We start from the raw sequence: 57,671 nt of genomic DNA, 5'->3' as shown, positions 1-57,671 counted from the left end.
GGCTCCTCCACCGAGTCCAGCGCCTACGGCCCCACCCGCAATCCCTGGGACCGCGACCGCATCCCCGGCGGCTCCGGCGGCGGCAGCGCCGCAGCAGTCGGCTCCTACGAGGCACCGCTGGCGATCGGCACCGACACCGGGGGCTCCATCCGTCAGCCCGGCGCCGTCACCGGCACGGTCGGCGTGAAGCCCACCTATGGCTCCGTCTCCCGCTACGGGCTGATCGCGATGGCGAGCTCGCTGGACCAGGCCGGGCCCGTCACCCGCACCGTCGAGGACTCCGCTCTGCTGCACGAGCTGATCGCCGGGCACGATCCCCACGACTCCACCTCGCTGCCCGATCCGGTCGCCGACCTCACCGCGGCCGCTCGCAGCCAGGACGTCAAGGGTCTGCGCATCGGCGTCATCGAGGAGCTCGAAGGCGAGGGCTTCGCCCCCGAGGTCCGGGCCCGCTTCACCGAGTCCCTCGACCAGCTCGAACGAGCCGGTGCGGAGATCGTCCGCGTGACCTGCCCGAACTTCACCTACGCGCTGGGCGCCTACTACCTGATCATGCCCTCGGAGGCCTCCTCCAACCTCGCGAAGTTCGACGGCATGCGCTTCGGCCTGCGCGTGATCCCGGAGGACCACCCCACCGCCGAGAACGTCATGAAGGCCACCCGCGGCGCCGGGTTCGGCGACGAGGTCAAGCGCCGCATCCTGCTGGGCACCTACGCTCTGTCGGCCGGCTACTACGACGCCTACTACGGCAGTGCCCAGAAGGTCCGCACCCTCGTCCAGCGAGACTTCGCCGCCGCCTTCGAGCAGGTCGACGTGCTCGCCTCGCCGACCTCCCCGACCGTCGCCTTCCGGCTCGGCGAGAAGATCGACGATCCCACGGCCATGTACATGAACGACATCGCCACCATCCCGGCCAACCTCGCCGGCACCCCGGGCATCTCGGTGCCCTCGGGCCTCGCCGAGGACGGCCTGCCCGCCGGCATCCAGTTCCTCGCCCCGGCCCGGGCCGACGCGCGGCTGTACCGGGTCGGCGGCGCCCTCGAGGCGCTGCTCGAGGACTCCTGGGGCGGTCCGCTGCTGGCCAAGGCCCCCGAGCTCACGAACGGAGCACAGCGATGAACACCGTCCAGCCCACGTCGCCCATCGAGCTCGTCGACTACGACGAGGCGATCTCGCGCTTCGACCCGGTCCTCGGCATCGAGGTCCACGTCGAGCTCGGCACGGCCACCAAGATGTTCGACGGAGCCCCCAACATCTTCGCCGCCGAGCCGAACACGGCGATCACCCCGACCTCGCTGGGCCTGCCCGGTTCGCTTCCGGTCGTGAACGCGAAGGCGGTCGAGTACGCGATCCGCATCGGCCTGGCGCTGAACTGCTCGATCGCCGAGAACTGCCGCTTCGCGCGCAAGCAGTACTTCTACCCGGACCTGACCAAGAACTTCCAGACCTCCCAGTACGACGAGCCCATCGCCCACGACGGCTGGGTCGACGTGGAGCTGGAGGACGGCGAGATCGTCCGCGTCGAGATCGAGCGCGCCCACATGGAGGAGGACGCCGGCAAGAACACCCACGTCGGCGGCGCCACCGGGCGGATCCACGGAGCGACGCACTCCCAGGTCGACTACAACCGCGCCGGCGTGCCGCTGGTCGAGATCGTCACCAAGCCGATCCCGGACACGGAGGGTCGCGCCCCCGAGGTCGCCGCCGCCTACGTACGCACCCTGCGCGACATCTTCCGGGCCCTGGACGTCTCCGAGGCGAGGATGGAGCGCGGCAACGTCCGGGCCGACATCAACGTCTCCCTGCGGGAGAACGCCGACGCGCCGCTGGGCACCCGCTCGGAGACCAAGAACGTCAATTCCTTCCGGTCCATCGATCGCACCGTGCGCTACGAGATCTCCCGCCACGCGGGGGTCCTCGACGCGGGGGGCTCCGTGGTCCAGGAGACCCGTCACTTCCACGAGGACACCGGCGGCACCTCGTCCGGACGCCCGAAGTCCGACGCGGAGGACTACCGCTACTTCCCGGAACCGGATCTGGTTCCTCTCGCCCCGAGCCGCGAATGGGTCGAGCAGATCCGCGCCGCGCTGCCGGAGCTGCCCGCCGCCCGGCGCCGCCGCTTGAAAGGGGAGTGGGGCCTCACTGACCTCGAGATGCGCGACGTCGTCAACGCAGACGCCCTCGACCTCATCGAATCCACGGTCGACGCCGGGACGAGCGCCCAGAGCGCCCGCAAGTGGTGGATGGGGGAGCTGGCCCGCGTGGCCAAGGATCGCGAGGTCGAGCTGGAGGAGCTGGAGATCACGCCGGCGCAGGTCGCCGAGCTGCAGGGCCTGGTCGACGCGAAGAAGATCAACGACAAGATCGCCAAGCAGGTGCTCACCAAGGTCCTCGAGGGCCAGGGGAACCCCACCGCGATCGTCGAGTCGGAGGGCCTCGCGGTCGTCTCGGACGACTCGGTGCTCACCGGCGCCGTGGATCAGGCCATCGCCGACAACCCCGACGTGGTCGCCAAGATCCAGGGCGGGAAGGTCCAGGCCGTCGGCGCGCTGATCGGCCCGATCATGAAGGCCACCCGCGGTCAGGCCGACGCCGGCCGCGTGCGCGAGATCATCATGGACAAGCTCGGCGTCAACTGACCCGGGCCGGCGCCCGTCGGCGGGGCGATCACCACGGTGATCGCCCCGCCGACGGGCTTTCCGAGGTCCGCCCGAGGGGCCGCAGGCACCTCCACGTCTCTCTGTCCAGACCTGTTGCTCGCTTCGGCGCGATCGTGGCGCATCTCCCCGGGACGCCGCGACGTGCGCACCATCTGAGGTGCGTCACGAGGGTGCCAAGCCTCACCATAAGAGCCGGTCGCGATGCTCCCGACTCGGAGGTTCGGCCCTGAGGCTTTCTGCTCACCCGCGTCGCACCGTCGCCGTCGTCGCCCGTCCCGGCGACCACCGCGCTTCTCACCGGCTGGACGCCAGCTCCCTCCTCGGGGCGGGGCGGCGGGCGATCGCACGGCGCCGACGCACCTGCGGGACGACATCGGCGGGACAGCGCAGCGCGATCTGCTCGCCAAGGCGCCCTCCGAGCTCTCCCACGAGCCGGTGCTGGCTCGCGAGCCTCTTGACGGCGGGCGCTTCCGCCTCGCGGTGCCCGGCATCCGGACCCGCCACGAGTTCTCGGCCGCCGGGAGGTTCCGGGCGTTGGTGACAGAGGCCCTGGACGAGTACGAGTCCGACCATCCCGACCTCGCCCGATGTCTGGCCGGTGGCGTCGACCTGCGCGCCGGCTCCTTCCGGCACCTGTGCCTGAAGCGGCTCCAGCTGCGCAACGCGCTGCAGCTGGTGGGCCTCGGCGACCAGACCTCCTCGCCGCTGTACGCCGGACGGATGGACAATCCCGTGGCCCGCGCCGAGGAGGCGCGGCCCGCGACCGTGGGTGAGCGGGGCAGTGGTCTCCCGGTCCGCGGGGGAGTAGCGTCGTGATGTGGACTACACCGACATCCCGATGCAGGAGTGCCTGCGGGGCGGCGAGGCGGACATGCTCCTGTTCGCCCTGGACCGCGTGCATCACCAATTCGCCTGGAAGTCCGGCGGGCTCGACCGGGAACAGCTCGGACGGCGCCACCCGCCGTCCGAGGTGACCGTCGCCGGCACGATCGTCCACCTCGCGAAGGTCGAGGAGTCGTGGACGGCCTCGGCGGCCGGGCGTCCGCCGGGCCCGCCCACGACGGGGCCCGAGCCGTGGACGGCGTACGGGGCGGAGTGGTCCGCGGCGAACTCCGTCCCGCCTGAGCGCATCTACGACCTCTGGTACGGGACGATCCTGAGGTGTCGCGAGGAGTGGTCCCGGCTCGCGGCCGGTGACGGACTCGACGTGCTCGACGACAGCGACGCGGGCTACGTGGTCAGCCGCCGGCGGCGCCTGGTCGACATCCTCGAAGAGAACCTCCTGCACACCGGTCAGCTCTCGATCATCCGCGAGGCGATCGACGGACTGGTCGGCAACGACCCTCCGTGAGGGCCGACCGTCCGCCGTCCGGATGGTGACATTCGCATCTCGCATGTCGGCGTAGCATGCCGACATGGTTCAGCTCCGTTCCCGCACCTCGACCCACGGCCGCAACATGGCCGGCGCCCGCGCCCTGTGGCGCGCCACCGGTATGAAGGGCTCCGACTTCGGCAAACCGATCGTCGCGATCGCGAACTCGTACACCCAGTTCGTGCCCGGTCACGTCCACCTCAAGAACATGGGTGATCTGGTCGCCGGCGCCATCACGGAGGCCGGCGGGGTCTCCAAGGAGTTCAACACCATCGCCGTCGACGACGGCATCGCGATGGGCCACGGCGGCATGCTCTACTCGCTGCCCAGCCGCGACCTCATCGCCGACTCGATCGAGTACATGGTCAACGCCCACACCGCCGACGCCCTGGTGTGCATCTCCAACTGCGACAAGATCACCCCGGGTCACCTCCTCGCCGCGATGCGACTGAACATCCCGGTCGTGTTCGTCTCCGGCGGCCCCTCGGAATCGGGCAAGCCGGTCGAGGGCGTCACCGAGAACCGGATCGACCTGGTCGACGCCATGGCGCTGAGCGCGAACGACTCGATCACCGATGCCCAGCTGGCGGAGGTCGAGGAGAACGCCTGCCCCACCTGCGGGTCCTGCTCCGGCATGTTCACCGCGAACTCGATGAACTGCCTCACCGAGGTGCTCGGGCTCTCCCTGCCCGGCAACGGCACCACGTTGGCCACCCACGCCTTCCGCAAGGAGCTGTTCCTCGAGGCCGGCCGCACGATCGTGGGTCTCGCGAAGCGCTACTACGAGGACGGGGACGAGTCGGTGCTGCCGCGTTCGATCGCCTCCAAGGCGGCGTTCTCCAATGCCATGGCGATGGATGTGGCCATGGGCGGGTCGACGAACACGATCCTGCACATCCTCGCCGTCGCGATCGAGGCCGGGGTCGACTTCGGCCTCGACGACATCGACCGGATCTCGCGCCTGGTGCCCACACTGTCCAAGGTCGCGCCCAACGGCACCGCGCACGTCGAGGACGTCCATCGCGCCGGCGGCATCCCCGCCATCCTCGGCGAGCTCGACCGCGCGGGCCTGCTGGACCACACCGTCCACACCGTGCACTCGCCGGACCTCTCCAGCTGGCTCGCCGAATGGGACATCCGTGGCGGCGACGCCTCCCCGAAGGCCGAGGCGCTGTTCCATGCCGCCCCCGGCGGGGTGCGCACCACGCAGGCCTTCTCCACCACGAACACCTGGGACGAGCTGGACACCGACGGTGAGAACGGCGTGGTCCGTGCCGTCCCGCACGCGTACACCAAGGACGGCGGCCTCGCCGTGCTGAAGGGCAATCTGGCCCGCGACGGCGCCGTGTTCAAGACCGCAGGTGTCACCGAGGACCTCTTCCACTTCGAGGGCACCGCAGTGGTCTGCGACTCCCAGGAGGAGGCGGTCCAGAAGATCCTGGACAAGACGGTGCAGGCCGGCGACGTCGTGGTGATCCGCTACGAGGGTCCCCAGGGCGGCCCCGGCATGCAGGAGATGCTCTACCCGACCTCCTTCCTCAAAGGACGGGGACTGGGCAAGACGTGTGCGCTGATCACCGATGGCCGCTTCTCCGGCGGCACCAGCGGGGTCTCCATCGGCCACATCTCCCCGGAGGCGGCCGAGGGCGGGCTGATCGGGCTCGTCGAGGACGGCGACCGGATCGTCATGGACGTCGACAAGCGCCTGCTGGAGCTCGACGTCGACGAGGAGGAGCTGGCACGTCGTCGCGCGGCGAAGGGCCCGCTGCCCTGGCGGCCCGCGTACCGTGAGCGCCAGGTCTCCCAGGCGCTGAAGGTCTACGCGCACCTGGTGCGCTCGGCGACCTACGGCGCCACCCGTCGGCCGCTGGACTGATCTCCCCGGGCGATGCGCGGCCAGCCGGGCCGGGCATCGCCCGCGGCCGCTCACCCCTTGGCGTGTCATCTCGCGATCCGGACGGGTGGTCCAGGTCGCACCGAAGGCTCTATGCTCGGGATCATGCAGACGATCCTTCTCGTAGTTACCGAGCGCGGCTGACGCCCGTTCGTCTCTACGAGACGTCATCCGCGCCCCTCCCCGAGCCCCAGGTGGAGGGGCTTTTTCGTGCCCCGCTCGAGGGGCGACGGAACCCGGGGAGAGGTCGCGGGATGCACCGCAGTCCACCGCTACGCCCACCGTCCGAGACGACGAAGGAGTTCCGATGACCGGACAGCAGATGACCGGCGCGCAAGCGCTGATCGAGTCCCTCAAGCATGCCGGGGCAGAGGTCGTCTTCGGCCTCCCCGGCGGTGCCATCCTGCCCACCTACGACCCGCTGATGGATGCCGAGGGCCTGCGCCACGTGCTGGTCCGCCACGAGCAGGGTGCCGGCCACGCCGCGAGCGGCTATGCGCACGCCACCGGCAAGGTCGGCGTCTGCCTGGCCACCTCGGGGCCGGGGGCCACCAACCTCATCACCGCGCTCGCCGATGCGCAGATGGACTCCATCCCGATGGTCGCGATCACCGGCCAGGTCGGTTCCCAGTTCATCGGCACCGACGCCTTCCAGGAGGCCGACATCGTCGGCATGACGATGCCGGTCACCAAGCACAACTTCCTGGTCAGGGACCCCGACGAGGTGCCCAAGGTGATCAAGCAGGCCTTCCACATCGCCTCGACCGGTCGGCCCGGCGCGGTGCTCGTGGACGTCACCAAGGACGCCCAGCAGGGCATGACGGAGTTCGCCTGGCCCGAGAACCTGGACCTGCCCGGCTACCGTCCGGACCCCCGCCCCCATACGAAGCAGATCCGCGAGGCCGCTCGGCTGCTGCTGGAGGCCCGGCGCCCGGTGTTCCTGCTCGGCGGCGGGGTGATGCGCGGCCGGGCCAGCCGCGAGGTCGGCGAGCTGATCGACGTCTCCGGCGCTCCCTTCGTGACCACGCTGATGGCACGCGGTGCCCTGCCCGACTCCCACCCCAACCACCTGGGCATGCCCGGCATGCACGGCACCGTCGCCGCGGTCTCCGCGCTGCAGCGGGCGGATGTCATCGTCAACATCGGCGCTCGCTTCGATGATCGCGTCACCGGGGTCCTCGAGTCCTTCGCCCCGGGAGCGACGATCGTCCACGCGGACATCGATCCGGCCGAGATCTCGAAGAACCTCGAGGCCGCGGTGCCGATCGTGGGGCAGGCGGCCGACGTCGCACGGGCCCTGACCGCCGAGCTCCGGGAGCGGCTCGCGGTGGCCGACGAACGCCATTACGAGGCCTGGTGGAACACCCTGTCGATGCTCCGCGACACCTACCCCCTGGGGTGGACCGAGACCGCGGACGGCTTCACCGCCCCGCAGAAGGTCATCTCCCGCATCGGCGCGATCTCGGGTCCGGACTCGATCTACGTCGCCGGCGTGGGACAGCATCAGATGTGGTCCAGCCAGTTCATCCACTACGAGCACCCGTGCACCTGGATCAACTCCGGGGGTCTGGGCACCATGGGCTACTCGGTGCCGGCAGCGATGGGGGCGAAGGTCGGCAGGCCTGACCGGGTCGTGTGGTCCATCGACGGCGACGGCTGCTTCCAGATGACCAATCAGGAGCTCGCGACCTGCGTCATCAACGACATCCCGATCAAGGTCGCGATCATCAACAACTCCAGCCTCGGCATGGTGCGCCAGTGGCAGAACCTGTTCTACGACCAGCGCTATTCCCACTCCGAGCTGGACACCGGGCACGGCACCCGCCGGGTGCCCGACTTCGTCAAGCTCGCCGACGCCTACGGGGCGGTCGGCCTGCGCTGCGAGCGCGACGAGGACATCGACGAGACGATCCGCCAGGCGATGGAGATCAACGACCGACCCGTGGTCGTGGACTTCACGGTCAGCGCCGACGCGATGGTGTGGCCGATGGTGCCGGCGGGGGTCTCCAACGACGAGATCCAGATCGCCCAGGGCATGAGCCCCGAGTGGGAGAGGGACATCTGAGCATGAGCATGAACCAGTCCACCCAGAAGACACCCGCCTCGGAGTACGTGATGACCCCTGACAGCCAGACCCTCTCGGTGCTGGTGGAGAACAAGCCCGGCGTGCTCACCCGCGTCACCGCGCTGTTCTCGCGCCGCGGGTACAACATCTCCTCGCTCGCGGTCGGACCGACCGAGCATTCGGAGATCTCCCGCATCACCGTGGTCGTCGACGTGGACCAGCGTCGGCTCGAGCAGATCACCAAGCAGCTCAACAAGCTCGTGAACGTGCTCAAGATCGTGCAGCTCGACGCGCGGGCGACCGTCCAGCGCGAGCTGATCCTGATCAAGGTCACCGCGGACAACACCACGCGGACCTCGGTGCTGGAGATCGTCCAGATGTTCCGGGCCAAGGTGGTCGACGCGGCCGCCGACTCGGTGACCGTCGAGGCGACCGGAACGCAGGACAAGCTCGCCGCGCTGCTGGAGATGCTGGAGTCCTTCGGCGTCCGCGAGATCGTCAAGTCCGGCGAGGTCGCCATCGGCCGCGGCGGCCGGGCGATCACCGACCGCAGTCTTCTGAGCTGAACCGTGGTCTCTGGGGCTGATCGACGTCCTGCGAGCTCGCGAGCGGCAGGAGATCAGCAGTTATCAATGGCTGAGACGCCCTCTCACCACGTAAGACACCCGGCGATAGGATCGACCTGTCGCCCGGGGCGCAGCCAGTCCGGCACCGCCCCGCACCCCAACACGAAGGAGAACATCGTGGCCGAGATCTACTACGACGACAACGCCGACCTGTCCCTCATCCAGGGAAAGAAGGTCGCCATCATCGGCTTCGGCTCCCAGGGCCACGCCCACGCGCTGAACCTGCGCGACAGCGGCGTCGAGGTCCGCGTCGGCCTGCGCGAGGGCTCGACGTCCCGCGCCAAGGCCGAGGAGCAGGGCCTGGGCGTCGGCACCGTCGCCGAGGTCTCCGAGTGGGCCGACCTCATCATGATCCTCACGCCGGACCAGGATCAGCGGAAGGTCTTCGCCGAGTCCATCGAGCCGCACCTGAGCGGGGGCAAGGCGATCGCCTTCGCCCACGGCTTCAACATCCGCTTCGGGTACATCGCCGCCCCTGCCGGGGTCGACGTGCTGCTGATCGCCCCGAAGGCCCCGGGCCACACCGTGCGCCGCGAGTTCGTCGCCGGGCGCGGCATCCCGGACATCGTCGCCGTCGAGCAGGACGCGTCCGGCTCCGCCTGGGACCTCGCCTTCGCCTACGCCAAGGGCATCGGCGGCACCCGGGCCGGCGTCATCAAGACCACCTTCACCGAGGAGACCGAGACCGACCTGTTCGGCGAGCAGGCCGTGCTGTGCGGCGGCATGAGCCACCTCGTCCAGGCGGGCTTCGAGACCCTCGCCGAGGCCGGCTACCAGCCGGAGATCGCCTACTTCGAGGTGCTCCACGAGCTGAAGCTGATCGTCGACCTCATGCACGAGGGCGGCATCGCCAAGCAGCGCTGGTCGATCTCCGACACCGCCGAGTACGGCGACTACGTCTCCGGCCCGCGCGTGGTGACCTCCGAGACCAAGAATGCGATGAAGGACATCCTGTCCGACATCCAGGACGGCACCTTCGCCCAGCGCTTCATCGACGATCAGGACAAGGGCGCGCCCGAGTTCACGCAGCTGCGCGAGAACGAGGCGAAGCACCAGATCGAGACCGTCGGCCGAGATCTGCGCAAGATGTTCTCCTGGAGCGCCCAGGCGCTGGATGAGGATTACACCGAGGGCAGCGCCGCGCGCTGAGCCCCCTCGAGGCTCCTCTCGAGCCCCAGGAGCCCCGCCGCGAACCGGATCGTCCGCGGCGGGGCTCCTCGTCGTCCGGCGTCGGACGGCCACGGCGTGGTCCCGGCTGCGGCGGCGGGAGCGCCCTCAGCGGTCGCCGCTGCGTCGGAAGGCGAGCGCCGTGAGCACCATGGCGCCCGCGGTGATCCCGATGCTCCAGGCCAGGGGCGCCAGCAGCTGCGCCGGCCCGGTCCCGACCAGCAGCACGCGCAAGGCGTCCACCAGCGGTCCCATCGGCTGGTGCGCGGCGACCGGCTGCAGCCACTCCGGCATCGTCCCGATCGGCACGAAAGCACTGGAGAGGTAAGGCAGGAACAGCAGGACGAAGCCGTACCCGTTGGCGGCCTCAGGACTCCCGGCGACCAGACCGATGCAGGCGAACAGGGCGGTGATCGCAAGGATCCACAGGGCGACCAGGCCCAGCACGGCGACCCACTCCGGCACGGTCGCCGTGGGCCGGAACCCGATCAGCAGCGCCACCAGGATCACGATCACGGTCGCCAGGAGGTTGCGCAGCACGCTCGCCACCACGTGCCCGGCCAGGACCGTGGCGGCGCTGATGGGCATGGTGCGGAAGCGCCGCATGGCACCGAGCGTGACATCGCGGTTGACGGAGACGGCCACCGAGGCGGCACCGAACCCGGCACACGTGAGGATCACGCCGGGGACGACGAAGTCCACGTAGCCCTCGGAGATGATCGCGCCGCCGAAGACGTAGGTGAACAGCAGCAGGAGCATCACCGGCAGGGCGACGGCCATGAGCAGGCCCTCGCCGTCGCGCAGGCTGTGGCGCAGACTGCGTCCGATGAACACGGCGCTGGAGCGCAGAGGGCCCGTGCCGAGCCGGCGGGGGCGCTCGAGGCGGGGCGGGGGTGTGCGCGCCGGGGCCGGGGCGAGAGAGGTCATGCCGCAGTCTCCTGTCGGTCCAAGGGCTCCTGGGTCAGAGCCGTGAAGGCGTCGTCGAGCGTGGGGGAGCGCAGCTCCGCCCGCAGTTCCTGTTCGTGGTCCTCGAGCCGCGCCATGGCATCCCGCAGCGACGCGGCGGTGCCGTCGGTGTCGACCCCGCGCACCTCCGTGCCGTCGTGGTCCAGCAGCACGAGGCGCTGTCCGCCGACGGCTGCGGTGAGCTCGGCGGCGGTGCCGTCCGCCACGAGCCTCCCGTCCCGGAGCACGGCGATGCGCTCGGCGAGAGCCTCGGCCTCGTCGAGAGTCTGCGTGGTGAGGAAGACGGTGGTGCCCGAGCCGGCCAGGGTGCGCACGTCGTCCCAGACGCGGCGTCTGCTCACGGGGTCGAGCCCGGTGGTGGGCTCGTCCAGGAACAGGACCGCGGGCTGGGCGATCAGCGAGGCGGCCAGATCCAGGCGCCGCCGCATGCCGCCGGAGTAGGTGGCGACGGTGCGCCGCCCCGCCGGTGCGAGGTCGAACTGCTCGAGCAGCTCGTCCGCGCGGCGCGGCGCCTGCCGTGCCAGGCCCAGGAGCCGGCCGAGCATGATGATGTTCTCCCTCCCGGTCAAGAGATCGTCGAGCGTGGTCTCCTGCCCGGTGGCGGCGATGAGGCGCCGGGCCTCGCGCGGGGCGCGGACCACGTCCACGCCCGCGATGTGCGCGCTGCCGGAGTCCGGGCGCACGAGGGTGGTGAGGATCGAGACGAGGGTGGTCTTGCCCGCGCCGTTGGGGCCGAGCAGGGCGAACACGCCGCCGTCGAGGGTGAGGTCGAGATGATCCAGCACGGGATCGCGATAGGACTTCGTGATCCCGGAGATCTCGAGGGTGGGGCCCATGGTCACTCCGATCTGTGTGCGTCGCACGCTGTATGCGACATAAACAGTATGGAGTGTACGCAGTGATGGCGCAACGGGGAGGGTGCAAGAACTGTGTGTGACGTACGCTGAGGGCCGAGCTCTCGGCGAGCAGGAGGAGGAGCGAGGATGGCAGGGCAGGATCATGACGGGGCCTCCCGGCTGGTGGCGATGGCCTGGGGCCTCGCGGCGGCACCGCAGCGCGGACCCCGGCGCGAGCTGAATCACGAACGCATCGTCGAGGCCGCGATCGAGATCGCCGATGCCGAAGGTCTCGCCGCGGTGACGATGCAGCGCGTCGCCCGGGCCTTCGACTTCACGACCATGGCGCTGTACCGCTACGTCTCCTCGAAGGACGATCTCCAGCGGCTGATGCTCGACGGGATCGCCGCGGGCGAGACGTGGGCGGTCGACGACGAGGACTGGCGCGCCGGCCTCGAGCAGTGGACGCGGATCATGGTCGGCTGCTACCGGAGCCATCCGTGGTCCCTGGACATCCCGCTGGCCCGCGAGACCTTGCTCATGCCGGGTCAGGTCCGTGCCGTGGACGCCGGGATGCGGGCGATGCGGTCGCTGCCCGCCACCGCCGGCGACAAGCTGGGGGTGTTGATGCTGCTGGCGGTCAACGCCCGCGGATTCGCCTCGCTGGGCCGGGAGATGGCGCGGGAGGAGGCCGACGACGTCCTGGCGACGCGGCACCTGCTGCAGGAGATCGTCGCCGACGGGCGGTTCCCCGATGCCCAGGCCGTCATCGAATCCGGCGCGTACTTCGGGAACGAGGGGCCCGACGGCCGGGATGCGGACGACGCCGAGGACGTCACCGTCGCGCTTTCGCTGCTCATGCCGGGCATCGAGCGGGCGTTCGAGGGAGATCGTCGGGCGCAGGAGCGGGCGGCCGCTCCCGCCGACCCGGCACGCGACCCCGAGCAGGCGCTGGCGGCCGCGGAGGCCGACCTCGCCTCGGTGATCGCGCTGCGCAAGGCCACCCAGCGCCGGGCGCGCGATCTTGAGAAGCGGGAGGGGCGCGTGCGGGCGGACCGCGATCGCGCGAAGGTGCGGGCCAAAGAGACAGCCAAGGAGGCGGCCAAGGCCGTGGCGAAGAAGGCGTCGCACGAGGAGTGAGGGTGACCGCGGCCCGAGGAAGCCGTCTCGCATCCTGATTGAGATGACCGCATGGCGGACAGCGGCGTAGGCTCTCCTCGGCCCGGGCGACGGCACGTCCGGCCGTCGTCACCCGACCCGGAGGTACATCCCATGACGCGACCCGTCGTGCTGCTCGCCGAAGAACTCTCGCCCGCCACCATCGAGGTCTTCGGCGACGATGCCGACGTCCGCCATGTCGACGGCACGGACCGTGCCGCCCTCCTCGACGCCGTCTCCGGGGCCGACGCCCTGCTGGTCCGCTCCGCGACCCAGGTCGACGCCGAGGTGTTCGCGGCGGCGAAGCAGCTGAAGGTCGTGGCCCGGGCGGGGGTCGGGTTGGACAACGTCGAGGTCGCGGCCGCCACCGCCGCCGGGGTCATGGTCATCAACGCCCCCACCTCCAACATCGTCTCGGCGGCCGAGCTCGCCGTGACCCTGATCCTGGCCTCGCTGCGCAACCTCGGCCGCGCCGACGCCTCCGTGAAGGCGGGCCGCTGGGAGCGCAAGCAGCTCACCGGCGTCGAGCTGCTGGGCAAGACCGTCGGTGTGGTGGGCTTCGGCCGCATCGGCCAGCTGGTCGCCGAGCGGCTCTCCCCCTTCGGTGTGCAGCTGCTCGCCTACGACCCGTACGTCAGCCACACCCGGGCCGCCGAGCTCGGTGCCCGCGTGGTGGAGCTCGACGAGCTCATGGCCGAGGCCGACGTGGTCACCGTCCACATGCCCAAGACCCCCGAGACCACCGGCCTGATCGGCGCCGAGCAGTTCGCGCTGGCCAAGCCCTCTCTGCACATCGTCAACGCGGCGCGCGGCGGTCTGATCGACGAGGACGCGCTGTACGAGGCGCTGTCCACCGGTCGCATCGCCGGCGCCGGGCTGGACGTGTACACCTCCGAGCCGCCCGCGTCCTCCGAGACCGCTCAGCGCCTGCTCGAGCTCGAGTCCATCACGCTCACCCCGCACCTGGGGGCGTCCACGGCCGAGGCCCAGGAGAAGGCCGGCGTCGCCGTGGCGAAGTCCGTCCGCCTGGCACTGGCCGGCGAGCTCGTCCCGGACGCGGTGAACGTCGCCGGCGGGGCGATCGACGACGAGGTCCGCCCCGGCGTGGCCCTCGCCGACCGGCTCGGCCAGCTGTTCACCGCCATCGCCGGGGAATCGCCCGAGCTGCTCGACATCGAGGTGCACGGCGAGATCGCCTCCCGCGACGTGACCGCCCTGAAGCTCTCCGCCCTGCGCGGTGCCTTCCGCTCCGTGGTGACCGAGCAGGTCAGCTACGTCAACGCTCCCGTCCTCGCCGAGGAGCGCGGCATCACCGTGCAGCTGGTGACCGACGAGACCTCGGAACGCTTCCGCAACGTGATCACCCTGCGCGGCACCCTGCGCGGTGGCGAGGTCGTCTCCGTCTCCGGCACCCTCAGCGGCGTCGACCAGGAGCACAAGCTCACGGAGGTGGCCGGCCACGCCCTGGACGTGCCGCTGAGCGACCACCTGCTGCTGATCCGCTACGACGACGGCCCCGGCCTGATCGGCCAGTACGGCGCCGGGCTGGGCGAGGCCGGCGTGAACATCGCCGGCATGCAGGTCTCCCGCAAGGGCAACGTCCGCGGGGCCGAGGCCCTCGTGGTGCTCGACCTCGACGAGTCCGTCGACCGCGATCTGGCCGAGCGGATCGGCGAGCGGATCGGCGCCCACGCCACCCACGCCGTCGACCTCGTCTACTGACCCGCCGCCCGCGTCCGACGAACCGCTTCCCGCGACGACCATGAACCGGAGTTCCCATGAGTGATATCGATGCCCCCGTCCCGCCCGTTCTGAAGCTCGCCGTCATCGAGGGCGACGGCATCGGCAAGGAGGTCGTCCCCCAGGGCGTGCGCGCCCTGCGCGCGGCGCTGGAGCCCGCCGGCGTGAGCGTCGCGACCACCGAGTTCGACCTCGGCGCCGGGCGCTGGCACCGCACCGGTGAGGCCCTCACGGACGAGGACATGACGGCCCTGGCCGAGCACGACGCGATCCTGCTGGGCGCCGTGGGCGACCCCGACGTCCCCTCGGGCGTGCTCGAGCGGGGGCTGCTGCTGAAGCTCCGCTTCGGCTTCGACCACTACGTGAACCTGCGTCCCACGAAGCTGCTGCCGGGTGTGCCCTCCCCGCTCGTCGATCCCGGGGACATGGACTTCCTGGTGGTCCGCGAGGGCACCGAGGGCCCGTACGTCGGCAACGGCGGCTCGATGCGCACCGGCACCGAGCTGGAGGTCGCCACCGAGGTCTCCCTGAACACCGCCGTCGGCGTCGAGCGAGTGGTCCGCTACGCCTTCGAGCAGGCCGAGCGGCGCCGCAAGAAGCTGACCCTGGTCCACAAGCACAACGTGCTGGTCCACGCCGGCCACCTGTGGCGCCGCATCGTCGAGCAGGTCGGCGCCGAGCACCCCGAGGTCGCGGTGGACTACGCGCACGTCGATGCCGCGATGATCTACCTCGCCACCGATCCGGGCCGCTTCGACGTCATCGTCACCGACAACCTCTTCGGCGACATCGTCACCGATCTCGCCGCGGCCGTCGGCGGCGGCATCGGGCTCGCCGCGAGCGGCAACCTCAATCCCTCGGGGGCCTACCCCTCGATGTTCGAGCCCGTCCACGGCTCGGCCCCGGACATCGCCGGGCAGGACCTGGCCGATCCCACCGCCACGGTGCTCTCGGTCGCCCTGCTGCTGGACCACCTCGGTCACGTCGAGCCCGCCGCCGCGGTGCGCGCCGCCGTCGAATCGGACCTCGCCGCCCGCACCGGCTCGGACGCCCTGGCCGCACGCGGCACCACCGAGATCGGCGACGCCCTGGTGGCCGCGATCTCCGGCCGCTGACACACTGACCTGACCACCCCTGTCCCGAGGAGAGACCCATGAGCGCGCTCGACTTCACCCAGACCGACCGGACTCGTCGCATCGACGAGGACGAGCGCGCCAGGATTCTCGCGGACCCCGGGTTCGGGCAGTACTACACGGACTTCATGGCCCATGCGAGCTGGCGCGAGGACAGCGGCTGGGACGGGGGAGAGGTGGTGCCGTTCGGCCCGCTCTCGCTCTCCCCGGCCGCAGCGGTGCTGCACTACGGACAGGAGATCTTCGAGGGTCTGAAGGCGTTCCGCCACGCCGACGGCTCGGTGTGGACCTTCCGCCCCGACCGCAACGCCGAACGCCTCCAGCGCTCCGCCCGTCGCCTCGCGCTGCCGGAGCTGCCGACCGAGGCCTTCCTGGCCTCGCTGCGGGCCGTCGCCGCGGCCGACGAGCCCTGGGTGCCCGAGGCCACCAGCGAGGAGTCGCTGTACCTGCGACCGTTCATGTTCGCCTCCGAGGAGTTCCTGGGGGTGCGGGCCGCCCACGCGGTGGAGTACTACGTCATCGCCTCCCCGGCCGGTCCCTACTTCCCCCGCGGCGTCCAGCCGCTGGTCGTGTGGATCTCCGACGAGTACGCCCGCGCCGGCGCGGGGGGCACCGGGGCCGCGAAGTGCGGCGGCAACTACGCCTCCTCCCTGCTGGGCAAGCGGGAGGCCGCCGCGCAGGGCGCCGACGAGATCATGTTCCTGGACTCCGAGACGCACACCAGCATCGACGAGCTCTCGGGGATGAACGTCTTCGCGGTCACCGCCGACGGGCGCCTGCTGACCCCGACGCTGACCGGATCGATCCTCGAGGGCGTCACCCGCGAGTCGATCCTGCGCCTGGCCGCCGATCGGGGGCTGGAGCCGATCGAGCAGAAGCTGGACGTGAGCGAGGTCCTCGCCCAGCTCGGCTCGGGGGAGATCACGGAGATGTTCGCCTGCGGCACCGCCGCGGTGATCAACCCCATCGGCGAGTTCCGCGCCCACGGCGGCTCCTGGACCGTCGGCGACGGCGGCTCCGGCGAGGTCACCCTCGCATTGCGCCAGGAGCTCACCGACATCCAGTACGGCCGGGTCCCGGACCGGCACGGCTGGCTGACCCGGCTGGTCTGAGGGGTCCATGAGCATGACCATGACGCAGCACAGCGCTCCGATCCCCGCGTTCCACGTCTACGACACCACCCTGCGGGACGGCTCGCAGCAGGAGGGCCTGACCCTCTCGGTCGCCGACAAGCTCGCCGTGGCCCGTCTCCTGGACGAGCTGGGCGTGACCTACATCGAGGGAGGATGGCCCGGTGCCGTCCCCCGGGACACCGAGTTCTTCGCCCGCGCGGCCGCGGAGCTCGAGCTGACAGCCGCGCGCCTGGCCGCCTTCGGCGCCACCCGCAAGGCCGGGGTCCCCGTCGCCGAGGACTCCCAGGTGGCAGCGCTGCTGGCCTCCGGCGCCCCGACCATCACCCTGGTCGCCAAGTCGGACCTCCGCCACGTCCACGGCGCGCTGCGCACCACGGGGGAGGAGAACCTCGCCATGGTGACCGAGACCGTGGCACACCTGGTGGGGCAGGGCCGCGAGGTCTTCGTCGACGTCGAGCACTTCTTCGACGGCTTCGGCCACGACCCCGACTACACCACGTCCGTGGTCCTGGCCGCCTACGACGCCGGGGCCGAGGTCGTCATCCTCTGTGACACCAACGGCGGGATGCTCCCGCACCAGATCACCGAGATCGTCGAGGACCTGCGACTCCGCCTGGCCTCCGGCGGTCACGCCGACGCGAGGCTGGGGGTCCACACCCATAACGACTCCGGGTGCGCGGTCGCCAACGCGCTGACCGCGGTGCGCGCCGGGATCACCCACGTCCAGGGCTGCGTGAACGGCTACGGGGAGCGCACCGGCAACGCGGACCTGCTGACCCTGCTCACGGACCTGCAACTGAAGATGGACGTGGCCCTGGTGCCGCCGGAGACCCTCGCGGAGACCACCCGCATCGCGCACGCGATCGGAGAGATCGTGAACATGCCGGTCACCCCGCGCGCCCCGTATGTCGGCGCGAGCGCCTTCGCCCACAAGGCCGGGCTGCACGCCAGCGCGATCCGCGTGGACCCTGACCTGTACCAGCACATCGATCCGCGCGCCATCGGCAACGACATGCGCATGATCATCTCGGACATGGCCGGCCGTGCCTCCATCGAGCTCAAGGGCCGTGAGCTCGGCTTCGATCTCGCCGGCGACCCCGACCTGCTCTCCCGCCTGGCCACCACGGTCAAACAGCGCGAGGCGGTGGGCTACTCCTACGAGGCGGCCGATGCCTCCTTCGAGCTGCTGCTGCTGGATCAGCTCGGCGAGGTGCCGCGCTACGTCGAGGTGGAGTCCTGGCGCGCCACCTCCCAGCAGGGCCGTGACGGCTCGCTGGAGACCGAGGCGACGGTCAAGCTGGTCGGCGACGCCCAGGGCGAGCGGGAGCGCAAGGTGGCCATCGCCGAAGGCAATGGGCCGGTCAACGCCCTGGACCTCGCCCTGCGGGCGGCGCTGCGTGACCGGTTCCCGATGGTCGACGAGTTCGAGCTGCAGGACTTCAAGGTGCGGATCCTGGACGCGCATCATGGCACCGACGCCACCACGAGGGTGCTGGTGCGCACGTCGGGCCGCGGCCTCGAGTTCCAGACCGTGGGGGTGGGGCCGAACGTCATCGAGGCCTCTTGGGAGGCGATCTTCGACGCCTATGCGTACGGGCTGTACAAGTCGGGAGTCTGATCCCGTCCGAGGCCTCTTCGTCCGCACGGCGAGAGGTTAGCCTGGGCACATGACGACCTACGTGCTCACCGCCATCGGAGACGACCGCCCCGGCCTCGTCGCCGCCCTCGCCGCCGCCGTCGACGAGCACGGAGGGAACTGGGTCGACAGCCAGCTCGCTCTGTTGGCCGGGAAGTTCGCCGGCATCGTCCAGGTCGATCTGCCGGGCGCCGAGGTCGAGGCCTTCCTCGCCGCGCTGCCCGCCCTCGCCGACTCGGTGGGCCTGGACGTGGAGGCGAGCGCAGCGGGCGCCGACGGTTCCGGGGCGGCACGGGCGGTCGACGGGGTCGCCTTCCAGCTGCGCCTGCTGGGGCAGGACCGCACCGGCATGGTCCGAGAGGTCACCTCGGCACTCACCTCCCAGGGCGCCACCATCGACGCGCTGCGCAGCTGGGCCCGGGAGGCTCCCGAAGGCGGCGGCATGCTGTTCGAGGCAGAGGCCGAGGTACGACTGCCCGGTGGCGTCGAGGCGGACGAGGTCCGCGAAGCGCTCGAGAGGATCGCCGCGGAGCTCATGGTCGACCTCGAGCTCGACGCCGCGGACTGACCCGCTGAGGACCGGAGTGAGCCGGCATCCCAGCGTGCACTTGCGCGAATTTTGAACTGCTGACGTTTCGTAATTTCGATTTGTCGGGAATTCTGCGGGACCTGGGTCCCTGTTCTCCGGGGCCCGCCAGAATCCTGGCCGGAACGGGTGCTGTTCGGGACCTATGTCCTCTAGTCTGAGGCCGTGGGTCCTGGAAGCTGACTCCAGCCGATCCTCGAGTCGCGCGGTGTTCAGGGTCACCTGGGCGTCCGCACTCGTCCCCGAGCGTGGAGAACCTCGATGTCATCGTCCGCCCCGTCCCCGTCATCCCCGACAGCCGCCGCCCCCGCCGACCCTGAAGCCGTACCGCCTGGCGCTTGGCGGGCCCTGGCCCTGGTCACCCTCGGATTCGTCGTCAACTTCTGGGCGTGGGCACTGCTCAGCCCGCTGGGACCGGTCTACGTGGAGCGCGGTCTGACCGCGGACGCCTCGCTGATCGTGGCGATCCCGGTGCTGGTCGGATCGCTGGGCCGCATCGTCATGGGCGCCCTGAGCGACCGCTTCGGGGGTCATGCGATGTTCCCGCTGGTCTCGCTGGCCACCGTCATTCCTGTGCTGTACCTGGGATTCTTCGGGCAATATACGTACCCCTCCCTGCTGATCGGCGGATTCTTCCTCGGGATTGCCGGGACCACGTTCGCGATCGGTGTGCCGTACGTGAACTCCTGGTTCCCGCCCGCCAAGCGCGGCATGGCCACGGGCCTGTACGGCGCGGGCATGGGCGGCACCGCGATCAGCGCCTTCACGACCGTCCCGCTGCTCGACGCGTTCGGCGACAGCGTCCCCTTCGTGATCACCGCCGCGGCCCTGGTCGCCTATGCCGTGGTGGGCCGGCTGCTGATGCGCAATGCCCCCACCTGGAAGCCCTCGCGCAAGAGCATCCTCGCCCAGTCGGCGGCGGTCATGAAGCTCACGGTCACCTGGCAGGCGTGCTACCTGTACGCCCTGTCCTTCGGGGGATACGTCGCCTTCTCCGTCTTCCTGCCCACCATGCTGCAGAACTGGTACGGGCTCGCCGCCACCGACGCCTCCTTCCGGATGGCCGGGTTCGTGATCGTCGCGGTGATCATGCGTCCCCTCGGCGGCATCCTCTCCGATCGCCTCGGTGCCTCCCGGACTCTGCTGATCTCCTACTGCGCGGTCGCCCTGGCAGCCCTCATGCTCGCCTTCCAGCCGCCGCTGATGCCCGTGGGCACCGTCGACTTCATCGTCATGGCGGCAGGACTCGGCCTCGGCTCCGGCGCCGTGTTCGCCCTGGTCTCCCAGACCAGCGACCCCTCGATCGTCGGCTCGGTCACCGGCTTCGTCGGCGCCGCCGGCGGCCTGGGCGGATTCGTCCCGCCGCTGGCGATGGCGGCGGTCTACAGCCTCAGCGGCAGCTACTCCGTCGGGGTCGCGCTGCTGCTCCTGGCAACCCTCGGCGCCGTGGGCGTGACCGTCATGGTCGCGCGCGGCGCCCGAACGTCCGCCTCCGACGCGTCCAGCACCTCCTAGCGCACCCACCGCCCGCGCCCGTCGTCCCGTCCCGCAGAGGAGATCACCCATGACAGTCCACGATCCCGACATCCGCCGGACACCGCAGGATCCGCAACAGGGGAAGCAGGCGCCTGCCGGAGTCGACTCCCCGCTGTTCGACGCGCTCATCGGCGCGCGGAAGATGTTCAGCCGTTCGGAGAAGATCACCGACGACAATCGCGAGACCCACCGCGTGGGCGGCCGCAGCGGCGACTCCTTCTACCGCGAGCGCTGGAGCCATGACAAGGTCGTCCGTTCCACCCATGGCGTCAATTGCACCGGCTCGTGCTCCTGGAAGGTCTACGTCAAGGACGGCGTGATCACCTGGGAGTCCCAGGAGACCGACTACCCCTCGGTGGGCCCGGACAAGCCGGAGTACGAACCGCGCGGCTGCCCCCGCGGCGCCTCCTTCTCCTGGTACACCTATTCCCCGACCCGGGTGCGCTACCCCTACGTGCGTTCCGAGCTGCTGCGGCTGTACCGCGAGGAGAAGGCGAAGGCCCCCGGCCACGATCCCGTCGAGGCCTGGAAGGCGATCGTCTCCGATCCGGCCAAGGCGATGCGCTACAAGCGGGCGCGCGGCAAGGGCGGCCTGGTGCGGGCCTCATGGGACGAAGCCGTCGAGATGGTGGCCGCCGCCTACGTGCACACGATCAAGGAGTACGGGCCCGACCGGGCCACGGGTTTCTCCCCGATCCCTGCGATGAGCCAGGTCTCCTTCTCCTCCGGGGCCCGGTTCCACCAGCTCATCGGCAGCTCCATGCTGTCCTTCTACGACTGGTACGCCGATCTGCCGCCTGCCTCGCCCCAGGTGTTCGGGGACCAGACCGACGTTCCGGAGTCCGGCGACTGGTGGGATGCGGCCTATCTGATCATGTGGGGTTCGAACGTCCCCCTGACGCGGACGCCCGACGCGCACTGGATGACCGAGGCGCGCTATCGCGGGCAGAAGGTCATCTCGGTCGCCCCCGACTACGCGGAATCGGTCAAGTTCGCCGACGAATGGCTCGCCCCGCACCCCGGCACGGACGCGGCGCTGGCGATGGCGATGGGCCACACGATCCTGCGCGAGTTCTATGTCGAGAAGCAGGTGCCCTCCTTCCAGGCGTACTCGAAGCAGTACACCGATCTGCCCTTCCTCGTGCAGCTGGAGCGGCGCGGGGACGGCACCCTGGTGCCGGGCAAGTTCCTGGTCGCCTCCGATCTCGGCAGCGCTCATAGCGACGAGGCCGATACCGAGCACGCCGATTTCAAGCCGATGCTGTACGACCTCGTCGCGCACCGGGCCGCGGTGCCGGGCGGCACCCTCGGACACCGCTTCTCCGCCGATGGCGAGGGCCGCTGGAACCTCGAACTCGGCGATCTCGACCCGGCGCTGAGCCTGCTGGGCCACCACGAGGACGTCGCCGAGGTGCTGTTGCCGCGCTTCGACACGGCCGGTCAGGGCGGCCGCGGCGACGTGCCGCGCGGCGTTCCCGTGCGCACCATCGACGGCCGCACGGTCACCACCGTGTTCGATCTGCTGCTGGCCGAGTACGGCGTGGGCCGCGAGGGTCTGCCCGGCAGCTGGGCGAGCGGCCTCGACGATGCCGACGCCCTGTACACCCCGGCCTGGCAGGAGACGATCACGGGTGTGCCGGGCCCGGCCGCCGCCCGCATCGCCCGGGAGTTCGCGCAGAACGCGATCGACTCCGGCGGTCGCTCGATGATCATCATGGGTGCCGGGACCAACCACTGGTTCCACTCCGACACCATCTACCGCTCCTTCCTGACGCTGACGAACCTGTGCGGCACCCAGGGCGTCAACGGCGGCGGCTGGGCCCACTACGTCGGTCAGGAGAAGGTCCGTCCCATCACCGGCTGGTCGCACCTGGCCAACGCCCTGGACTGGTCGCGCCCGCCCCGGCAGATGTGCCAGACCACGTACTGGTACATGCACGCCGACCAATGGAGGTACGACCGCTTCGGCGCGGACACGCTGGCCGCGACCACCGGGGCGGGCGCCTTCGCGGACATGACCACCGCCGACGCCATCGCCCTGTCCCAGCGGCTGGGCTGGCAGCCCTTCTACCCGCAGTTCGACATCAACTCGCTGGACGTGGCGGACCGGGCCGCGGAGGCGGGGGAGGAGACGATCCCGTACCTGGTCGACCAACTCAAGAACGGCGGCATCAACTTCGCCGCCGAGGACCCCGATGCCTCGGAGAACTTCCCGCGGATCTGGTCGATCTGGCGGGCGAACACTCTGGGCTCCTCCGCCAAGGGCGACCAGTACTTCTTCCGCCATCTGCTGGGCGTCGACAGCTCCGCCGCGGAGGAGGAGACGCCCGAGCAGTTCCGCCCGAAGGGCGTGCGCTGGCGGGAGGACGCCCCGATCGGCAAGGTCGATCTGCTGCTCACCCTCGATTTCCGGATGACCAGCCACACCCTGCACTCCGATGTGGTGCTGCCGGCCTCCACCTGGTACGAGAAGCACGATCTCTCCACCACGGACATGCACCCCTTCGTCCATTCGTTCAACCCCGCGATCTCCAACCCCTGGGAGTCGCGCACCGACTGGGAGACCTGGTCGACGATCGCGGAGCGCTTCAGCGCCCTCGCCGAGACCCATCTGGGCACTCGCACGGACGTGGTCGCCTTCCCGCTGCAGCACGACTCCCCGGGAGCGATGGCCACGCCGCACGGGCGGGTGCGGGACTGGAGGAAGGGAGAGTGCGAGGCGATCCCGGGCCTGACCATGCCGGCCCTGGTGGAGGTCGAGCGCGACTACTCCCAGATCCACGCCAAGTACACCTCGATCGGTCCTCTCCTCGAGGAGAAGGGCATGGCCACCAAGGGACTCACCTACGACGTGACGGATTACGTCGCTGAGCTCGGCCGGCTCAACGGCATCCACCGCACGGGGCCCGCGGCGGGGCGTCCCAAGCTCGTCACGGACCTGGACGCCTGCGAGTTCATCCTGGGCCTGTCGGGGACGACCAACGGGCACATGGCCACCGAGGGCTTCAAGACGCTCGAGAAGCGCACCGGCACCCGCTTGCACGACCTCGCCGCCGAGCACGAGGGCAAGCAGATCCACTTCGCCGACACCAAAGCGGCCCCGGCCCCGGTGATCACCAGTCCGGAGTGGTCGGGCTCCGAGAGCGGAGGGCGGCGCTACAGCCCGTTCACGATCAACGTCGAGCGCAAGAAGCCCTGGCACACCCTGACCGGGCGCCAGCACTACTACCTCGACCACGATTGGATGCTGGAGATGGGGGAGGCCCTGCCGGTCTTCCGCCCGCCGCTGGACATGACCGCTCTGTTCGGCGAGCAGGCTCCGGGTGCCGTCGACGGCACCTCGATCTCCGTGCGCTACCTGACCCCGCACAACAAGTGGGCGATCCATTCGATGTACCAGGAGAACTTCTTCATGATGAACCTGTCCCGCGGCGGGCAGAGCATCTGGATGAGCGTCGAGGACGCGGAGGCCGTCGGCATCACCGACAACGACTGGGTCGAGGCCACCAACCGCAACGGTGTGGTCTCGGCCCGGGCGGTGGTCAGCCACCGCATGCCCCGGGGCACGGCGTTCATGCACCACGGCCAGGAGCGGACGGTGAACGTCCCGCGGACCGAACGCGACGGCACGCGGGGTGGGATCACGAACTCGCTGACCCGCATCATGATCAAGCCCTCGCACCTGATCGGCGGGTACGCGCAGCTGTCCTTCGCCTTCAACTACTACGGCCCGACGGGGAACCAGCGCGACGAGGTCACGATGATCCGCAAGCGCACGGCCCCCGTCGAGTACTGAGCCCGGCCCGACGAACACAGAGCGAAGGAGAGCCTCGATGAGAGTCATGGCCCAAATGTCGATGGTGATGAACCTCGACAAGTGCATCGGTTGCCACACCTGTTCGGTCACCTGCAAGCAGGCGTGGACCAACCGCTCCGGCACCGAATACATGTGGTTCAACAACGTCGAGACGCGACCCGGTCAGGGGTACCCGCGCGGGTACGAGGACCAGGAGAAGTGGAAGGGCGGCTGGGAGCTGGGGAAGAACGGGCGGCTGAAGCTCAAGGCCGGAGGCCGCCTGACCAAGCTGCTGCAGCTGTTCTCGAACCCGAGGCTGCCCGGCATCGAGGACTACTACGAGCCGTGGACCTACGAGTACGACAACCTCCTGCACGCCCCGGCACAGCAGGACACCATCCCCACCGCGCCCCCGAAGTCGCTGATCACCGGGGAGCGCACCCAGATCGAGTGGTCGGGGAACTGGGACGACGACCTCGGAGGCACCTACCTGCACAAGGACAAGGACCCGATGCTCGAGGGCATCGAGGACAAGGTGCAGTTCGAGTTCGACCAGACCTTCATGTTCTACCTGCCGCGCATCTGCGAGCACTGCCTGAACCCCACCTGCGTGGCCTCCTGTCCCTCCGGCGCGATCTACAAGCGCGAAGAGGACGGCGTCGTCCTGGTCGACCAGGACACCTGCCGCGGCTGGCGCATGTGCATCACCGGCTGCCCCTACAAGAAGATCTACTTCAACCACCGCACCGGCAAGGCCGAGAAGTGCACCTTCTGCTACCCCCGCCTCGAGCAGGGGGAGCCGACGGTCTGCGCCGAGACCTGCGTGGGGCGCCTGCGCTACATCGGCCTCGTGCTCTACGACGCGGACCGCGTCACCGAGGCCGCCTCGACCACGGACGAGCAGGACCTCTACCGCTCCCAGCGGGACATCATCCTGGACCCGCACGACCCCGAGGTGATCCGCGGGGCGGAGGCGGCCGGCATCCCGCACGACTGGATCATGGCCGCTCAGAAGTCCCCCACCTACAAGCTGATCAAGGACTACGAGGTCGCTCTCCCGCTGCACCCGGAGTACCGCACCATGCCGATGGTCTGGTACATCCCGCCGCTCTCGCCCGTGGTGGACGTCGTGCGGGACACCGGCTATGACGCGGAGGACGCGGAGAGCCTGTTCTCCGCGATCGATGCGCTGCGCATCCCGGTGGAGTACCTCGCGAACCTGTTCACCGCCGGGGACGTGCCGACGGTCGAGCGCGTGCTGTACCGGATGGCCGCGATGCGCTCGTACATGCGCGACATCAACCTCGGCAACGAGCCCAAGGAGGGGATCGCGAACGCCGTCGGCATGGACGGCGGGACGATGCAGGAGATGTACCGCCTGCTGGCGATCGCGAAGTACGACGACCGCTACGTGATCCCCGAAGGCCACCACGAGTCCGCCCACGATCTCGAGTCCACCGGGACCGACTGTCCGTTGAACGCTCCCGGGGGCCCCGGCATGGGGATGTCCCTCCCGGAGGAGTCGATGGGCATGTCCGGGCCCGGCTACGCCACCAATCGCCAGGAGAACGGTCCGGGCCGTCCCGAGGGCGTCAGCATCAACCTGCTGACCTGGGACGGCAAGGGTCGGCCCGACGGGCTGTTCCCGCAGCCGTCCCCGGGGAGGGCCTGATGGGCACCCTGGCCAGGCTCCTCACCCGGCGCGGTGACACCGACACGGCGTCGACGAAGCCGGCTCCCCGGCGCGCGCGGTCGCCGCGGGACCTGCTGCACGCCTCGGGGATGTCCACCGAGCAGCTGCGGGTGACCTGGATCGCCGTGTCGTGGCTGCTGACCTACCCGCACGAGGACACCCTCGGACGTCTCCCGGCGCTGCGGGAGCTCACCGACTCGGTGCCGGAGCCTGCGCGCTCCGGCCTGCTGGCGACCCTCGAGGCGCTCGAAGGGCGGGAGGCGGTGAGCATCCAGGAGGACTACGTCGACACCTTCGACACCCGCCGCCGAGGCTGCCTGCATCTGACCTACTTCAGTCACGGCGATACCCGCCGACGCGGCATGGCCCTGCTGCGCATCAAGCAGGACTTCCGTGCCGCGGGGCTGGAGATCGGTGCCGACGAGCTGCCGGACCACCTGCCGGTGGTGCTCGAGTTCGCCGCCGGGCACGACGCCGAGCGCGGCGCGAAGATCCTGCGCGCCAACCGTCCGGGCGTGGAGCTGCTGCGGTTGCACCTCGCCGAGATCGCCTCGCCCTGGCACGGCTCCCTGGTGGCGCTGTGCGCGACGCTGCCGCGGCTGGACGCCGAGGATCGCGACGCAGTGCTGAAGCTGGCCTCGGAGGGTCCCGAGGAGGAGACCGTGGGACTGGACGGGTACGGCCCGGACGGTGATGCGGCGGACCTGGCCGGCCAGACCTTCGCCGCCTCCCCGTCCGATTCCTGCGGTTCCCACACGGCGGCACCCGGGCCGGTGCCGGTGGACCTGATGAGAGGACGACCCTCATGAATGACGCCACGACGCTCCAGCTGCTGCTGTGGGTGGTGTATCCCTACATGGTGCTCGCCGTGTTCGTCCTCGGACACGTCTGGCGATTCCGCAACGACCGCTTCGGCTGGACCACCCGCTCCAGTCAGATCTACGAGTCCACGCTGCTGTCCATCGGTTCGCCGATGTTCCACTACGGGATCATCGGGATCTTCTTCGGACACGCGGTGGGCCTGGGCGTGCCGAAGTCCTGGACCCGGTTCTTCGGGATCACCGACCACATGTACCACCTGATGGCGATCACGATCGGGCTGGCGGCGGCCGTGGCCTGCGTCGGCGGCCTGATGATCCTGCTGTACCGCCGACGCACCAACACCCGCGTGTTCGGCGCGACGACCGCCGGGGACAAGCTCATGTACCTGCTGCTGGCGATGACCATCGTCTGCGGCGTGCTCGCCACGGTGGTGCACACCGCTTTCGGCACCTACGACTACCGCGAGGGCGTCTCGGTCTGGTTCCGCAACTTCTGGACGCTGCGCCCCTCGACCGACCTCATGTCCCAGGCCCCGATCTTCTTCCAGCTGCACGTGCTGTCCGCGCTGACGCTGTTCGCGATCTGGCCCTTCACCCGTCTGGTGCACGTCTTCGCGGCACCGTTGGGCTATCTGACCCGGCCGTACATCCTGTACCGCAGCAAGGACCCGCGCGGTGAGGCCGAGCGCCGCGGGTGGGAGAAGGTGAAGTTCTGATGGTGTCCAAGCCCCCGGTGACCCTGCAGGATGATTGGGAGGCCGCGCTGCTGCCCTGGCTGCGGCGCGTGGCCGCGGAACTGGACGTCGGCGGCGTCGACCTCGATGTCGACCGGGTGCACGAGATGACCGGGGTCGTGGCCGAGGGCGTCCAGCGCTCCATGGCTCCGATCTCCGCGTTCCTGGTCGGGGCCGCCGTCGCCCGCGGTGCTGGGCTCGAGGACGCCTGCAGGATGGTCGAGCAGGTCACCGCCGCGGACGCGGCGCCCGTCGGCAGCTGAGGCAGGAGCCGGCGGCGCGACGTCCGCTGACGGTTCGGCAGACGGAGGAGGACCATGATGACCGCACGCCGCTCCGAGGACCCCACCCCGCGCGAGCACGGCCGGGACGGGGCCGCCGCGGCCGCCTACTGGACACCGACGCGACGGCGGGAGGCGCGCCCCGCGCAGATCCGGAAGGAACCGCCCTCGTCGTCCTCACTCGCGTCCGCCGACGACGCACAGGACGACCACGAGCGGCCAGTAGGGGAGCAGTACGGGTTCCTCACCAGCAGCGACGCTCCCGATGCCGAAGCCGTCGAGGAGGGGGCGGACGGCCCCGAGCCGGACAGCGAGGGTGCGACGGAGAAGTGACCGATCGGTCACCTGCTGCCCCGAACCCCTGGTGTGAACAAGATCACCATGCGTAAAGTGGCGCCGCGGTTCCCGGACCGCTCCCCTTTTCCCCTCTGAAAGGACCTCACGGTGATCCCCTCCCCGGAAACCCAGGACACCCCCTCCTCCCCACCCGGTGCCCTCACCCGCTGTGCTCGCGCCGCGAGCGGCATCGCCGTCGCCGCAGCGCTGACGCTCGGCGTCGTCGGCATGGCCGCGGCCGACCCGGTCGATGACGGCGACCTCGAATCGACCGCCCTGTCCTCCACGGCTCGGGAGGTCGCCACCCAGTACTGGACCGCCGAGCGGATGGAGTCGGCGACCCCGGCCGCCGAGCTCGTCGCCGACGAAGAGGCGATCGACCGACAGGTCGAGAGCTCGGCGACCGAGAGCATCCCCGCCGTCGAGGTGGACCCGCAGGTCCGGGCCGAGGCGCAGGAGGCCTCCGGCCAGGACGCCGAGGCAGGGACGGAGAGTGGGACCCAGGCCGCGGGCACCGACCACGTCGGCAAGGTCTTCTTCACCGTCGGAGGCACCGATTACGTGTGCTCCGGCAATGCGGTGGCCTCCGGCAACGGCTCGACCGTCTCGACCGCCGGCCACTGCGTGAACAATGCCGGGACCTGGGCGGACAACTGGGTCTTCGCCCCCGGCTATGACCAGGGCTCCACCCCCTACGGGCTGTGGGGTGCCTCGGACCTGTACGCCACCGACCAGTGGGTCTCCACCGAGGACATGAACTACGACATCGCCTTCGCGGTCGTCGAGCCGGAGAGCGGTGCGGCGAACCTGACCGACGCCGTGGGCGGCTCCGGCATCGAGTTCAACACCGAGCGCGGTGAGCTCTACACCTCCTACGGCTACCCTGCGGCGGCACCCTTCGACGGCGAGAGCCTCGAGCAGTGCCAGGGAACCGGCTTCGACGACACGGTCGGCGGCACCGATGACCAGGGCATCGACTGCGACATGACCGGCGGATCCTCCGGCGGCCCCTGGTTCGTGGGGCAGGGCGCCTCCGGGCTCCAGGTCTCGGTCAACAGCTTCGGCTACACCACGCAGCCGGGTGTCATGTACGGCCCCTACCTCGGCGACGTCGCCCAGGACCTCTACGAGGCCGCAGCGGCCGCCTGACCTCCTGCGCCTCCTGCGCCGTGGCCGGTGTCCCGACAGGTGCCGGCCACGGTTCGCGCCCGACGTGATCGACAGGTCGGAAGTACTGGTGCAAACCAGACAAGTGTGGGTATTCTCCTCGGAGATGGTGCTGGATCCGATGCCAGTTCTGCGAAAGGTGCCGATGATGACTCCCATGAGCGACACGACGTCCTCCCACCCCTCCACCCCGACCTGGATGCGCCGTGGAGCGCGCGTTCTCGGTGGTGCCGCCCTCGCTGCGGGACTGAGCTTCGCAGGCGCCGGTCTGGCCTCGGCCGTCGAGGTGAATCCCCAGTTCGTCGAGGTGAACCCGCAGTTCGTGGAGGTGAATCCGCAGTTCGTGGAGGTGAACCCCCAGTTCGTGGAGGTCAACCCGATGATCTGGGGCAACCCGCAGGGGCGGTGACCCCGTGTGCGACCCCGCAGGCCGTCTGATCAGGTCGGCCTGAGACGGCAGGAGGACGGCGCCCGCCGGGCACCGTCCTCTTCTGCTGTCAGGACGCGGGCGGTTCAGCGGTCCGCGATGTCGCCGACGTGGGTGATCTCCAGGACCGGCTCTCCTGCCTCATCGGTGGCCTCGAGGTCGAGCTCGGCCTCGATCGCCCAGTCGTGGTTGCCCTCCGGGTCGGCGAGCACCTGGCGGATCCGCCAGAGCTTCGACTCCTCCGTGATCTGCAGCAGCTGCGGGGAGCGCGCCGGGCCGTCGATGCCGACATCGTCGTAGGTGTCGTAGTAGGCGTCCATCGCCTTCGCCCACGCCGGACGGTCCCAGCCGGAATCCCCGTCCAGCTCCGCCAGACGCTGCTCGCGCTCGAAGGCGAAGTGCTCCACGCGCTGCCACATGGCCGCACGCACCATCGTGCGCAGCACCTTGGTCTGTGCCGACAGTCCGCGTGGAGAGCTCGGGCGGATCTCGCTGGCACCGTCCTGTTCCGCGTCCTCGGGATGCGAGAGGGCCTCCCACTCGTCCAGCAAGGAGGAGTCGATGCCCCGCACCAGCACTCCGAGCCATTCGATGAGGTCCTCGAGCTCTTCGGTGCGCAGGTCCTGGGGAATGGTGCGGCGCAGCGCCTGGTAGGCGTCGGAGAGGTATCGCAGCACGATGCCCTCGGAGCGCTGCAGGCCGTAGCGCTGGACGAACTCGGAGAAGGTCTGGCCGGTCTCGTGGATCTCCCGGACCACAGACTTGGGGGAGAGGTCCTCCACCCGCACCCAGGGTCGGGCCTTCGCATAGATCTCCAGGGCGGCCTCGAGATCCTCCTCCAGGGGCTTGGGCCAGGTGACCTCGTCGAGCTGGGCCATGCGCTCGGTGTACTCGACCCCGTCGGCCTTCAGCTCGGCCAACAGCTCGCCCTTGGCGGCATTCTGCTGCGCCAGCAGGATCTGGCGCGGGTCCTCGAGGATCGCCTCGATGATCGAGACGGTGTCCATCGTCAGCGACTGCGACTCCTCGTCGAGGGTGTCGATCATCGCGATCGCGAAGGGCGCCAGCGGCTGGTTCATCGTGAAGTCCAGCTGGAGGTCCTCGACCAGGACGAGCCGCCGACCGAGGTGGTCGGGCTCCGGCAGCACCTCGATGATCTCGGCGTCCCGCAGCCCCTTGAGGATCGCGAGCGCGTCCTTGATCAGCGCCAGTTTCTGGGTGCGGGTCTGATGGCTGGTCATGATCAGGTGACGGCCCGCGGCGATGGCGTCACCGGGCCGGGAGATCAGCGCCAGCTCCATGCCCGCGGTGATCTTCAGGTGAGGACGCAGGGACTCGGGTGCGTTCTCGACCAGCTTGGTCATGTTCGCCTCGGACCAGCTGACCGCGCCGTCGGGGATCTTCGGCTTGGGTTCCTTCTTGCGCTTCTTGGCGCTGTTGGAGACCTTCCCGGCATCCTCACGAGCCCGGTGCTTGGCCCGCTCCCGCTCGAACTCGATGGTCCAGATCGGTGCCTGGACCACGACGTGGCCGATGGTGTCGAACCCGGCGCGGCCCGCTCGGCCGGCGATCTGGTGGAACTCGCGGGCGTTCAGCAGACGTGTCCGGGAGCCGTCGAACTTCGCGAGCCCCGTCAGCAGCACGGTGCGGATGGGCACGTTGATGCCGACGCCGAGGGTGTCCGTGCCGCAGATGACCTTCAACAGGCCCGACTGGGCGAGCTTCTCGACCAGACGGCGGTACTTCGGCAGCATCCCGGCATGGTGGACGCCGATGCCCTCGCGGACGAGCTTGGACAGGATCTGCCCGAACCCACGGGAGAAGCGGAAGTCCCCGATGATCTCCCGGATCCGTCCCTTCTCCTCGGTGGTGAGGACCTTCTGGGAGAGCAGCGACTGAGCCTGTTCCAGGGCGTCCTTCTGGGTGAAGTGGACGATGTAGACCGGGGCGTCGCGATCGGCCAGGATCGTCGAGATCGTGTCCGGCAGGGGTTCGAGCGACCAGCGGAAGTCCAGCGGCACCGGGCGCGGGGCGTCGTCGATGACGCTGACAGCTCGCTGCGTCCTCTGCTCCAGGTCCTCGACGAAGAAGGACACGTCTCCGAGGGTCGCGCTCATCAGGACGAACTGGCAGTCCGGAAGCTCCACGAGCGGGACCTGCCAGGCCCAGCCGCGCTGGGAATCGCCGTAGAAGTGGAACTCGTCCATCACCGCCAGGCCGACGTCGGAGGCGGGCCCGTCGCGCAAGGCATGGTTGGCGAAGATCTCGGCGGTGCACACGATGATCGGTGCATCGTGGTTCACGCTCGAGTCCCCGGTCATCATGCCCACGTTCTCGGCGCCGAACTGCGCGACGAGGTCGAAGAACTTCTCGGAGACCAGTGCCTTGATGGGGGCGGTGTAGTACGAGCGCTGACCGCGGGCCATGGCCGCGAAGAGCGCGGAATAGGCGATCGTGGTCTTGCCCGACCCGGTGGGGGTCGCCGCGATCACGTGATCGCCCGCCGCGATCGCCAGCAGCGCCTCCTCCTGGTGCGGGTACAGGGTGCGGCCGACGGACTCCTGGGCGTCCATGAACCCGTCGACGATCGCGTCCTGTCCCTCGGCGGAAGCGGTCTCGGGCAGGAACGGCGTCAGGATCGGCATGGGGCCAGTCTGCCAGGGGGAGGCGACGGCCCGTCCGCGCCGGCGGCCGCTGTCAGGCGAGAAGACCGACCAGCATCACCAGGGGCAGCGAGATGAGGGAGCCCAGGGCGGTGACGAGGGTGAGGGTCTTCAGGGTGCCCTGGGTGCTCAGCCCGACCAGTGACTTGAACATCCAGAAGAAGTTGCTGTTGACCTGGAGGGCGAACATGGCGCCCGAGGCGACGGCGAGCCCGATCGCGATGGGGGAGACGTCGATCGAACCGAGGACCGGGCCGATGATGCCGGCTGCGGCGATCGCCGCCACGGAGACGGAGCCGATCGCGAGGTGGAGCACTGCTGCGATCACCCAGGCCAGCAGGATGCTCACGAGCACCGGAGCTCCGGCATCGGCGGTGAACAGGCCGGCCAGGATCTCATCGAGACCGGTCTCCGCGATGACCGCGCCGAGGGATCCGCCGATCCCCGTGATCAGCAGGATCTCGCCGGTGGTGTGGAAGCCCTCGCCGAGCGCGCGGTTCGTGCCCTCGGACCCCAGGACGCGGCGGCACAGCAGATAGGCGCCGAGCAGGCCGACGAAGAGGGCGATGTTCGCGTCGCCGATGAAGGAGACGGCCTGGTGCGTGAGGCCGAAGAGCTTGGCGAAGGCTCCACCCCCGATCATCAGCAGCGGCACCAGGATCGGCAGGAGGCACACCAGCAGAGGAGGCGTGGCGGCGCGCTGCGCGTCCGCAGCCGCAGTCGTCCCGCCGTGCTCCTCCGGGCCGTCATCCTCCTCGGACGTGGGTCCGTCCCCGACGGACTCGTCGGCGGCCGGTTTCCAGAAGCCGCTGCGGAGGATCTGGCGGAACACCAGCGTGGTGAGGATCGCAGTCAGCGGCCCGAGGACGATCCCGTAGAGGATCCAGGTGCCCAGGGGGATGCCCATGAGCCCGGCGATGGAGACCGCGGCCAGTCCCGGCACCACGAAGACGTAGCCGGCGAAGATCCCGGTCCCCAGCGCCCCGGCCATGAGAGGCAGACCCCGCCGTCCGATCATCGGGCCCGCCGAGCGCACCACCGGGGCGGCCAGCACGACCTGCACATCCACGTAGATGGCCGGGAAGACGGTCGACATCGCCGCTGTCAGCGCGTAGGGCAGCCGACGACCGCCGACGCCCTCGACGAGCAGCGTCACCATCTTCTGGAAGGCACCCATCGCGTGGAGCAGTGCGCCGATCAGGACTCCGAAGCCGATCAGCAGACCGACCTCCGCCATGATGTCGCCGAACCCGCCCGTGATCGCCGTGACGGTGCCGGTGAAGCCGACTCCGGTGGCGAGGCCGAGGTAGAGCGAGCCGATGATCAAGGCGATCACCGGGTCGACCTTCACCTTGAGGATGAGGGCCACGATCCCGACGATGGCGATCGTGGTGTGGAGGATCAGCACTGAGCGCTCCTGTTCTCTCGCGAGCGCCGGGACAGCGGTGCCCCGGCGCGATGACCACCACAGTCTGGAGCACCGCGGAGGGTGGCCACGACGCGCCCCCCGGAATCTGTCGGTTTCGCCGAGAATGTCCTCCGAGGTCAGGGGAAGCGGCGCCAGGACCGGGGCTCGTCGGTCTTCATGCGTGCGGCCTGCTCCCCGGGGATCCCGTGGCCCCGCAGATCACCAGGCACCTCGGTCCCCGCTCATGCGACGGCGCACAACGGTGCGACCACGTCCAGGAGCCGGGCGCGCAGCTCGTCGGCCCTGTCGGCCAGCGCCCGCTGCCGGCGCACGTACTCGGCCTTCCCGGCCGCCGTCTCGATCGGGACCACCCCGTAGCCGAGGTCCCTCACGTCGTACGGGCTCGCCTCCATGTCCAGCACCCGCGTCTCGCGGGCGTGTTCGAAGCAGTCCAGCACCAACGCCGAGGGCACCAGCGGGGTCAGTTTCATCGCCCACTTGTACAGATCCATCCCCACATGGAGACACGCGGGATTGTCGAGCTCGACCTGTCGCTCTCGGGAGGGCTGCAGGGCATTGCGGGGCGCGGCCGACGCGGTGAAGAAGCGGAACGCGTCCAGGTGGGAGCACACCAGCTTCTCGCGCTCGACGACGGCGTCCGTCTCCTCCCGCGATAGCCGGAGCGGCAGATCCTCGTGGCGCTGTTCGCCGAGTCGCAGGCGGTGGACCATCGCCCACTCGTGCAGCCCGAAGCAGCCGAACTGCGGCCGACGGCTGCCGAGCGACGATGACGCCAGCAGTCGCGTCATGAAGGAGAGGGCGTCGGCCCGCTCCTGCCGGTAGCGCTCGACATCGGCTCGCCGCGCGGTCGTCGTGCGCCCGGCCGGCGTTCCCGCGGGAACGTCCCGGTACCAGGAGCGGTGCCCTTCCGCGTCGAGGTCGCCGATGACCGGCCGTCCCTGCGCACCGAGATCTGCCGCCGCGTCGTAGGCGACCTCCCATCCCGGATGCCAGCGGCGCAGCTTGGTGGGGGAGTAGGGGTAGTACGTGAACAGGAAGTCCTCGACCGGATGCTTCTCGCCCCGGGCCCTGCGCTCACGGCGGCCTGCGGTCAGGGCGTCGGCCCGCTGCTCGTGGGCGTGCCGCGCCCGGGTGGCCTCCTCGGCGGAGAGCAGGTGCGCGTCAGTGATGCGGGTCGAGGTGCTCACGGCGGCCTCCTGGCGCAGGTCGAGGTACGGCACGATCCGTCGATCGGCCGCTCCATCCTACGAGGCCGACCGTCCTTCCTCCTCAGCACCTGCTCGTCCACAGGGGGCCGGGCGCCGGGCGTTCGCGACACCTGCATCCTTACGGTGAGGTGCATCAGAGCGTGACCATCGTGACCGGTGAGGAGCATCAGAGATGGCCGGCATAGATTTCGACTGCGCGTACTGCGGAGAGCATCACCACGGCACCGACGGGGGTGCCGCCAGCCCCTGGCCGGCCCTCGGGTTCCACCGACCGGACCCCTACCTGGAGCTGGACGCGCACTCCCGTCGCTTCCACGCCCGGACCACCGACGACCTGTGCCTGATCGAGCGGGGCGAGGACATCGAATGCTTCCTGCGAGCGATCCTCACCCTCCCGATCGCGGGGGAGGAGCTCACGCTCGAGTGCGGGCCCTGGGCCCGTGTGAGCGAGGCGAGCTATCTGGACTACGCCGAGCATTACGAGGACCCCGCGCACCGCGAGCACTATGCCGGACAGCTCGCCACCGCGATCCCGGGATACGAGCAGCCGTTCGCGGTGCCCGTGCAGGTGATCACGCGCGGACTGCAGCGGCCCCACCTGGTACCGGGCTCGACCTTCGGTCACGCCTTGGTGCGCGACTTCTCCGACGGGATCACCCGGAAGGAGGCGGAGCTGCGCATCCGCTCGATGCTGCTGCCGACGACCGAGGCATGACGCCCGGCGGGCGCGCCTCAGGTGCTGCCGACACGGGACCCGCCGTACTTGCGGTGCGCCGCCTGCCGGCTGATGCCGAGTGCGAAGGCGGTCGACATCCTGACACCTCCCAGCGTCAACAGACGGTGACGGGCCAGGGGTGGTCGGTCGACCGGTCACGATGGTGGTGCGCTCGGCTCGACGGATCCGCCCGTTCGCCGGTCACCCGGCCAGAAGCTCTCGCACCCGGGGGATCACCTCGGTGCCGTAGAGGCGGATCGACTCCATCAGCTGCTCGTGCGGCATCGGGCCGCTGACGTACTTGAGGTCGAAGCGATCGATGCCGAGGTCACGGATCGTGGCGGCGATCTTCTGGGCCACGGTCTCGGGACCACCCGCGTACAGGGCGCCGTGCTGCATCTCCGCGTCGAACTCGTCCATGCCGGCCGGCCCCCAGCCGCGTTCGCGGCCGATCTCGGTGCGGTTGTGGATCCAGTGCGGGGCCAGCTGCTCGCGCGCCGTGGCGTCGTCCGCAGCGATGTGACCGGGGGAGTGCACGCCGACGGGCAGGCGCCCGTGCCCGAGCTTCTCGGTCGCCTCATGGAACAGCTCCACGTACGGGGCGAAGCGCTGCGGGGGCCCTCCGATGATCGCGAGCATCAGCGGGAAGCGGTGCCGCGCCGCGCGCACCACCGAGTTGGGGCTGCCGCCGACGGCCACCCAGGTCGGCAGCGTCCGCTCCATGCGGGGGTGCACCGACTGGTCCTTCAGCGGCGGGCGGATGGTGCCGGACCAGGTGATCGGCTCCTGGGGGAGCACCGCGGCCAGCAGGTCCAGCTTCTCCTCGAACAAGGTCTCGTAGTCCTGCATCGCGTAGCCGAACAGCGGGAACGACTCGGTGAACGAGCCACGTCCCACCGTCAGCTCGGCGCGACCGTCCGAGAGGGCATCCAGCGTCGAGAACCGCTCGAACACTCGGATCGGGTCGTCGGAGCTCAGCACGGTCACGGCGGTCCCGAGCGTGATGCGTCCGGTGCGGGTGGCCAGGCCCGCCAGCACCGTGTCCGGGGCGCTGACGGCGAAGTCGGGGCGATGGTGCTCGCCGATCGAGAAGTGGTCGATCCCCACGGCGTCGGCCAGCTCGCCCTGGGCCACGATGTCGCGGATCACCTGGGCCGCGGGCACCGGATCGCCCGCGAGGTCGACCGAGACGTCGCCGAAGGTGTCGAGGCCGAAGGTGGGGTGCTGGGGTGCGGTCGTCATGCTCTGGCGGACCTCCTGGTCGTCGGGTCCCTCCCGAAGTGATTGATAGTTCAAGGATATAGGCCGGCAAGGGTCCTGTCCAGGCACGGGGTGGGGGCCTCTCCCCCACGACGACCGCGCGATTCCGCCACCCGATGAGGTCGACACCACGGCCCAGGAGGGCACCCTGGAGATCATCGGCGCCCGGGCCACCGCCCGCCCGCTCGCACGAGGTTCGCACGGACGCCCGCGGGCTCGCCGATGAGTTCGCGGCTCTCGAGCCGCGCTCGTCGCGCGGGACACCGCGCCGCCGATGCGCCGTCGGCCGACGGCCGACGGCCTAGACTGTCGACCATGCGTATCGCCCGATTCACCACCGGCGAAGATCCCATGTACGGCATCGTCCAGGAGAAGGACGGCCAGGACATGGTCTATGGGATCACCGGTGACCCCCTGTACACCGAGATCCGCCCGACCGGCACCATCGTCCCGCTTCAGGACGTCCGTCTGCTGGCTCCCGTCATCCCGCGCTCGAAGGTGGTGTGCGTCGGCCGCAACTATGCCGCGCACGCCGCGGAGATGGGCGGCGAGGTGCCCGAGCAGGCGCTGTTCTTCCTCAAACCCAACACGGCCGTCGTGGGCCCGGGCGACCCGGTGGCGATCCCGCCGTACAGCCAGGAGGTCAGCCTCGAGGCCGAGCTCGCCGTGGTCATGAAGCGGATGGCCAAGGACGTCGCGGTCGGCGACGTGCCCGAGGCGGTCCTCGGCTACACCTGCGCGAACGACCTCACCGCCCGGGACTCCCAGCGGTCGGAGAACCAGTGGTTCCGCGCCAAGGCCTTCGACACGTCCTGCCCCATCGGCCCCTGGATCGAGACGGACCTCGATGTCGCCGGCCCCGCCGGCCTCGCGATCTCCTCGCACGTCGACGGCGCGGTCGCCCAGGACGGCACCACCGCGGACATGGTCCGCTCGGTCGCCGAGCTGATCGCCGAGATCTCCACCGTGGTCACGCTGTTGCCCGGCGACCTGGTCCTGACCGGCACCCCCGCCGGCGTGCGCACCGTCGAGGCCGGGTCGAGCATCGACATCACCATCGAGGGGATCGGCACGCTGACCAATCCCGTCGTGCGGCGCTGAGACGCCCGACCCGATCCGCTACCCCGCGACCCCAGGAGCATCCCGCGTGACCACCACCCCGAGCTCGATCCCCGCCTCCCCCTCCTCCGGCGAGGTGCGGGTGCGCTTCTGCCCCAGCCCCACCGGCACGCCGCACGTGGGGATGGTGCGCACCGCCCTGTTCAACTGGGCGCACGCCCGCCACCACGGCGGCAAGCTCGTCTTCCGCATCGAGGACACCGACGCCGCGCGCGACAGCGAGGAGTCCTACCACCAGCTGCTGGAGGCCATGCGCTGGCTCGGCATCGACTGGGACGAGGGCGTCGAGGTCGGCGGGCCCGACGGCCCCTACCGCCAGTCCCAGCGCGCCGACATCTACCAGGACGTCATCGCGAGGCTGAAGGAGTCCGGCCACATCTACGAGTCCTTCTCCACCGCAGAGGAGATCTCGCAGCGCCACCGCGAGGCCGGACGGGACCCCCAGCTCGGCTACGACGGCTACGACCGCGACCTCACCGAAGAGCAGAAGGCCGCTCACCGCGCCGAGGGCCGCGAGCCCACCTGGCGACTGCGCATGCCCGCGGAGGACCTCTCCTTCACGGACCTGGTGCGCGGGGAGATCACCTTCAAGGCCGGTTCGACCCCGGACTTCGTGGTGGTCCGCGCGAACGGTCAGCCGCTGTACACGCTCGTGAACCCCGTCGACGATGCCCTCATGCGCATCACCCACGTGCTGCGCGGCGAGGACATCCTCTCCTCGACGCCCCGCCAGATCGCGCTGTACCGGGCGCTGATCGAGATCGGGGTCGCCGAACGGGTCCCCGAGTTCGGCCACCTGCCCTATGTGATGGGGGAGGGGAACAAGAAGCTCTCCAAGCGCGACCCCCAGGCAAACCTCTTCCACTACCGCGACCAGGGCTTCACCCCCGAGGGCATGGTCAACTACCTCGCCCTGCTGGGCTGGGGCTACAGCGCCGACGAGGACATCTTCTCGCGCGAGCAGCTGGTGGAGCGCTTCACGGCCGAGGACGTGAACCCCAACCCCGCCCGCGTGGATCTCAAGAAGGCCACCGCCATCAACGCCGACCACATCCGGCTGCTGCCGGAGGCAGAGCTCACGGAGCGCCTGATCCCGTACCTCCAGCGGGCAGAGGTGCTGGGGGAGACCGTCAGCGAACAGCAGCGCGAGCTGGTCGCCGCCGCCACCCCGCTGGTGCAGACCCGCATGAACCTGCTCGGCGAGGCGGCGGATCTGCTGGGCTTCCTGTTCATCGCCGACGAGGATCTCGTCGTCACCGACGACGCCCTCAAGAAGCTCGGTGACGACCCCGTCGGCGTGCTCGAGCGGGCGATCGGCGAGGTCGAGACCGTCCCCGAGGGCTGCTTCACCGCGGGGGCGCTCGAGACGACGCTGCGTGAGGCGATCGTCGAGGACATGGGCATCAAACCGCGACTCGCCTTCGGTCCGCTGCGCAGCGCCGTCTCCGGTCGCCGCGTGTCCCCGCCGCTGTTCGAGTCCATGGAGCTGCTGGGCAAGCCCTCGAGCCTGGCCCGGCTGCGCGCGCTGCGCGACCGGCTCGCCAGCGGTTCCTGAGCTTCGGGAGCGCTGTGAGGAGGCGTGCTCAGCCTCACAGCGCTCCCGGGCCCTCTCGCTTTGTCATGGGCGGGATGAGCCGGTAGAGTCTTACCTCGGTACGGCAACTGCGGAACAGTCCGAAAAGCCCTCGGGAACCACCGGGGAACGATTCGGAACGGGACATGGAAAACGTACTGTCACCATGGGGTATGGTGTAATTGGCAACACAGCGGTTTCTGGTACCGTCGTTCTAGGTTCGAGTCCTGGTACCCCAGCTCTGCATCACGTCTCGGACGTCGTGCAGTCCGCGCCCCGTTCGTCTAGCGGCCCAGGACGTCGCCCTCTCACGGCGGTAACACCGGTTCAAATCCGGTACGGGGTACGACGCGAGAACTGAGGTTCTCGTGCGGGCCCCGTTCGTCTAGCGGCCCAGGACGTCGCCCTCTCACGGCGGTAACACCGGTTCAAATCCGGTACGGGGTACGGACAGGAGCCGATGCCACAGGCATCGGCTCCTTTTCTGTTTCTCTGCCCCGACGCGCCGTCACGGAGTATCGTCGTGACATGACGCACGCCACACCGCAGTCGCCCCGGAGCACGACGCCGCGGATCACCGTGGGCGTCTTCGATGCCGATGAGTCCGATCTCGCCGTCCGCTGGGCGGCCCGCCATGCGCGAAGGGTCGGCGGGACCCTCCACCTGATCCACGCCTTCATGTGGACCGAACTCGATGTGAACACCGACCCGATCCCCGGGATGACCGGATCCGGCATCCGCAATGCGGCCCACAGTCTCATCCGCGACGCCCTCGAGATCGCCCGCGAGGGCGACCCCGAGCTGCCGATCACCTCCGAGATCGTCGACGGCAACGCCGTGCCCGTGCTGGTCGAGGCCAGTGCGGAGTCCGACGTGATCGTGGTCGGCGGACGGGGGCTCGGCCGTCTGCTGACCCTCATCGTCGGGTCCAAGTCCCTCGCCCTGGCCGCCCGCTCGCACTGCCCGGTGGTCGTGGTGCGCGGGGACATCGACCACGAGGGGGCGATCGGTCTGGTCCATCACGAGACGGCCACCGAGGTCGTCACTCGCGCGGCGGACCTCGGCGAAGCCTACGAACGGGACATCCATCTCGTGGTGCGTGCCGAGACCAGCCCGGAGGAGGCCGAAGCGATCCGCGCCCGCACCGCGGAGCAGATCGCTCTGTCCCATCCCGGCGTCGTCGTCCGCGATGTCACCATCGCCGCCTCGGGCACGGCCAAGGAGCTCGTCCATGCCAGCGAGGACGCCTCGCTCATGGTGGTCGCGGGGGAGCGGGTCCACGGACCGGACAAGCCGGCCGCCGCGCCGCGACAGCTGGTCACGGTGCTCCGCTTCGCCAACACCCCGGTCTGGATCGAACGGGAGTGACCTGGTCGCGGCACCGCACCGGACCGGGCCGTGCGATACGGCGTCTCAGGCGCCGGCGCGGCGCAGAAGCTCCGTGAGGTGGTTCGCCGAGCTCATGACGGAGGCCGCGTGCAGGCGCCCGGGCTGCCGGGTGATGCGCTCGATCGGCCCGGAGATGCTCAGCGCCGCGACGACCCGGCCGTTGGGGCCGCGCACCGGGGAGGAGACGGAGCCCACGCCCGGCTCCCGCTCGCCGATGGACTGCGCCCAGCCGCGACGGCGCACCGCCGAGAGCTGAGTGGCGGTGAAGCGGGCGCCGAGCAGCCCGCGGTGCAGGCGGTCCGGTTCCTCCCAGGCCAGCAGGATCTGTGCCGCGGAGCCGGCCCGCATGGTCAACGCGGACCCCAGCGGTACGGAGTCGCGCAGGCCGATCGGACGCTCGGCGGCGGCCACGCAGATGCGGTGGTCACCCTGGCGGCGGTAGAGCTGCGCGGACTCCCCGGTGTGGTCCCGCAGGGCGGCCAGCACCGGGCCGGCGGCGGCTAGGAGCCGATCCTCACCCGCGGCGGCGGCCAGCTCACCCAGACGCGGGCCCAGGATGAATCGGCCTTGCATGTCACGGGTGACCAGGTGGTGATACTCCAGCGCCACCGCCAGGCGATGCGCGGTGGGGCGGGCCAGGCCGGTCGACTGCACGAGCTGGGCCAGGGTCGCGGGCCCGGCCTCCAGGGCTCCGAGCACGACGGCCGCCTTGTCGAGCACGCCGACGCCGCTGCCGTTCTCCTCCGTGATCTTGTCCATGCACCGATACTGCCGTCTTATTTGGTGAGACGCAAGTGCGTCGCATCGTGGACCGGCCCACGATGGTGCCGTGCTCGTACCCCGAGCGCGGATCAGCATGCAGATGTCCCGTCCCGGGGCGTCGACGGCACGCGCCCCCACGAGGGGCGCAGGGAAGGATCGACATGGCGGGGACCCTCGCGGAGAAGGTGTGGGCGGACCACGTGGTGCGCCGGGGTGAGAACGGCGAACCGGACCTGCTGTACATCGACCTCCAGCTCCTGCACGAGGTGACCAGCCCGCAGGCCTTCGACGGGCTCCGCCAGGAGGGCCGTACCCCGCGCCGCCTGGACCAGACCCTGGCCACCGAGGACCACAACACGCCCACGATCGACATCGAGAAGCCGATCGCGGATCTCACCTCGCGCACCCAGATCGACACCCTGCGCCGCAACGCCGAGGAGTTCGGCGTGCGCATCCACAGCCTCGGCGACAAGGACCAGGGCATCGTCCATGTGGTCGGCCCGCAGCTGGGGCTGACCATGCCCGGCATCACCGTCGTGTGCGGCGACTCCCACACCTCGACCCACGGTGCCTTCGGCGCGCTGGCCTTCGGCATCGGCACCAGCGAGGTCGAGCACGTGCTCGCCACCCAGACCCTGCCGCTGACCCCCTTCAAGACCATGGCGATCACCGTGGACGGCACCCTGAAGCCGGGCGTGACCGCGAAGGACATCATCCTCGCCGTGATCGCGAAGATCGGCACGGGCGGCGGTGCGGGCTATGTGCTCGAGTACCGCGGCGAAGCGATCCGGTCGCTCTCCATGGAGGGCCGGATGACCATCTGCAACATGTCCATCGAAGCCGGCGCCCGCGCGGGCATGATCGCGCCCGACGAGACCACCATCGAGTACGTCCGGGGTCGTCCGCACGCTCCGGTCGGCAAGGACTGGGACGAGGCCGTCGCCTCCTGGAAGGCCCTGCGCACCGAGGAGGACGCGACCTTCGACGCCGAGGTCGTCATCGACGCCGACGAGCTCGAGCCCTTCGTCACCTGGGGCACCAACCCCGGTCAGGGCCTGCCGCTGTCGGCCGCAGTCCCCGCCCCCGAGGACTTCACCGACGACAACGCCCGCGTCGCCGCCGAGAACGCCTTGGAGTACATGGACCTCGTGCCCGGCACCCCGCTGAAGGACATCAGGGTCGACACCGTGTTCATGGGCTCGTGCACCAACGGCCGCATCGAGGACCTGCGCGCCTTCGCCTCCGTGCTGGAGGGCCGCCGAAAGCACCCCGACGTGCGCGTCATGGTGGTGCCCGGCTCGGCCCGCGTGCGTGTCCAGGCCGAGCAGGAGGGCCTCGACCAGATCTTCCTCGACTTCGGCGCCGAGTGGCGCCAGGCAGGCTGCTCCATGTGCCTGGGCATGAACCCGGACCAGCTGGCCCCCGGCGAACGCGCAGCGTCCACCTCCAACCGCAACTTCGAGGGGCGCCAGGGCAAGGGCGGTCGCACCCACCTGGTCTCACCGGTGGTGGCCGCCGCCACCGCGGTGCGCGGGACGCTGTCCTCCCCGTCGGACCTCGGTGCGCCGACCGCGCCCTCCGACCTCCAGCCCGTCGCCTGATCAGGAGCATCCCGATGGAAGCCTTCACCACCCATACCGGCATCGGTGTCCCGCTGCGTCGCAGCAATGTCGACACCGACCAGATCATCCCCGCCGTCTACCTCAAGCGCGTCACCAAGACCGGGTTCGACGACGGCCTGTTCCACGCCTGGCGCACGAACGATCCCGACTTCGTGCTGAACCGGCCCGCGTACGCGAAGGGATCCGTGCTGGTCGCGGGCCCCGACTTCGGCACCGGTTCCTCCCGCGAGCACGCCGTGTGGGCACTGCGCGACTACGGCTTCCAGGCCGTGCTCTCGAGCCGCTTCGCGGACATCTTCCGGGGCAACGCGGGCAAGCAGGGGCTCGTCGCCGGTGTCCTGTCCGAGGACGACCTCGAGCAGCTGTGGAAGATCCTCGAGGAGGAACCCGGCACCGAGGTGACCGTCGATCTCGAGAACCGCCAGGCCCATGCGGGCGCAGCCGGGGCTGTCTTCCGCTTCGACATCGACGACTACACCCGCTGGCGTCTCATGGAGGGCCTGGACGACATCGGTCTCACCCTGCGCCATGAACAGGCGATCACCGACTTCGAGGCGGCCCGCCCGTCCTGGCTTCCGAAGACCCTTCCGGCACGCACGGCCGAGACCCGCTGACCCCGCCCCGAGGGTCACCGCGACCAGGGGAGGTATGGCGATGGTCCTCCGGCCGCTCCGGTATGGTGAGTCGATGGCAGCGGGCGTCCTGGACGCCTGTCCAGCGAGGCAAGGACACTATGAGTTCGACATTCCACGTGCGCGGAGGTCGGCCCCTCGACGGTGAGATCACCGTCCGCGGGGCGAAGAACCTCGTCTCCAAGGCGATGGTCGCGTCCCTGCTGGGGGAGGGTCCGAGCGTGCTCGACTCGGTCCCGGACATCAGCGATGTGCGGATCGTCTCCGAGCTCCTGGCGATCCACGGGGTCAAGGTCGAGCGCGACGTCGCCGGCGGCACCCTGCGGATGGACCCCTCGAACGTCGAGCGCGCCCACGTGGCCGACATCGACGCCCATGCCGGCAGCTCCCGCATACCGATCCTGTTCTGCGGCCCGCTGCTGCACCGCCTCGGCGAGGCGATCATCCCCGACCTCGGCGGCTGCCGGATCGGGGACCGTCCCATCAATTACCACCTCGACGTCCTGCGGAACTTCGGTGCCGTGGTCGACAAGCGCGAGATGGGCATCTACATCACCGCGCCCCGTGGCCTGCACGGCACCAAGATCCACCTGGAGTACCCGAGCGTCGGCGCCACCGAGCAGGTGCTGCTGACCGCGGTGCGCGCCCAGGGCGTCACCGAGCTCACCAACGCCGCGGTCGAGCCGGAGATCGAGGACCTCATCGCGGTCCTGCAGAAGATGGGCGCGCTCATCTCCCTGCAGACCGACCGCACCATCACCGTCGAGGGCGTCGACCGGCTCGGCGGCTACGAGCACATGGCCCTGCCCGACCGCATCGAGGCCGCGTCCTGGGCCTGCGCGGCCCTGGTCACCCGGGGATCGGTGATGGTGCGGGGCGCCCAGCAGAAGCCGATGGCGACCTTCTTGAACACCTTCCGCAAGATCGGCGGCGGGATGGACATCACCGAGGCCGGGATCCGTTTCCACCACCCGGGCACGCCGCTGCGGGCGATCGCGGTCGAGACCGACGTCCACCCGGGGCTGATGACCGACTGGCAGCAGCCGTTGGTGGTGGCCCTGACCCAGGCGGACGGCATCTCCATCATCCACGAGACGGTGTACGAGAACCGCCTGGGCTTCACCTCGGCGTTGAACGAGATGGGCGCCCATACACAGGTCTACCGGGAGTGCCTGGGCGGATCGAGCTGCCGCTTCGGCCGCAGCAACTACAACCACTCCGCCGTGATCTCCGGCCCCAAGACGCTCCACGGCGCCGACATCACCGTTCCGGATCTGCGCGGCGGCTTCTCCTACCTGATCGCGGCGCTCGGCGCCGAGGGGATCTCGACCATCCGGGGCATCGATCTGATCGACCGCGGCTACGAGTCGTTCCGTGAGAAGCTCACGGCGCTCGGCGCCGACTACTGGGAGGACTGAGGATGGACGAGGACGTCACGCCCCCGACGGTCGGCAGCTCGCTGGCGCTGCGCGACATCCCGATCCCGGATTACTGCGACGTGGTCATCGTCCCGACCGGCGGCGTCGACGAGCCGGATCCCCGGGTCTGGGCCGACGCGATCTTCTCGCACGAGAACACCCCTCTGTCCAAGCGGGGCGTGCGTGCCCTGCGCGATGAGGCGATCCGCCTGTTCGACATGGTGCCGCCGCCGGAGAAGGAGTACGTGGCCGACGAGGTGGTCGGCTCCGAGGCGCTGATCATCGACGACGACGCGAATCTGCGCATCCGCATCGGGGTGGCGCTGCTGCCCGGCGGGGAGCTGCTGCAGGTCACGACCGCCGTGAGGTACCGGTCGGTGCGGGGCCGGCTCGCCTTCGGCCCGCGCCGGCTGATGCACGCCGCCGCCGTGAACACCCTGGCCCGGCGCGCCCCCACGACGCTGAGGCGTCGCGCTTCGATCCCCGGCCCGTCGGTGCGATCCGTGACGGGCCAGGCGACCCGCAAGGCCCTCGGCCGTTCGTCCTCCGCCTCCCGGTGACCACGCCGCTGCTGCGCAGCTGGGACGTGGGCGGCGCCCGGCCGGTCCCGCGGCGGGCCGGGGCCGTGATCGATCTCGCCCAGCTCGCGCTGCGCCCGCTGCTGCGGCTGCTGACCAGGCCCACCTGGATCGGTGCCGAGAATCTCCCGGCGACCGGGGCCGCCCTCGCCTGCGGGAACCATCTGGGGCCGGTCGACGCCTTCGCCTACGGCCATCTGCTGCAGGCCTCCGGCATCGCCCCGCGCTTCCTGGCCAAGGAGGCCATGTTCCGCGTGCCCGTCCTGGGGGCCGCGCTGCGGTCGGCCCGCCAGATCCCGGTGCGCCGCGCCGCCTCCCGCGGTCGGCACGCCCTGGAGGACGCCCGGCAGGCGCTCGGGCGCGGCGAGCTGCTGATGATCTTCCCGGAGGGGACCTACACCCGTGACCCGGACCTGTGGCCGATGCAGGCCCGACCGGGAGCGGCCCGGCTCGCCCTGGAGACCGGGGCGCCCCTGGTGCCGATCGCGAGCTGGGGCGGCCGGAAGCTGTGGCCCGTCGGTTCCCCGGTCCCGCACCCCGGCCCGGGGCGCCGCCTCGTGATCCGTGTGGGGGAGCCCTACACCGTGGCCCGCCAGGAGGGGGAGACCTCCCAGGAGGCCGCTCTGCGGGTCTCCGCGGACCTCATGGCCCGGATCGCCGACCTGCTGGGCCGGACCCGCGGCGAGCGCCCCCCGGCCGCCCTCCACGATCCGCGGGGCGACGAGCACCGCCCCGAGATCGGCAGGCCGCAGGCCGGCTTCCGACCGGTGCGGCAGCGATGACCGCGCTGACCGTGCTCGGTGCCGGCAGCTGGGGCACCACCTTCGCGCAGGTCCTCGCCGACAGCGGCCACGAGGTGACGCTCTGGGCGCGCCGCGAGGAGGTCGCCCAGGAGATCCGCGAGCAGCACCGCAACAGCACCTATCTCGGCGACCGGGTGCTCCCGGAGACGGTGGACGCCACCTCCTCGGTGGCCGGGGCCGTCGAGGGGGCCGATGGGATCGTGCTGGCGATCCCCGCGCAATCGATGCGGGCCACCCTCGCCGCCTGGCCGGATCTGCCACCCGTCCCGGTCCTCTCCCTGACCAAGGGGATCGAGCGGGGCACCGATGCCCGGATCAGCGAGATCATCATCGGCGCCGGCGGAGCGGACCCCGAGCTCGTCGGGGTGCTGTCGGGCCCGAACCTCTCGGCCGAGATCGCCGAGCGCCGTCCCTGCGCGAGCGTGGTCGCCGCCGGGTCCGAGAAGCTCGCCAACGAGCTGGCGACCTGGTGCCAGGCGCCCTACCTGCGCACCTACACCTCCATCGACGTGGTCGGCGTCGAGATCGCCGGTGCCGTCAAGAACGTCATCGCCATCGCCGTCGGGGCGGCCACCGGGCTCGGCCACGGGGACAACACGACCGCGAGCCTGATCACCCGGGGCCTGGCGGAGATCTCCCGGCTCGGCGTCGCCCTCGGCGGCCGCTCGGAGACCTTCGCGGGGCTGGCCGGGATGGGCGACCTGGTGGCCACCTGTGCCTCCCCGCTGAGCCGCAACCACCGCCTCGGACTCGCTCTCGGTCACGGCCTCGACGTGCGCGCCGCCGCCGCGGAGGTGGGACAGACCGCCGAGGGCGTCGCGACCGCCCGGGCCGTCGCGGACCTCGCCGCCCGGCTCGGCGTCGACATGCCCATCACCGCCGCCGTGGTGGATGTCGTCGATCACGATGCCCGCATCGACGAGGTCACCACGGCGCTGCTGGCGCGCGGCGTCCGGCCGGAATGACTACCCTGCGACCATGAGAACCTCCGTCGCCCTCCTGTTCGGCGGCCGCAGCGGCGAGCACGGCATCTCGTGCGTCACCGCCGGCGGCATCCTCGCCGCGATCGACCGCGAACGCTTCGCGGTGACCGCCGTCGGCATCACCCGCGAGGGTCGCTGGGTGCACGTCTCCGACGACCCCTCGGACTGGACCCTGGTCGACGGCCGCGCCCCCGAGGTGGCCGCGGAGGGTCCCGAGGTGCTGCTGCCCGCGGCTCGGCACCGGCCGGGAGAGCGCAGCGTGCTGCGCCAGGTCATCGGCGGGGAGGTCATCGATCTGGCGGAGATCGACGTGGTGCTGCCGCTGCTGCACGGGGCCTACGGCGAGGACGGCACCATCCAGGGCATGCTCGAGATGCTCGATCTCCCCTACGTGGGCAGCGGGGTGCTCGCGTCGGCGACCTGCATGGACAAGGCCGCCACCAAGCTGTCCCTGCGGGCGGCCGGCCTCGAGTGCGCCCCCGGCATCGTGGTCCACGAGGACCGCTGGGCCGACGGGGCCGACGAGGTCCGGGACCATCTGCGCCGACACCACCGCCTGCCCTGGTTCATCAAGCCCGCCCGGGCCGGCTCGAGTCTCGGCGTCACCCGGGTCGAGGCTCCCGACGAGCTCGAGCACGCGATGAAGACCGCCTTCGCCGAGGACCCGAAGGTGCTCATCGAGGAGGCCGTGGTCGGGCGGGAGGTGGAATGCGGCGTGCTCCAGGGATCCGACGAGCGCGGTCCGCGCACCACCGTGCCCGGCGAGGTGCTCGTCGGCGACGACCTCGACTTCTACGACTACGAGGCCAAGTACTTCGGCAAGGGCACCGTCAGCATCGACGTGCCGGCCGGTCTCCCGGACCGCGTGCTCGAGGAGGTCCGCGAGGTCGCCTCGCGAGCCTTCACGGTGCTCGGCCTCGAGGGTCTGGCGCGGGTGGACGTGTTCGTCACCGACCAGGGACGCGTGGTGGTCAACGAGGTCAACACGATGCCCGGCTTCACCCCGTACTCCATGTTCCCGGTGCTGTGGGAGCACATGGGGCTGCCTTATGCGGAGCTCATCGCGGATCTGATCGAGCAGGCCCGCTCCCGCCGGCTCGGTCCCCGCTGACCCCGCCGGAACGGGCGGTCAGGATCCCGGGGCGTCCCCCGGGCCGACGCAGTGGTCGGTCGCTTCGATGTTCTGATCGATGACCTGCGCCAGATCGAGTGCCGCGCCCGACGGCTGATCGGGGGCGGCGGACATCGGCACCGACACGTCGATGGCCGGCTCCCGGCCGTAGGTGGTGTACAGGAACACGTCGTCCTCGAGCTCGCGGACGATCCAGTCGATCTGGATCCCGCCTCCGTCCTCGAGGGTGGTGCAGATGTCGGTGGTGGGCCCGGGTGGGGTGACGCCGCAGCGCATCACCACGGTGTTCTCGCCCTCGCCCCACGCGGCCGTGCCCTGGCTCGAGGTCTCCACCCGGTCCATGCCCAGCACCTGCGGCGGGGCCTGCAGGACGATGTCGGCGCACAGCGGGTCGGTGGCCGCCGGGCCCGCGGGGACCTGCACCGTGCCGCAGGAGGCGAGGGAGAAGGCCATCAGGCCGGCGGCTGCGAAGGCGGGAAGACGGGAGCGGAGCACGCCAGCAGGGTACCGTCCGAACCTGCACCCGGACCTGCCCCCGGACCTGTACGCCGAGCCCGAACCCGAGCCGGTGCCCGGCTCCGGCACACTGGGTCCATGACCTCTGAAGCACCCCTCGGGGAGGCTGGGCTGCTGGCCCGCATGCTCCCGCACCTGTCCGCCTCCGACCGTCTCGAGGTCGGCCCCGGCGACGACGCCGCCGTGGTGCGCCTGCCCTCGCCGCGGATGGTGGTCACCACGGACACCCTGGTCGAGGGCCACGACTTCCTTCCCGACGCGACCACGCCGGTGTGGATCGGCCGCAAAGCCGCTGTGCAGAACCTCGCCGACGTCGCCGCGATGGGTGCCCGGCCCCTCGCCCTCGTCGTCGCCCTCTCCGCCCCCGCCGATACCCCGGCGTCCGTGTTCGAAGAGCTCACGATCGGTCTCGCCGGGCGAGCGGAGGCCGAGGGGGCGGAGGTGGTCGGCGGCGACCTGGGCCGCGCCGAGCAGCTCACGGTGACGGTCACCGCGCTCGGCGCCCTCGAGGAGGGACGGGCGCCGGTGCTGCGCTCGGGCGCCCGGGTCGGGGACGTGCTCGCGATCGGCTCTGCGCGACTGGGCCGCTCCGCTGCGGGCCTGGCCCTGGTCCTCTCGGGCCGGATCCGGGTCGACGACGGGCGGATCGAGGGAGCGGGCCCTCACGGCGACCTCGTGGCGTGGCACGACGCCCCGGAGCCGGACCTGTCTCTGGGGTGGACCGTCGGCCGCGGCGCGAGCGCGATGATGGACCTCTCCGACGGCCTGGTCCGCGACGGCACCCGCATCGCCCGCGCCTCCGGGGTGCAGCTGGACCTGGACGGCGCCGCCCTCGCCCCCGATGCGGCGCAGCTGGAGCCGCTGGCCGTCGAGCTCGACGCGGATCCGTGGTCGTGGGTCCTGCACGGGGGCGAGGAGCACGCGATGCTCGCCACCTTCGCCGCCGGTGCCGTCCCGGTCGGATTCCGCCGGATCGGGCGCGTCCTGCCCGCCGGGGGAGAGAAGGACCACCGGGTGCTGCTGGACGGCCGAGAGATCCGAGGCACCGGCTTCGACCACTTCGCAGCACCCGTCTAAGCTGGACCCGCCCTGCGAGGGCACCCCCAGGTACGAAGGAGATCCCCATGCCGATCACGGTCAAGGCACTGCAGAAGAACGGCCCGGACCAGCCGTTCCGCGTCGCGAACATCGAGCGGCGGGACCCCCGTCCGGACGACGTCGTCATCGACATCAGGGCGGCCGGGATCTGCCACAGCGACATCCACACCATCCGCAACGAGTGGGGCGAGGCGCACTTCCCGTTGACCGTCGGCCACGAGATCGCCGGGGTCGTCGAGGCCGTCGGCACGGACGTCACCGACTGGACGGTCGGCGACCGCGTGGGCGTCGGCTGCCTGGTGAACTCGTGCGGGACCTGCCAGGAGTGCCGCGCGGGCCAGGAACAGAACTGCCTGGGCGGGAACGTCGGCACCTACAACGCCCCCGACGTCGACGGCACCATCACCCAGGGCGGCTACGCCCAGAAGGTCGTCGTCAACGAGCGCTTCGTGTGCCGGATCCCGGACGCCCTGGATTTCGACGTCGCCGCCCCGCTGCTGTGCGCCGGCATCACCACGTACGCGCCCCTGGCCCGCTGGGGCGCCGGGGAGCTCAAGGATGGCGCTGCGAAGAAGGTCGCCGTGCTGGGGCTGGGCGGGCTCGGCCACATGGGCGTCCAGATCGCCGCGGCCATGGGCGCCGAGGTGACCGTGCTGTCGCGCACCCGCAAGAAGGAGCAGCTCGCCCTCGACCTCGGGGCCCAGCAGATGCTCGCCACCACCGAGGACGGCTTCTTCCGGGAGCACCGCGGCACCTTCGATCTGATCCTGAACACCATCAGCGCCGACATCCCCGTCGACGAGTACCTCTCGCTGCTGGCGCCCCGCGGCGTGATGGCCGTGGTCGGGATGCCGCCGGCGAAGCAGGAGCTCAGTTTCGGCTCGATCATCGGCGGAGGCAAGGTGCTGGCCGGCTCCAACATCGGCGGCATCGCCGAGACCCAGGAGATGCTCGACTTCTGTGCCGAGCACGGACTCGCCGCCCAGGTCGAGACCATCGGGATCGAGGAGGCCGACGCCACCTACGACCGCGTCGTCGCCGGCGAGGTCTACTTCCGCGCCGTGATCGACACCAGCACCTTCGAGGGGTCGCAACCGGCGTGAGCACCCCGGTGATCAGCGACCGCCCGGCCACCGAGGCCGACGCCGATCGGGACGGCCATCGCTTCGAACGGCGGGAGCCTGACGGCCGGCGGAAGGGCCGGCGTTCCCTGGTGCTCGAGATCGAGGACCAGCGCACCGGGGCCTCGCGTGATCGGGGTGGGCCGGACCGGCCCCGATGCGGTCCACCCCACGCGGGATCCGGTCGAGAGCGAGATCGATGCGGCGCCACCCCGGACCGCCTGGAAGCGGACCCCGCGCACCTGGTCGAGATCCCGAACGAACGCACCGCGGCGCTGCGCGGGCTGGAGTGATCGTCAGTCCAGTCGCCGCACGGGCAGCTCGGACTCGACCACCGCGCCGGCTGCGTCGAGGGCGATGCGGCAGGCCCGGGCGCCATCGAGCTCGGCGACCGCTTCGGTGAGCTCCGCTCCGCGGAACAGCAGCCCCGCGCCATCATCTGTGCAGAGCGTCGGGCCCAAGGTTCCGTCGGCGACCAGCTCACGGATCAGCGGGCGCCGTCGTTCCTCCGAGTCCATGTGCACCCCGTTGGCCCCGGGAAGGAAGCCCAGACCGTTCGTGACCGGGGCCAGCTCGGGGCCGAAGGAATCGGTGACGCCGCCCTCGAACCAGCAGATCGAGCCCGCTGAGATGCCGCCGAGCACGACGCCCTCCTGCCACAGCCGATGCAGGATCTCGGGAAGGCCGTGGGCGCGCCACACGGCGAGCAGATTCACCACCGAGCCGCCGTTCACCCAGATCACGTCGAAGCCCCGCAGGTATCCCTCCACGTCCTCGACGTTGGGCATGGAGAACAGGCTGAGGTGGTGCAGCTCGTAGCCGGCCTCCCGGGCCGCCTCCTCCATGTCCCGCTGGAAGCCCTTGTCGTCACCACTGGCGGTCCCGATGTTGCAGATGCGCGGCGGGCTGTCATGTCGGTCGTGGAGCGGGAGCGGGGCCTCCTGCGCCAGCTGCACGGCGAAGGCCATCATCGGCCCGAACCCGAAGCGCAGCCGCGGATGACGCAGGTACCCGGCGCTGGTGGCCAGGATGGTGGGGACGGCGGCGGGCATCAGGTCTCCTCGCAGAGCGGTCGCGGTGATCACGAACGGTACCGGATCTGCGTCGGGGGAATCGGAGCAGGATGTGGTTCCTCTGTCGGACCCTCCTGGTGCAACCAGAGCCGGCACCTCGACGCCCACCACGTCGTCCCCCTGGTCCGAGGGCGGATCCACGGGGCCACCGGCCCGACGAGTCCGGCGCACATCCAGCAGGCGGACCTCGAACGGATCATCATCACCACCACCACCGGTGGCGCAGGCTTCCGCCTCGCGGACTGCGTGGACGCCCTCTGCCAGAACGCGGTCGAACTCGCCGCCTGAGAGCGTTGCCGGGTGGAGATGCACGAGAGCCCCCACCCAGACGGGTGAGGGCTCTCGCGGGTGAGCTCGGTGCAGGCCCGCTCAGGCGCCGAGCGTGCTGACCTTGCCTGCCTTGAGGCAGGAGGTGCACACGTTCACGCGCTTGCTGGTGCCCTTGATCACAGTGCGCACGGACTGGATGTTCGGGTTCCAGCGACGCGAGGTGCGGCGATGCGAGTGGGACACGCTCTTGCCGAAGCTCGGGCCCTTGGCGCAGATGTCACACGTGGAAGCCACTGTCGTCTCCTGAAAAGTCGAATTCTGTTCGAATGCCCGCCCGTCCCGGCGACGTCACGTCGGAGTCGGTGACCATGGGTGAGCGCGGGGGCGCGGCCCCCGGAGGTCAGGGCAACCTCGGAATCATATCGCAGGTCGCCGTCGGCCTGAAGGGCGGCGGCCTGGGCGCTCGCTGTGGATTCCGCCACAGCGTCCTCCCCCGATGGCACGATAGTCCTCGGACCAGGGACGAGGAGGAGGGACATGGCCAGGAGACGGGAGATCGCCCGCGGCTCGATGCCGCTGACGGAGCTGCTCGAGCGCCGCGAGTCCCGCGCCATGGCGTCCTTCGGGGTGCGGGACCTCGACACCATGATGCGCTTCGCGCCCCGGCGCTACACCACTCCGGCACCGTTGCGCTCGCTGCACGAGGTCCACGAGGGGGAGGAGATGAGCGCGATCGTCTCCGTCCGTGGGGTGCGCGAGCGCCGTATGCGCAGCCGCCAGGGCACCATCCTCGAGGTCGGCGTCTCCGACGGGATCGAGGAGATCACCCTGACGTTCTTCCTGGCCAAGCAGCACCTGGTGGACTGGCACCGCAAGCATCTCACGGTGGGCGCCCACATCGTGGTCCATGGCATCGTCGGCCGCAACAAGCACACCGACCGGCCGCAGATCACCCACCCCGCCTACGAGGCCTACGAGGACACCCCCGAGGGACGGCTGCGTGCCCAGCGGCCGCTGCCGGTCTATCCGCTGCGCAAGAACATCGCCCAGCGCACCATGCGTTCGGCGACCGAGAAGGGCGTCGAGTTCGCCGATTCCCTCGCCCGGCCCGTGCCCGCCGAGCTCGTCGCCGCCCGCGGCCTCTCACCGCTGCCGCAGGCCGTCACGCAGGTCCACCTGCCCACGACGGTGCAGGACACCCGGGACGGCATGGCGCACCTGGTGTTCGAGGAGGCGTTCGTGCTGCAGTCGATCTTCGCCCAGCGCCGCGCCCTGGACGCTCGCACCCCCGCCCCCGCGCTGCGGGCCGAGGGCCCCCTCCAGGGGGCGTTCGAGCAGCGGCTGCCCTTCGAGCTCACCACCGGCCAGCGCGAGATCGGCGAGCAGATCATCGAGCGCCTCGCCCGCGAGCACCCCACCAGCGTGCTTCTGCAGGGCGACGTCGGCTCGGGCAAGACCGTCGTCGCCCTGCGCGCCATGCTGCGCGCCGTCGACTCCGGCCACCAGGCCGCCCTGCTCGCTCCGACCGAGGTCCTCGCCGAGCAGCACCACCGGACGATCACCACGCTGCTCGGGGAGCTCGCCGGCGCGGGACGACTGGACGGGCACGCCGACGCCACCCGGGTGCGCCTGCTGACCGGGTCCCAGAAGACCTCCGCCCGGCGCGAGACCCTGCTGGATGTCACCTCCGGGGAGGCCGGGATCGTGATCGGCACCCACGCCCTGCTCACCGAGTCCGTCGAGTTCGCCTCGCTGGGTCTGGTCGTGATCGACGAGCAGCACCGCTTCGGTGTCGACCACCGCCGCCGTCTGCGCACCAAGGGGCCCGAGGGCACCAGCCCGCACGTCGTGGTGATGACCGCGACCCCGATCCCGCGCACCGCGGCCCTGGCGACCGTCGGCGACCTCGATGTGCTCACCCTGCGGGAGAGCCCCGGTCTGCGGGCTGGGGTGACCAGCTTCGTGGTCCCCGAGACCGTCCGTTCCTGGGAGGCCCGGATGTGGGCGCGCGCCGGGGAGGAGATCGGTGCGGGTCGCCAGGTGTTCGTGGTCTGCGCCCGCATCGACGAGGCCGACGAGTCGCCGGCGGCGCCCGCGGTCCTCGATCCGGACGGGCGGGTGGCCGAGACCCGCATCGAGGAGGCCCGCGGTGTCACGGCGACCGCCGAGCGCCTCGCCCGCCGCCCCGAGCTGGCCGATGCCCGTATCGGCGTGCTGCACGGCCGGATGCCTGCCGAGGAGAAGCAGCTGGTCATGGACCGCGTGCTGGCCGGCGAGATCGATCTGCTGGTCTCCACCACCGTCATCGAGGTCGGCGTCGACGTGCCGAACGCCTCCGTGATGATCGTGCTGGACGCCGAGCGCTTCGGCGTCTCCCAGCTGCACCAGCTGCGCGGCCGCGTCGGCCGCGGGGAGCACGCCGGCATCGCCTTCCTCGACACCCGCCTGCCGCCGGGCGCCCCGGCGTTCGACCGCTTGGAGGGGATCGCGTCGGCGGCCGACGGCTTCGCCCTGGCGGAGCTGGACCTGCAGGTGCGCGGCGCCGGTGACCTGGTGGGGGAGGAGCAGTCCGGGCTGCAGCGCACCCTGCGCTACCTCGACGTGATCCGCGACGGCCGCGTCATCGAGCAGGCCCGCGAGGACGCCTTCGCCGTGATCGCGGCCGATCCCGACCTCACCGACCATCTCGATCTCGCCGGTGCCATCGACGATCGCCTGCGCGACGCCGACCCCGACGTGGAGAGGAGCTGACATGCCGCGGATCATCGCCGGCGCCCTCGGCGGCCGTACCCTCCCCGGTCCGCCCGGAAAGGGCACCCGCCCCACCTCCGACCGAGTGCGCGAGGCGCTGTTCTCTCGCCTGGAGGGCTGGGACGCCCTGGCCGACGCGCGGGTGCTGGACCTGTATGCCGGCACCGGGGCGCTGGCCCTCGAATCCCTGTCCCGCGGCGCCGAGCACGCCCTCATGGTGGAGCTGCACGGCCCCACGGCCCGGCAGCTGCGCCGCACGGCCGCGGGCCTCGGCCTCGACCAGCGCTGCGAGATCCGCGCCGGGAAGGCAGAGACCGTCGCCGCCCAGCTGGCCACGACCGAGGACGCCCCGGCCTTCACGCTCGTCTTCCTCGACCCGCCCTACGACGTGAGCACCGGGACGCTCGAGGCGCTGCTGATCACCTTGCGCCCCGCCCTGAGTGACGACGCCCTGGTCGTCATCGAGCGCTCGAGCCGCACCCGGGCGCTGACCTGGCCGACGGGCTGGGCAGACGACGGCACCCGGACCTACGGCGAGACCGTCCTCCAGTTCGGCGGGCCCGCGACCGACTGAGTGCCGAGAGTCGCCAGCAGGTCGAGCTTGCCGGCGTCCTCGCTGTGCGGGGGAGCGGTCAGCACCAGCAGCACCTGTGATTCGTCCTCGGTCAGCAGCGCCTGACAGTCCACCTCGATCCGGCCGACCTGCGGATGCAGCACCACCTTGTGGTCCTCGAAGCGGCGAGCGACCATCTGGGAGTCCCACAGCTGCGCGAACTCCTCGCTGCGGGCGTGCAGGATGTCGGCGAGCTCCGCGGCACGGGAGCGCGGGCCCATCGACCCGTAGGCGGCGCGCAGCGACGCCGCCCGGGCACGGCTGTGATGCGCATGCGCCTCGAGGGGATACACGGCGCGCGCCTGCTCAGGATGCAGGAACCAGGTGTAGATCGCGCTGCGCTCCCACCCGCTGACATGGTCGGCGTCCCCGAAGAGGGCGCGCGCGGGGCCGTTCTGGACCAGCGTCTCCTCGAGAGCGGACAGGATCAGGGCCGGGGTGTCGTGCAGGCGGTCCAGCACGCGCATCAGGGCGGGTGCCACGTACCCCTCGACGGCGAGGCGGTCCGGGGCGCTGTGCCCCGCCACCCGGAACAGGTAGTCGCGCTCGTCGGTCGTCATCCGCAGGGCCCGAGCGATCGCGGCGAGCATCTGGGTGCTCGGCTGGGGGCCGCGCCGCTGCTCGAGCCGCGTGTAGTAGTCGGTGGACATGGTCGCCAGCTGCGCGACCTCCTCACGGCGCAGCCCCGGGGTGCGGCGCCGTGCCCCGGGCCCGAGACCGACGTCGGCCGGGGCCAGCGCGGCACGATGTCGCACGAGGAAGTCTGCGAGCGCGTCCCTGTCCATCCCTGCAGTATCGACCGCGCAGGCTGCGTCGGCCAGGGACCGCCGATCCCCCGATGTCCGGACTCTGGTGCGCCTGCGGGACGGCGGCCAGGCTCGAGGACATGAACATCACCGGACACACCATCTTCATCCCCGGCGCCACCAGCGGTATCGGTCTCGCCCTCGCTCTGGCACTGCAGCAGAAGGGCAATCAGGTCATCGTCGGCGGGCGCCGCACGGAGCTGCTCGAACGCGTCGCTGCGGAGCATCCCGGAATCGTCACCGTCCGAGTGGACACCTCCGACCCGGCCAGCATCCAGGCAGCGTCGAGCAGGGTGCTCGCCGAGCACCCCGACCTCGATGTGCTCATCGCCATGGCCGGGATCATGCGCGCCGAGGACTGGACGGATCCCGCC

At 70.6% G+C, this 57,671-nt stretch carries 51 protein-coding genes and 3 tRNA genes (2 of these 54 running past the window's edge); 43 read left to right on the top strand and 11 right to left on the bottom strand.

Annotated features, from left to right (window positions below; all coding sequences use genetic code 11):
- From gatA to ilvC, 8 genes are all read left to right on the top strand, one after another.
- Positions 1-1,119: the 3' portion of an Asp-tRNA(Asn)/Glu-tRNA(Gln) amidotransferase subunit GatA gene (gene gatA / locus BH708_RS05485; protein ID WP_076807236.1), read on the top strand. 408 nt of this gene lie to the left of the window's left edge; 1,119 of the gene's 1,527 nt are visible here — the last part of the coding sequence; its start codon lies beyond the left edge, outside the window; it ends in the stop codon at positions 1,117-1,119.
- Positions 1,116-2,639 carry an Asp-tRNA(Asn)/Glu-tRNA(Gln) amidotransferase subunit GatB gene (gene gatB / locus BH708_RS05480; RefSeq protein WP_076807234.1) on the top strand — a complete coding sequence of 508 codons (1,524 nt, stop codon included), beginning with the start codon at positions 1,116-1,118 and terminating at the stop codon, positions 2,637-2,639. The genes gatA and gatB overlap by 4 nt, the downstream gene beginning before the upstream one ends.
- Positions 2,640-3,197: 558 nt before the next feature.
- On the top strand, positions 3,198-3,476 hold the full coding sequence (locus BH708_RS19755) for a hypothetical protein (protein ID WP_216639502.1): 279 nt from the start codon (positions 3,198-3,200) through the stop codon (positions 3,474-3,476).
- Position 3,477: 1 nt separating this feature from the next.
- Complete coding sequence (locus BH708_RS05470) at positions 3,478-4,011, top strand: DUF664 domain-containing protein (RefSeq protein ID WP_083713309.1); 534 nt, start codon at positions 3,478-3,480, stop codon at positions 4,009-4,011.
- Between the two features lie 64 nt (positions 4,012-4,075).
- On the top strand, positions 4,076-5,908 hold the full coding sequence (ilvD, locus tag BH708_RS05465; protein ID WP_076807231.1) for a dihydroxy-acid dehydratase: 1,833 nt from the start codon (positions 4,076-4,078) through the stop codon (positions 5,906-5,908).
- 325 nt (positions 5,909-6,233) lie between these two features.
- A complete protein-coding gene (locus BH708_RS05460; RefSeq protein WP_076807229.1) occupies positions 6,234-7,991 on the top strand; it encodes an acetolactate synthase large subunit in 1,758 nt (585 codons plus the stop codon).
- A gap of 50 nt (positions 7,992-8,041) precedes the next feature.
- Positions 8,042-8,557: an acetolactate synthase small subunit gene (gene ilvN, locus BH708_RS05455; protein ID WP_076810842.1), complete on the top strand. Its 516-nt coding sequence runs from the start codon at positions 8,042-8,044 to the stop codon at positions 8,555-8,557.
- Between the two features lie 177 nt (positions 8,558-8,734).
- Positions 8,735-9,766, top strand: a complete 1,032-nt coding sequence (gene ilvC / locus BH708_RS05450) for a ketol-acid reductoisomerase (RefSeq protein ID WP_076807227.1) — start codon at positions 8,735-8,737, stop codon at positions 9,764-9,766.
- A 126-nt stretch (positions 9,767-9,892) separates the two neighbouring features.
- Here ilvC and BH708_RS05445 read toward each other — a convergent pair whose 3' ends face one another.
- Positions 9,893-10,711, bottom strand: coding sequence for an ABC transporter permease (locus tag BH708_RS05445; protein WP_083713306.1), 819 nt, complete (start codon positions 10,709-10,711; stop codon positions 9,893-9,895).
- A complete protein-coding gene (locus BH708_RS05440) occupies positions 10,708-11,586 on the bottom strand; it encodes an ABC transporter ATP-binding protein (RefSeq protein ID WP_076807226.1) in 879 nt (292 codons plus the stop codon). Before BH708_RS05440 ends, BH708_RS05445 begins: the two co-directional genes overlap by 4 nt.
- Before the next feature lie 147 nt (positions 11,587-11,733).
- Here BH708_RS05440 and BH708_RS05435 point away from each other — a divergent pair, with 147 nt between their 5' ends.
- From BH708_RS05435 to BH708_RS05365, 15 genes are all read left to right on the top strand, one after another.
- On the top strand, positions 11,734-12,726 hold the full coding sequence (locus BH708_RS05435; protein WP_076807224.1) for a TetR/AcrR family transcriptional regulator: 993 nt from the start codon (positions 11,734-11,736) through the stop codon (positions 12,724-12,726).
- A gap of 132 nt (positions 12,727-12,858) precedes the next feature.
- A complete protein-coding gene (gene serA, locus BH708_RS05430; protein WP_076807222.1) occupies positions 12,859-14,466 on the top strand; it encodes a phosphoglycerate dehydrogenase in 1,608 nt (535 codons plus the stop codon).
- 56 nt (positions 14,467-14,522) lie between these two features.
- Entirely contained in the window at positions 14,523-15,599 is a 1,077-nt protein-coding gene (locus BH708_RS05425; RefSeq protein WP_076807220.1) for a 3-isopropylmalate dehydrogenase, read from the top strand.
- A 38-nt stretch (positions 15,600-15,637) separates the two neighbouring features.
- Positions 15,638-16,729, top strand: coding sequence for a branched-chain amino acid aminotransferase (locus BH708_RS05420; protein ID WP_076807219.1), 1,092 nt, complete (start codon positions 15,638-15,640; stop codon positions 16,727-16,729).
- Between the two features lie 19 nt (positions 16,730-16,748).
- Positions 16,749-18,368, top strand: a complete 1,620-nt coding sequence (cimA, locus tag BH708_RS05415; RefSeq protein ID WP_076807217.1) for a citramalate synthase — start codon at positions 16,749-16,751, stop codon at positions 18,366-18,368.
- A 49-nt stretch (positions 18,369-18,417) separates the two neighbouring features.
- On the top strand, positions 18,418-18,954 hold the full coding sequence (locus BH708_RS05410) for a glycine cleavage system protein R (protein ID WP_076807215.1): 537 nt from the start codon (positions 18,418-18,420) through the stop codon (positions 18,952-18,954).
- A 279-nt stretch (positions 18,955-19,233) separates the two neighbouring features.
- Complete coding sequence (locus BH708_RS05405; RefSeq protein WP_076807213.1) at positions 19,234-20,487, top strand: MFS transporter; 1,254 nt, start codon at positions 19,234-19,236, stop codon at positions 20,485-20,487.
- Positions 20,488-20,536: 49 nt separating this feature from the next.
- Positions 20,537-24,304 carry a nitrate reductase subunit alpha gene (locus tag BH708_RS05400; RefSeq protein WP_076807211.1) on the top strand — a complete coding sequence of 1,256 codons (3,768 nt, stop codon included), beginning with the start codon at positions 20,537-20,539 and terminating at the stop codon, positions 24,302-24,304.
- 37 nt (positions 24,305-24,341) lie between these two features.
- On the top strand, positions 24,342-25,976 hold the full coding sequence (gene narH, locus BH708_RS05395; protein WP_076807210.1) for a nitrate reductase subunit beta: 1,635 nt from the start codon (positions 24,342-24,344) through the stop codon (positions 25,974-25,976).
- On the top strand, positions 25,976-26,806 hold the full coding sequence (gene narJ, locus BH708_RS05390; protein ID WP_076807208.1) for a nitrate reductase molybdenum cofactor assembly chaperone: 831 nt from the start codon (positions 25,976-25,978) through the stop codon (positions 26,804-26,806). The genes narH and narJ overlap by 1 nt, the downstream gene beginning before the upstream one ends.
- Complete coding sequence (gene narI / locus BH708_RS05385) at positions 26,803-27,534, top strand: respiratory nitrate reductase subunit gamma (protein ID WP_076807206.1); 732 nt, start codon at positions 26,803-26,805, stop codon at positions 27,532-27,534. The genes narJ and narI overlap by 4 nt, the downstream gene beginning before the upstream one ends.
- A complete protein-coding gene (locus tag BH708_RS05380) occupies positions 27,534-27,815 on the top strand; it encodes a DUF6457 domain-containing protein (RefSeq protein ID WP_076807204.1) in 282 nt (93 codons plus the stop codon). Before narI ends, BH708_RS05380 begins: the two co-directional genes overlap by 1 nt.
- Positions 27,816-27,869: 54 nt before the next feature.
- Complete coding sequence (locus BH708_RS05375; protein WP_076807203.1) at positions 27,870-28,166, top strand: hypothetical protein; 297 nt, start codon at positions 27,870-27,872, stop codon at positions 28,164-28,166.
- 111 nt (positions 28,167-28,277) lie between these two features.
- Positions 28,278-29,318 (top strand): serine protease, encoded by a 1,041-nt coding sequence (locus BH708_RS05370; protein ID WP_157235765.1) that lies wholly within the window; start codon positions 28,278-28,280, stop codon positions 29,316-29,318.
- Positions 29,319-29,493: 175 nt separating this feature from the next.
- On the top strand, positions 29,494-29,745 hold the full coding sequence (locus tag BH708_RS05365; protein ID WP_076807201.1) for a hypothetical protein: 252 nt from the start codon (positions 29,494-29,496) through the stop codon (positions 29,743-29,745).
- A gap of 104 nt (positions 29,746-29,849) precedes the next feature.
- On the opposite strand, the gene BH708_RS05360 is transcribed toward BH708_RS05365, so the two are convergent.
- From BH708_RS05360 to BH708_RS05350, 3 genes are all read right to left on the bottom strand, one after another.
- Positions 29,850-32,408, bottom strand: coding sequence for an RNA helicase (locus tag BH708_RS05360; RefSeq protein WP_076807199.1), 2,559 nt, complete (start codon positions 32,406-32,408; stop codon positions 29,850-29,852).
- Positions 32,409-32,460: 52 nt separating this feature from the next.
- Positions 32,461-33,834: a GntP family permease gene (locus BH708_RS05355; RefSeq protein WP_076807197.1), complete on the bottom strand. Its 1,374-nt coding sequence runs from the start codon at positions 33,832-33,834 to the stop codon at positions 32,461-32,463.
- Between the two features lie 242 nt (positions 33,835-34,076).
- Complete coding sequence (locus BH708_RS05350; RefSeq protein WP_076810835.1) at positions 34,077-35,042, bottom strand: 3-methyladenine DNA glycosylase; 966 nt, start codon at positions 35,040-35,042, stop codon at positions 34,077-34,079.
- A gap of 193 nt (positions 35,043-35,235) precedes the next feature.
- Between BH708_RS05350 and BH708_RS05345 the strand changes: the two genes are divergently transcribed.
- Positions 35,236-35,778, top strand: coding sequence for a DUF2199 domain-containing protein (locus BH708_RS05345; protein ID WP_083713305.1), 543 nt, complete (start codon positions 35,236-35,238; stop codon positions 35,776-35,778).
- A gap of 201 nt (positions 35,779-35,979) precedes the next feature.
- On the opposite strand, the gene BH708_RS05340 is transcribed toward BH708_RS05345, so the two are convergent.
- On the bottom strand, positions 35,980-37,020 hold the full coding sequence (locus BH708_RS05340; protein ID WP_076807196.1) for an LLM class flavin-dependent oxidoreductase: 1,041 nt from the start codon (positions 37,018-37,020) through the stop codon (positions 35,980-35,982).
- Between the two features lie 333 nt (positions 37,021-37,353).
- On the opposite strand from BH708_RS05340, the gene BH708_RS05335 reads away from it, so the two are divergent.
- From BH708_RS05335 to BH708_RS05310, 6 genes are all read left to right on the top strand, one after another.
- Positions 37,354-38,139, top strand: a complete 786-nt coding sequence (locus BH708_RS05335; RefSeq protein WP_076807194.1) for a fumarylacetoacetate hydrolase family protein — start codon at positions 37,354-37,356, stop codon at positions 38,137-38,139.
- 46 nt (positions 38,140-38,185) lie between these two features.
- On the top strand, positions 38,186-39,712 hold the full coding sequence (gene gltX, locus BH708_RS05330; protein WP_076807192.1) for a glutamate--tRNA ligase: 1,527 nt from the start codon (positions 38,186-38,188) through the stop codon (positions 39,710-39,712).
- Positions 39,713-39,897: 185 nt separating this feature from the next.
- A tRNA-Gln gene (locus BH708_RS05325) sits at positions 39,898-39,969 on the top strand.
- Positions 39,970-40,003: 34 nt separating this feature from the next.
- Positions 40,004-40,076, top strand: a tRNA-Glu gene (locus tag BH708_RS05320).
- A gap of 28 nt (positions 40,077-40,104) precedes the next feature.
- Positions 40,105-40,177, top strand: a tRNA-Glu gene (locus tag BH708_RS05315).
- A gap of 81 nt (positions 40,178-40,258) precedes the next feature.
- A complete protein-coding gene (locus tag BH708_RS05310) occupies positions 40,259-41,098 on the top strand; it encodes a universal stress protein (protein WP_076807190.1) in 840 nt (279 codons plus the stop codon).
- A gap of 45 nt (positions 41,099-41,143) precedes the next feature.
- Here BH708_RS05310 and BH708_RS05305 read toward each other — a convergent pair whose 3' ends face one another.
- Positions 41,144-41,878, bottom strand: coding sequence for an IclR family transcriptional regulator (locus tag BH708_RS05305; RefSeq protein ID WP_076807188.1), 735 nt, complete (start codon positions 41,876-41,878; stop codon positions 41,144-41,146).
- Positions 41,879-42,042: 164 nt separating this feature from the next.
- Between BH708_RS05305 and leuC the strand changes: the two genes are divergently transcribed.
- The 7 genes from leuC (at position 42,043) to BH708_RS05270 (ending at position 49,028) form a co-directional block, all read left to right on the top strand.
- The gene (leuC, locus tag BH708_RS05300) at positions 42,043-43,482 is read left to right on the top strand and encodes a 3-isopropylmalate dehydratase large subunit (RefSeq protein ID WP_076807186.1); all 1,440 of its coding nucleotides are present in this window, start codon (positions 42,043-42,045) and stop codon (positions 43,480-43,482) included.
- A gap of 14 nt (positions 43,483-43,496) precedes the next feature.
- Positions 43,497-44,117 (top strand): 3-isopropylmalate dehydratase small subunit, encoded by a 621-nt coding sequence (leuD, locus tag BH708_RS05295; protein WP_076807184.1) that lies wholly within the window; start codon positions 43,497-43,499, stop codon positions 44,115-44,117.
- A 119-nt stretch (positions 44,118-44,236) separates the two neighbouring features.
- A complete protein-coding gene (gene murA / locus BH708_RS05290; protein WP_076807183.1) occupies positions 44,237-45,553 on the top strand; it encodes a UDP-N-acetylglucosamine 1-carboxyvinyltransferase in 1,317 nt (438 codons plus the stop codon).
- A gap of 2 nt (positions 45,554-45,555) precedes the next feature.
- Entirely contained in the window at positions 45,556-46,113 is a 558-nt protein-coding gene (locus BH708_RS05285; RefSeq protein ID WP_076807181.1) for a hypothetical protein, read from the top strand.
- Complete coding sequence (locus BH708_RS05280; protein ID WP_076807179.1) at positions 46,110-46,913, top strand: 1-acyl-sn-glycerol-3-phosphate acyltransferase; 804 nt, start codon at positions 46,110-46,112, stop codon at positions 46,911-46,913. The genes BH708_RS05285 and BH708_RS05280 overlap by 4 nt, the downstream gene beginning before the upstream one ends.
- A complete protein-coding gene (locus tag BH708_RS05275; protein WP_076807177.1) occupies positions 46,910-47,899 on the top strand; it encodes an NAD(P)H-dependent glycerol-3-phosphate dehydrogenase in 990 nt (329 codons plus the stop codon). The genes BH708_RS05280 and BH708_RS05275 overlap by 4 nt, the downstream gene beginning before the upstream one ends.
- 13 nt (positions 47,900-47,912) lie before the next feature.
- Entirely contained in the window at positions 47,913-49,028 is a 1,116-nt protein-coding gene (locus tag BH708_RS05270; protein WP_076807175.1) for a D-alanine--D-alanine ligase family protein, read from the top strand.
- Positions 49,029-49,046: 18 nt separating this feature from the next.
- On the opposite strand, the gene BH708_RS05265 is transcribed toward BH708_RS05270, so the two are convergent.
- Positions 49,047-49,544, bottom strand: coding sequence for a DUF3515 domain-containing protein (locus BH708_RS05265; protein ID WP_076807174.1), 498 nt, complete (start codon positions 49,542-49,544; stop codon positions 49,047-49,049).
- A 99-nt stretch (positions 49,545-49,643) separates the two neighbouring features.
- Here BH708_RS05265 and thiL point away from each other — a divergent pair, with 99 nt between their 5' ends.
- Genes thiL through BH708_RS05250 form a run of 3 tightly spaced genes read left to right on the top strand, consistent with a single transcriptional unit; the run spans position 49,644 to position 52,077 of the window.
- Positions 49,644-50,642 (top strand): thiamine-phosphate kinase, encoded by a 999-nt coding sequence (thiL, locus tag BH708_RS05260; RefSeq protein WP_076807172.1) that lies wholly within the window; start codon positions 49,644-49,646, stop codon positions 50,640-50,642.
- A 47-nt stretch (positions 50,643-50,689) separates the two neighbouring features.
- The gene (locus tag BH708_RS05255; protein ID WP_076807170.1) at positions 50,690-51,766 is read left to right on the top strand and encodes an NAD(P)-dependent alcohol dehydrogenase; all 1,077 of its coding nucleotides are present in this window, start codon (positions 50,690-50,692) and stop codon (positions 51,764-51,766) included.
- Complete coding sequence (locus tag BH708_RS05250) at positions 51,763-52,077, top strand: hypothetical protein (RefSeq protein ID WP_076807169.1); 315 nt, start codon at positions 51,763-51,765, stop codon at positions 52,075-52,077. Before BH708_RS05255 ends, BH708_RS05250 begins: the two co-directional genes overlap by 4 nt.
- A gap of 3 nt (positions 52,078-52,080) precedes the next feature.
- Here the strand turns inward: BH708_RS05250 and BH708_RS05245 are convergent, their stop codons facing one another.
- Positions 52,081-52,836 carry a peptidase E gene (locus BH708_RS05245; RefSeq protein ID WP_076807167.1) on the bottom strand — a complete coding sequence of 252 codons (756 nt, stop codon included), beginning with the start codon at positions 52,834-52,836 and terminating at the stop codon, positions 52,081-52,083.
- A 390-nt stretch (positions 52,837-53,226) separates the two neighbouring features.
- A complete protein-coding gene (gene rpmB / locus BH708_RS05240) occupies positions 53,227-53,421 on the bottom strand; it encodes a 50S ribosomal protein L28 (RefSeq protein ID WP_076807165.1) in 195 nt (64 codons plus the stop codon).
- Positions 53,422-53,664: 243 nt separating this feature from the next.
- On the opposite strand from rpmB, the gene BH708_RS05235 reads away from it, so the two are divergent.
- A complete protein-coding gene (locus BH708_RS05235) occupies positions 53,665-55,878 on the top strand; it encodes an ATP-dependent DNA helicase RecG (protein WP_083713303.1) in 2,214 nt (737 codons plus the stop codon).
- 1 nt (position 55,879) lies between these two features.
- On the top strand, positions 55,880-56,452 hold the full coding sequence (rsmD, locus tag BH708_RS05230; RefSeq protein ID WP_076807163.1) for a 16S rRNA (guanine(966)-N(2))-methyltransferase RsmD: 573 nt from the start codon (positions 55,880-55,882) through the stop codon (positions 56,450-56,452).
- On the opposite strand, the gene BH708_RS05225 is transcribed toward rsmD, so the two are convergent.
- Complete coding sequence (locus tag BH708_RS05225) at positions 56,407-57,276, bottom strand: helix-turn-helix transcriptional regulator (protein WP_076807161.1); 870 nt, start codon at positions 57,274-57,276, stop codon at positions 56,407-56,409. The two genes, rsmD and BH708_RS05225, sit on opposite strands and share 46 nt — an antisense overlap.
- A gap of 101 nt (positions 57,277-57,377) precedes the next feature.
- Here BH708_RS05225 and BH708_RS05220 point away from each other — a divergent pair, with 101 nt between their 5' ends.
- On the top strand, positions 57,378-57,671 hold the beginning of the coding sequence (locus BH708_RS05220; protein WP_076807159.1) for an SDR family oxidoreductase. 471 nt of this gene lie beyond the right edge of the window; only the first 294 of its 765 coding nucleotides appear in the window; the start codon lies at positions 57,378-57,380; its stop codon lies off the right edge, out of view.

This window comes from Brachybacterium sp. P6-10-X1, from assembly GCF_001969445.1.
Lineage (GTDB): Bacteria > Actinomycetota > Actinomycetes > Actinomycetales > Dermabacteraceae > Brachybacterium.
This window is presented reverse-complemented; position numbering and strand designations above follow the sequence as displayed.

Bases quoted from the DNA above. Each gene is read 5' to 3' on its own strand.
- gatB (WP_076807234.1), top strand. From the start codon at position 1,116: ATGAACACCGTCCAGCCCACGTCGCCCATCGAGCTCGTCGACTACGAC.
- ilvD (WP_076807231.1), top strand. From the start codon at position 4,076: ATGGTTCAGCTCCGTTCCCGCACCTCGACCCACGGCCGCAACATGGCC.
- BH708_RS05460 (WP_076807229.1), top strand. From the start codon at position 6,234: ATGACCGGACAGCAGATGACCGGCGCGCAAGCGCTGATCGAGTCCCTC.
- ilvN (WP_076810842.1), top strand. From the start codon at position 8,042: ATGACCCCTGACAGCCAGACCCTCTCGGTGCTGGTGGAGAACAAGCCC.
- BH708_RS05445 (WP_083713306.1), bottom strand. From the start codon at position 10,711: ATGACCTCTCTCGCCCCGGCCCCGGCGCGCACACCCCCGCCCCGCCTC.
- BH708_RS05440 (WP_076807226.1), bottom strand. From the start codon at position 11,586: ATGGGCCCCACCCTCGAGATCTCCGGGATCACGAAGTCCTATCGCGAT.
- BH708_RS05435 (WP_076807224.1), top strand. From the start codon at position 11,734: ATGGCAGGGCAGGATCATGACGGGGCCTCCCGGCTGGTGGCGATGGCC.
- serA (WP_076807222.1), top strand. From the start codon at position 12,859: ATGACGCGACCCGTCGTGCTGCTCGCCGAAGAACTCTCGCCCGCCACC.
- BH708_RS05425 (WP_076807220.1), top strand. From the start codon at position 14,523: ATGAGTGATATCGATGCCCCCGTCCCGCCCGTTCTGAAGCTCGCCGTC.
- BH708_RS05420 (WP_076807219.1), top strand. From the start codon at position 15,638: ATGAGCGCGCTCGACTTCACCCAGACCGACCGGACTCGTCGCATCGAC.
- cimA (WP_076807217.1), top strand. From the start codon at position 16,749: ATGACGCAGCACAGCGCTCCGATCCCCGCGTTCCACGTCTACGACACC.
- BH708_RS05410 (WP_076807215.1), top strand. From the start codon at position 18,418: ATGACGACCTACGTGCTCACCGCCATCGGAGACGACCGCCCCGGCCTC.
- BH708_RS05405 (WP_076807213.1), top strand. From the start codon at position 19,234: ATGTCATCGTCCGCCCCGTCCCCGTCATCCCCGACAGCCGCCGCCCCC.
- BH708_RS05400 (WP_076807211.1), top strand. From the start codon at position 20,537: ATGACAGTCCACGATCCCGACATCCGCCGGACACCGCAGGATCCGCAA.
- narH (WP_076807210.1), top strand. From the start codon at position 24,342: ATGAGAGTCATGGCCCAAATGTCGATGGTGATGAACCTCGACAAGTGC.
- narJ (WP_076807208.1), top strand. From the start codon at position 25,976: ATGGGCACCCTGGCCAGGCTCCTCACCCGGCGCGGTGACACCGACACG.
- narI (WP_076807206.1), top strand. From the start codon at position 26,803: ATGAATGACGCCACGACGCTCCAGCTGCTGCTGTGGGTGGTGTATCCC.
- BH708_RS05380 (WP_076807204.1), top strand. From the start codon at position 27,534: ATGGTGTCCAAGCCCCCGGTGACCCTGCAGGATGATTGGGAGGCCGCG.
- BH708_RS05375 (WP_076807203.1), top strand. From the start codon at position 27,870: ATGATGACCGCACGCCGCTCCGAGGACCCCACCCCGCGCGAGCACGGC.
- BH708_RS05365 (WP_076807201.1), top strand. From the start codon at position 29,494: ATGAGCGACACGACGTCCTCCCACCCCTCCACCCCGACCTGGATGCGC.
- BH708_RS05360 (WP_076807199.1), bottom strand. From the start codon at position 32,408: ATGCCGATCCTGACGCCGTTCCTGCCCGAGACCGCTTCCGCCGAGGGA.
- BH708_RS05345 (WP_083713305.1), top strand. From the start codon at position 35,236: ATGGCCGGCATAGATTTCGACTGCGCGTACTGCGGAGAGCATCACCAC.
- BH708_RS05340 (WP_076807196.1), bottom strand. From the start codon at position 37,020: ATGACGACCGCACCCCAGCACCCCACCTTCGGCCTCGACACCTTCGGC.
- BH708_RS05335 (WP_076807194.1), top strand. From the start codon at position 37,354: ATGCGTATCGCCCGATTCACCACCGGCGAAGATCCCATGTACGGCATC.
- BH708_RS05310 (WP_076807190.1), top strand. From the start codon at position 40,259: ATGACGCACGCCACACCGCAGTCGCCCCGGAGCACGACGCCGCGGATC.
- BH708_RS05305 (WP_076807188.1), bottom strand. From the start codon at position 41,878: ATGGACAAGATCACGGAGGAGAACGGCAGCGGCGTCGGCGTGCTCGAC.
- leuC (WP_076807186.1), top strand. From the start codon at position 42,043: ATGGCGGGGACCCTCGCGGAGAAGGTGTGGGCGGACCACGTGGTGCGC.
- leuD (WP_076807184.1), top strand. From the start codon at position 43,497: ATGGAAGCCTTCACCACCCATACCGGCATCGGTGTCCCGCTGCGTCGC.
- murA (WP_076807183.1), top strand. From the start codon at position 44,237: ATGAGTTCGACATTCCACGTGCGCGGAGGTCGGCCCCTCGACGGTGAG.
- BH708_RS05285 (WP_076807181.1), top strand. From the start codon at position 45,556: ATGGACGAGGACGTCACGCCCCCGACGGTCGGCAGCTCGCTGGCGCTG.
- BH708_RS05275 (WP_076807177.1), top strand. From the start codon at position 46,910: ATGACCGCGCTGACCGTGCTCGGTGCCGGCAGCTGGGGCACCACCTTC.
- BH708_RS05270 (WP_076807175.1), top strand. From the start codon at position 47,913: ATGAGAACCTCCGTCGCCCTCCTGTTCGGCGGCCGCAGCGGCGAGCAC.
- thiL (WP_076807172.1), top strand. From the start codon at position 49,644: ATGACCTCTGAAGCACCCCTCGGGGAGGCTGGGCTGCTGGCCCGCATG.
- BH708_RS05255 (WP_076807170.1), top strand. From the start codon at position 50,690: ATGCCGATCACGGTCAAGGCACTGCAGAAGAACGGCCCGGACCAGCCG.
- BH708_RS05245 (WP_076807167.1), bottom strand. From the start codon at position 52,836: ATGCCCGCCGCCGTCCCCACCATCCTGGCCACCAGCGCCGGGTACCTG.
- BH708_RS05235 (WP_083713303.1), top strand. From the start codon at position 53,665: ATGGCCAGGAGACGGGAGATCGCCCGCGGCTCGATGCCGCTGACGGAG.
- rsmD (WP_076807163.1), top strand. From the start codon at position 55,880: ATGCCGCGGATCATCGCCGGCGCCCTCGGCGGCCGTACCCTCCCCGGT.
- BH708_RS05225 (WP_076807161.1), bottom strand. From the start codon at position 57,276: ATGGACAGGGACGCGCTCGCAGACTTCCTCGTGCGACATCGTGCCGCG.